Source organism: Vicinamibacterales bacterium (assembly GCA_035699745.1).
Classification (GTDB): domain Bacteria; phylum Acidobacteriota; class Vicinamibacteria; order Vicinamibacterales; family 2-12-FULL-66-21; genus JAICSD01.
Window position 1 is genome coordinate 1 of sequence record DASSPH010000071.1, and the last position, 56,902, is coordinate 56,902.

Below are 56,902 nucleotides of genomic sequence, written 5' to 3' on the forward strand. Positions count from 1 at the left end.
CCGGCGGCGCATCCGCTGCTGACGCCGGTGCTGATGGTGGTGCCGCTGCAGCTGCTGGCCTACCACATTGCCGTCCGCCGCGGCTGCGACGTCGACCAGCCGAGAAACCTGGCGAAGAGCGTGACGGTCGAGTAGATTTGGAAATTTGGAAGTTTGGGAATTTGGAAATCTGGGAGATTGCCAAATTCCCAAATTACCAAATTTCCAACTGGCTAGACCCCGTGCCCGTATCCGACTTCGGCCGGGGTGGCGGTGAAGTCGTGCACGGCGGGGATGGCGGCCGTGTCGGGGCGAGTCGCGGCACCGCCGGTCGCGCCGGCGACGATGGCGGCGAGGTCGGCGTCGCTCACGACTTTCTCGCGATCCGCGTGGGCGATCACCGCCTTGTAGACGGCGTCGAGCGTGGGGCGATCCAGGGTGTGGCCGATCTGCTCGCAGCGGCGCTGCACCGCGTGGCGGCCGGAATGCTTGCCCAGCACCAGCGTCGCGCTGACGCCGACCTCCTCGGGCCGCATGATCTCGTAGGTGCGGCGATCCTTCAGCATCCCGTCCTGGTGAATGCCGGCTTCGTGCGCGAAGGCGTTGCGGCCGACGATCGCCTTGTTCGCCTGCACCCCCTCGCCGGTGAGCGCGGTGAGCAACTGGCTCGTGGCAAAGATCTCGCGGGTGTTGACGCCGGTCTGGTACGGCAGCCGATCGCCCCGCACGCGGATCGCCATCACGATTTCCTCGAGTGACGCGTTGCCGGCGCGCTCGCCGATGCCGTTGACGGTGCACTCGACCTGACGCGCGCCGGAGTTGATCGCCGACAGCGTGTTGGCCACCGCCAGTCCGAGATCGTCGTGGCAGTGCGCGCTGAACGTCACCTGATCCGAGCTCGGGACGCGGGCGATGACCTTCTGGAAGAACGAGGAGACTTCGTCGGGGGTCGAGTAGCCGACGGTATCGGGGAGATTGATCGTCTTGGCGCCGGCCTGAATCACCGCCTCGATCATCTGCCACAGGAAGTCGGGATCGGTGCGGGTTGCGTCCTCGGCCGAGAACTGCACGTCGTCGGTGTAATTGCGCGCCAGGCGCACGGCGGCCATGGCGACGCGCAGGCACTCGTCGCGCGAGATGCGCAGCTTGCGCTCGAGGTGCAGATCCGAGGTGGCGATGAAGACGTGGATGCGGCGGCGCGGCGCCGGCGTCAGCGCCCAGGCGGCGCGCTCGACGTCCTTGGAGTGGCAGCGCGCCAGCGCGGCAATCACCGGCCCCCGCACGTGCGTCGAGATGGCGCGGACCGCTTCCGCGTCCGCCTCCGAGGCGATCGGGAACCCGGCCTCGATGATGTCGACGCCGAGCGTCTTCAACTGCCGCGCCATCTTCAGCTTCTCGTCGATGCGAAGCGAAAAGCCGGGGGCCTGCTCGCCGTCCCGCAGCGTGGTGTCGAAGATGGTCAGCCGGTTGCCAGACATGGGGTCACTCCTGCCTACCTTTGTAGCGGCCCCCGGGGCCACAAGTCCAATTTATAGTTCTTTGGTTAGAATTAGGGACGCTTATGCAGCTCGCCGACCTCGCCGCTTTCCTCGCCGTGGCCTCGGATCGGAGCTTTTCGGCCGCGGCCCGGCGCCTGAACCGCACCCAGCCCGCCATCAGCCAGGCGGTCCGCCGCGTCGAAGACGAGCTCGGGGAGCGGTTGTTCGACCGCTCCTCCCGCGACGGGACCCTGACGGAGGCCGGCCAGCTGCTCCAGGATTACGCCCAGCGGCTGCTGGGACTGGCCAGCGAGGCGCAGACCGCGGTCCAGGAGCTGCAGCAGATGCGCCGCGGCCGGGTCATCATCGGCGCCAACGAGGCGGCGGTACACACGCTGCTGCCGCACGTGGAGCGCTTCGCGTCGCTGCACCCGCAGGTCGCCGTCGAGGTGCGTCGCGTCCCGTCGCGTCAGATCGCCGGCGCCATCCTCGACCGCAGCATCGACTTCGGCGTGCTCACCTTCCAGCCGACCGATCGCGGCGTGCAGACCATTCCGCTCGGCGGCGACGACATCGTCCTGCTGACCTCGCCCAAGCATCCGCTGGCCAGCCGCCGCCGCGTGACCATCGAGGAGGTCGGCCGCCAGATCGTCATCGCGCACAACGATCCGTCGCCGACGCGCGACCGCGTGCTGCGCGCCTACGAGCGGCGGCATACGTCGATCAACATCCAGATCTCGCTGCCGAGCCTCGACGGGATCAAGCGCGCGGTGGAGATGGGGATCGGGGTCGCGCTGCTGCCGCGGCGCTGCGCGCTGACCGAGATCGCGCGCGGTCATCTCGTCGCGGTGAAGGTGCCCGAGCTCGGGGCGCCGCGGCAGGTGCGTCTGGTGTTCAGGCGGACCGGCGAACGCAGCCGGGCCGCCGAGGCGTTTCTGGAAGTGGTGCGCGCCGGCGGTTAGCGCGGCCGGCAGCGCCGGACGCTGTCGATGAACGCGCCTCGCGCCGGTTCGGGATCGCCGCACTCCGCCACCTGCTGCAGCGCCGATTCGACGATGGCCGTGGCTTCACGCGTTTCCCACGTCGAGAGTCCGATCAGCCATATCGCACGGCGCCCGGCAGCCGCGCCGCGCGCGACTGAATCGGCCTCCCTCTCGAGACGGCTGCGGATCGCTGGGTTGCCCAGCCGTCCGGGCCAGTCCGCAAAGACGTCGTAGGCATCGCGCGGGAACGCGACGAGCTGCACGCACGGCGGCGCCCCGAGCCGCCGGAAGTAGTACTCCGCCGTCGTCGCCGACACACCGGGAGCGATCACGACGTCGCCGCATGCCGTTCGGGACAGCAGGGCCGCGATCGTGGCGCGGCTCGGGGCGGGATCGACGTGCGGCCGCGCGCCGATGCGGTACGTCGCGGCGGCCGCACATACCAGAACGCCGGCCGCGAGCGCCACGCGGCTGCCGCGGGCGAGGACGGCGGCGATCGCCACGCAGGTCGCCGGCAGCAGCATCAGCGGTGTTCGGCTCGCCTCGAACACCGGCTTCCAGACCGACAGCGCCACCGGCAGCGCCCAGGCCGTCGCGGTCGAGAACGCAACCCAACGCGCCGCCGGGTTGCTGAACAGCCGCGCGAGCGCCGCGCGCCGTACGGCGATGACGCCGGCGGCGAGAATCGCGACGACGATCGCGGGGCGCAGACCCCAGATCAGGGCGCCCGCGTTGTAGAGATCGTGCGGCGACGGCGCCTGCATCCACCTCGTCGTCCCGAGCCTGACGGTCGCGATCAGCACCGGCGCCCAGAGCGCGAGATAGACGGCAATCGCGGCGAGCGGCGCCGCGGCCGCGAGGCGCTGGCGCGGCGCCGCCAGCAACCCACCAAGGGAATAGCTCGCGGCAAGCAGCACGTAGGTTGGATGCGTGAACGCCCCCGCGAGGTGGGTCAGACACAGGAGCGCGAGGCGAACCCGCGACACGCGAGACGCGTCGTCGATCAACCGTACCGTTTGCCACAGCGCCAGGGCGGCGATGAAGGCCAGGAGTGCGTACGACCGCACGGTCGCGGCGTGTTCGAGCCCGAGGCGATCGCTCGACGCCATGAGCAGCGCCGCGCCGATCCCCGCTGCAGCTCCGGCGATGCGGCCGGCGGCCAGGCCGGCGAGAACGGCGGCGGCCGCGTAGCACAACGCCGAGAGCGCGCGCAGCGCGAACTCCGATTCGCCGAACACGGCGGACCAGCCCTTGAGTGCGAGGTATCCGAGCGGGAGATTGTCGAGGGGGAGCCGGTTCCACAACTCACGCCACGGCAGGCGTGCGGTGTTCGCCATGAACGGCTCGTCGACGGTGAGCCCGAAACCGTGGCGGTACCACAGCGCCGCGGCGAACGTCAGCGCGCCGATGGACAGGAGGGCGAGGGTAAACCGGCGTGACTGCGGGATGGCGGATCTTACCAGCCGCCTGCCACGTACGGCAGGCGGGCCGCCACCGCCCGCACGGCGGCGAAGTCGTCCAGCAGCAGCCCGGTCGCGTCCCAGCTGCCGTCGAGAAACGCCTCGCGGGCCGAGGGAGGGAGCGCAATCGCGAACGACTGCCCCGCGGCCGTGACGCGCATCGACTGCAGATCGACGGTGAACGGGGTCGACGGATCGCGTTCCGCGACGGCCATCATCGCCTGCATCGCCTCGGCGGATGCCGTCGGACACGGCATGCCGAGGGCGATCGAGTTGCCGAAGAAGATCTCGGAGAACGACTGCCCGATCACGACGCGAATCCCGCGGCGGCGAATGGCCTGCGGCGCATGCTCGCGCGACGATCCGCAGCCGAAGTTGGCGTTCACCAGCATGACGGCGGCATCGGCATAGGCTGGATTGGACACGGGATGTGCGCCCCCCAGCTGCTGGCGGTCGTCTTCGAAGAGGTGGGCCTCGAGCCCCTCGAAGGTGATCGACTTCAGGAAGCGCGCCGGGATGATGCGATCGGTGTCGATGTCGTCGCCGCGCACCGGGATCGCGGTGCCGCGAATCTCGCGGATGCGCTCAACGGCCATGCACGAGCTCCGCGGGCGCGAACTCCCGGACGTCGACCAGCTCGCCGGCGATGGCCGCGGCGGCAACCATCGCCGGGCTCATCAGCAGCGTGCGGCCGGTTGGACTGCCCTGCCGTCCCTTGAAGTTGCGATTCGAAGAGGACGCGCAGATCTCGCGCCCCTGGAGTCGATCGGGGTTCATCGCCAGGCACATCGAGCAGCCGGCGCCGCGCCACTCGAAGCCGGCGTCGAGGAACACGCGATCCAGCCCCTCGCGCTCCGCCGCGGCGCGAACCGCCTGGGAGCCGGGAACGACCAGCGCTTTCACGTGCGAGGCGACGTGCTGCCCCCGGACGATCCGAGCCGCCTCGCGGAGGTCCGAGAGCCTGGCGTTGGTGCACGAGCCGACGAACGCGACGTCGATCCTCGTGCCCTTCATCGGCTGGCCGGGTTGGAAGCCCATGAAGGCGAGCGCCTCCGCGTCCGCCTGTTCCGGCAGCCGTTCGCCGATCGCGACCGACTGACCCGGGTTGATCCCCCAGGTGACGGTCGGCTGGATCGACGCGGCGTCGAGCTCCACGCGATCGTCATAGCGCGCGTCGGGATCGGACGCGATCGACTTCCACCACGACGTCGCCCGATCGAACGCATCCCCTTGCGGGGCGTACTGCCGTCCGCGCAGGTAGTCGAAGGTGGTCTCGTCCGGGTTGACGTAGCCGACGCGGGCGCCACCCTCGATCGACATGTTGCAGATCGTCATCCGCTCGTCCATCGACATGCGATCGACGGCGTCCCCGCCGTACTCGTACGCGTACCCCGCGCCCCCCTTCACGCCGAGGCGGCGGATGATCTCGAGAATCACGTCCTTGGCGTAGACGCCGCGCCCCAGGCGCCCTTTCACGTCGATGCGGCGCACTTTCAGCGGCTCCATCGCGAGGCACTGGGATGCGAGAACGTCGCGCACCTGCGACGTGCCGATGCCGAACGCCACCGCGCCGAACGCGCCGTGGGTGGAGGTGTGACTGTCGCCGCAGGCGATGGTCATGCCCGGCTGCGTGAGCCCCAGCTCGGGGCCGATCACGTGGACGATGCCCTGGTGGCCGCTGTCGATGCCGAGCAGCCTGATGCCGTGCTCGCGGCAGTTCCGCTCGAGGGCGGAGAGCATGTCTTCGGCCATGAGGTCGACGAACGGGCGCCGCTGATCGAGCGTCGGCACGATGTGGTCGACGGTCGCGATCGTCCGCTCCGGCATCGCCACGCCGAGCCCCCGCGCGCGCAGCATGTCGAACGCCTGAGGCGTGGTGACTTCGTGAATGAGGTGCAGGCCGATGAACAGTTGGCTCTGGCCGGTCGGGAGCCGCCGCACTTCGTGCGCCGCCCACACTTTGTCGAACAAGGTGGCCGCCATGGAACGGCGATCGTAGCACGGCGCTCGAGGGCAGAGGGTGCCGGCCAGTTTGGCAGATCATTTGCGACGCGGGTTGCCGCTCGTCTCGAAATCAGTCGGTTACGTGGCGACGTACGCAGGAGGATCGTACCGGGACCAGATCCGCATCGCAGAACTTGCGGCATTCGTAACGGCGCGCCGTCCGCGCCGGGTCAGCCGTTATCGTCGTCCTGCTGTGAGTCTTGCCTGCGTCCGCGACTCTGTTCACGCAGCTCGTGTTCGAGCTTGGAGGCCTCCGCCTTGGCCTCCTGCTGCTTCGTGCTGTCGTCACCAGGACGCAACCGGCCGCCGACTTTGTACTGTCCAGGGTTGACGTTGTTGTGTTTGCTCATACAACCGTGGTTTTCAAGTTCCGCGCCACGCACCTCGAGCCTCGCACCTCGAGCCTCGAGCCTCGCACCTCGAACCTCCGACGCAAGCACCGCTATACTGAAAGCTCCTCCCCATGACCTTCCTCGACAAGCTCAACCCGGAACAGCGCGAAGCCGTGCTGCACACCGACGGTCCGTTGCTGATCCTCGCCGGCGCCGGTTCCGGCAAGACCCGGGTGATCACGTTCCGCATCGCTTACCTGATCGGCAACGGCCACGCCCGCGCGGACGAGGTGCTCGCGGTCACGTTCACCAACAAGGCCGCGGGGGAAATGCGCGAGCGCGTGGAAGCGGTGCTCGGCGACGACGCCAACGGCGTGTGGCTGTCGACGTTCCACTCGTTGTGCGCCAGGCTGCTGCGCCGTGAAGCGCCGCACATCGGGCTCTCGCGCGACTTCGTCATCTACGACTCGTCGGACCAGGTGTCGGTCGTGAAGCAGGCGTCGCGCGAGCTCGGCATCGACGACAAGCTGGTGCCGCCGCGGGTCGCGCTGTCGCGGATCAGCCAGGCGAAGAACCGGATGGAAGGCCCGGATTCGCTGCGCGGCGCGTGGAACCTGCGCGACGAACAGATTGCGCGCATCTACGAGAAGTACCTGACCGCGCTCCGCGAGAGCAACGCGCTCGACTTCGACGACCTGCTGCTGAAGACCGTCGAGCTGTTCGAGACGTCGGCGCAGGTGCGGGAGCGCTACGGCCGGAAGTTCAAGTACGTGATGGTCGACGAGTACCAGGACACCAACCGGCCGCAGTACATGCTCATCAAGCGCCTCGCCGAGTCGCACCGCAATCTCGCGGTCGTCGGCGACCCGGACCAGTCGATCTACAAGTGGCGCGGCGCCGACCTGCGCAACATCCTGGACTTCGAAACCGATTTCGGTGACGCCAGGATCGTCCGTCTGGAGCAGAACTACCGCTCGACGCAGGTCATCCTCGATGCCGCCACCGCGGTCATTCAGCAGAACCGCAACCGCAAGGACAAGCGGCTATGGACGGATCGCAAGGGCGGCCGCAAGATCGTCTACTTCCGCGGCGGCGACGAACTGGAAGAGGCCGACTTCATCACCAGATCGATCAAGCAGGCCCGGGCCGAGGACGTCGACACGATGATGGCGGTGCTCTACCGCACCAACGCGCAGTCGCGCGCCATCGAAGATCAGCTGATGCGGGAGTCGATCCCGTACAAAATCATCGGCGGCGTCCGCTTCTACGAGCGGAAGGAGATCAAGGACGCCCTCGCCTACCTGAAGCTGATCATCAATCCGCACGACGACGTGAGCCTGCGGAGGGTGATCAACGTGCCGGCGCGCGGCGTCGGCAAGGGGGTCATGGACTCGCTCCAGGCGATCGACCCGGACCGGATCGCCGCAGACGCGCCGCCGCTGCTCGCCGCCGGGCTCGCCGAGGTCAGCTCCGCGCGGTCGCTGTGGGCAAGGCTGGTCTACGCGGTCGACGAGAACAAGCTGGCCAGCCGCGCCGTCGCGTCCCTCCGGGCCTTCAGGGATCTCATCGTCGGCCTCGCGCACGACGCCGCGACCGACTCGGTGTCGATTGCCATCGGGAAGATGCTGGACCGCTCGGGCTACCTGAAGGACCTGCGCGACGAGAACACCGAGGAAGCGAACGAGCGGACGGAGAACCTGATGGAGCTCGTCTCCGCGGCACGCGATTACGAGTCCCACGACGCCGAGGCGTCGCTGGGCGGATTCGTCGATCGGTTGTCGCTGCTGTCGGAAGCGGACGAGGAGCAGGGGACCAAGAACGCGCGCGTCTGGCTGATGTCGATGCACGCCGCCAAGGGGCTCGAGTTCCCCGTCGTGTTCATCGCGGGGATGGAGGAGAACCTGTTCCCGCATTCCCGGTCGTCCGAGGACCAGGACGAACTCGAGGAGGAGCGGCGGCTCTTCTACGTCGGCATGACCCGCGCCGAGAGCCGGCTGTTCCTGACCGGGGCGGCGCGCCGGCGGTTCTTCGGCGAATACCAGTCGACCGAGCCGTCGCGGTTCCTGGACGAAGTGCCCGCCGAGCTGGTCGAGCGCATCACGCCGGCGTATTCATCGAGCCAGACCAGTTTTGCGCACGCGCACTACGAGTTCAGGACCAACCCGTACGGCCGCGGCGGGCGGCCCGCCCGCTTCAAGGAGGAGGCGCCGCGCTACGAGGACGAGGATCAGTCCGTCACCGGCGTCCGCGTCGGCATGCGGGTGCGGCACGCGCAATTCGGGGTGGGGACGGTGCTCGCGGTCGAGGAGCACACGGACGACTACAAGATCACCGTGCGCTTCAACTCAGTCGGGCAGAAGAAGCTGCTGGCCAGGTTCGCGAAACTGGAGCCCGCTTAGACAGGGAACGGACGGGAACGGAGCAGGAGTCAGACGGCAATCAGGACGCAAAAGTGGTCGAGGATCTCGTTGGGAACGGGCGCCAGTTTCTCCGCCGGCGGCCGCTGCCGTTCGGGGCACGGGGATAGGCTCTCCTCATGCGTGCCCCACACACAAAATTTCTGACACGCTCGAGAGCAGACCCGTTTTTGCTCCGTTCCCCTCCGTTGCCTCCGTTGCTCCGGTCAAGAAACCGTTCCCTCCTCCGTTCCCTCCTCCGTTCCCTCCTCCGGTTCCTCCCGTTCGGCGAGTTTCGCGACCGAGACGACCGCGTCTCCCTCCTCCATCTCGATCAGCCGCACCCCCTGCGTCGCGCGGCCGATGACCCGGATGTCCCCGGCCTTCATGCGCAGGATCATGCCCTGCTGCGAGATCAGCATCAGCTCGTCGTCGTCGTGCACGTAGGCGATGCCGACCACCTTGCCGTTGCGGTCGGAGGTCTGGATGTTGATGATGCCGACCCCGCCGCGCGACTGCAGGCGGTACTCGTCGAGGCCGGTGCGCTTGCCGTAGCCGTTCTGCGCGACGGTGAGGACGGTGCCTCCCTCGCGGACGACCTCCATCGCCACCACTTCGTCCCCCTCGCGCAGCGTGATGCCGCGGACGCCGTAGGCGGTGCGGCCCATCGCGCGCACGTCGGTCTCGTCGAAGCGGATCGCCATGCCGTCGCGGGTGCCGATGAAGATCTGTTCCTTGCCGTCCGAGATCTCGACGGCGATGACGGCGTCCCCTTCCTCGATCCCGATGGCGATGATGCCGCTCGGGCGCGGATTGCTGAACGCGGTCAGATCGGTCTTCTTGATCGTGCCCTTGCGGGTCCCCATGACGACGTACTGCTGATCGTCCTGCTCGGGAAAGTCCTTGACGGCGAGCAGCGCCGCGATCTTCTCGTCCGGCGATTCGAACTGCACCAGGTTGACGATCGCCTTCCCCTTGCCGCCGGGGCCGACGTCCGGCACTTCGTGGACCTTCAGCCAGTAGGCGCGGCCGCGGTCGGTGAAGATCATGATGTAGGCGTGCGTCGAGGCGACGAACAGGTGGCTGACGTAGTCCTCTTCGCGCGTGCGCATGCCGATCCGCCCCTTGCCGCCGCGCCGTTGCGCGCGATAGGTCGAGATCGGGGTGCGCTTGATGTAGCCGGTGCTGGTGACCGTGATCGCCATGTCTTCGTCGGCGATCAGGTCTTCGATCCGCAGCTCGCCGCTCTCGTCGATGATCTCGGTGCGGCGCTCGTCGCCGAACTTGTCGCGCACCGCCTGCAGCTCGCCGACGACGAGCTGAATCAGCAGCTCCTCGCTCGAGAGGATCGCGCGCAGCCGCTCGATCGTCTTCATCAGCTCGAGCAGCTCGTCGAGGATCTTCTGGCGCTCCAGGCCGGTGAGGCGCTGCAGCTGCATGTCGAGGATCGCCTGGGCCTGCACCTGGGACAGGCCGAACTGGCCGATCAGCCCGTCGCGCGCTTCGGCAGGGCTCTTCGATCCGCGGATCAGCCTGATCACCTCGTCGAGGTGATCGAGCGCGATCTTCAGCCCTTCGAGGATGTGGGCGCGCGCTTCCGCCTTGCGCAGCTCGAACTCGGTCCGCCGCCTGACGACTTCGCGGCGGAACTCGACGAAGTGCTCGATGATGTCGAGCAGCGGCATCACTCGCGGGCGGCCGCCGGCGATCGCCAGCATGATGATGCCGAAGGTGGTCTGCAGCTGGGTGTGCTTGTAGAGGTTGTTGAGCACGACCTCCGGCACCTCGCCGCGCTTCAGCTCGACGACGATGCGCATGCCGTCGCGATCGGATTCGTCGCGCAGATCGGCGATGCCCTCGACGGTCTTGTCGCGGTGCAGCTCGGCGATGTTCTCGAGCAGCCGCTTCTTGTTCACCTGATACGGAATCTCGGTGACGACCAGGGACGTCTTGTCCCCCTTCTTCGATTCCTCGGTGGTGACCCGCGCCCGGACGGTGATCGAGCCGCGTCCCTCGGTATAGGCCTGGAAGATGCCGGTGCGGCCGACGATGATGCCGCCGGTCGGGAAATCGGGGCCCGAAACGGCGCGCAGGATCGCCTTCTTGCGCGTCTCGCGCGGCTGCGCCCGCTGCTCGATGGCGGCGAGGCAGCCGTCGATCACCTCGCGCATGTTGTGCGGCGGGATGTTGGTCGCCATCCCGACGGCAATTCCCGCCGAGCCGTTCACCAGCAGGTTCGGAAACGTCGTCGGCAGGACGGTCGGTTCTTCGGTGGTCTCGTCGTAGTTGGGGACGAAGTCGACGGTCTCCTTGTCGAGATCCGCCATCATCGCCTCGGCCATCGCCTCGGGGCGCGCCTCGGTGTAGCGCATCGCCGCCGGCGGATCGCCGTCGACCGAGCCGAAGTTCCCCTGGCCGTCGACCAGGAGATAGCGCATGTTGAAGTCCTGCGCGAGGCGGACCAGCGTGTCGTAGATCGAGGCGTCGCCGTGGGGATGGTAGTTGCCCATCACCTCGCCGACGATCTTGGCGCACTTGCGGTAGGCGCGGGTGCTCGACAGCCCCATCGTCCGCATGCCGTAGAGCACGCGGCGGTGCGCCGGCTTCAGGCCGTCGCGGGCGTCGGGCAGCGCTCGTCCGATGATTACGCTCATCGCGTAATCCATGTACGAGCGCTTCATCTCGTCTTCGATGTTGACCGGTACTTTGGTGGTGAGATCGCTCATGCAGTGAACCAGTTGGCGCGCCGGCTCGGCGGCGCGGGCTGAAGCCGGCTAGATGTCGAGATTCTTGACGTCGAGCGCGTTGTCTTCGATGAACTTGCGCCGCGGTTCCACCTGGTCGCCCATCAGCGTGGTGAACATCAGGTCCGCGGCCGGGTGATCCTCGGCCTTCACCTGCAGCAGCGTCCGCTTGGCCGGATCCATCGTGGTCTCCCACAGCGTGTCCGGGTTCATCTCGCCGAGGCCCTTGTAGCGGTTCACCGCGATGCCCTTCTTGCCGGCGGCGATGAAGAACTCGACCAGCTCGTCGAGCGACTCGACCTTGACGTCGTGCTCCTTCGACTTCGCCGCCGCCTTGACGACGCCCGGCATCGAGCTCGCGTCGGGAATCTTCGGCTCGGCGGCGAGCCTGGTGGCTTCGTCGAGCGGAACGCCGCCGATCGCCGTCTCTCCCGCGGTCGCCTGCCCCGCGTCTTCCGCCGCCGCCTCGTCGGCCTCCGCGTCCGGCGCCGCGCCGCTGCTCTTCACCAGCATCGGCGCCTTGATGTCGCGGACGTCGTTGAAGCTGTTCGAGAGCGTCCGGAACTCGCTGGTGAGCGCGAAGTCGAGATCGACGCGGTGGTATTTCGGGTAGCCGCCGCTGCGGTCCTCGATGACCAGGCCGAAGGCCTGGTGCTCTTCGTCGGGCTGGACGCTCGCCGAGCGCGTCTTGGTGTGCAGCGAATCGGCGAACCCCTGCAGCCGGTCGCGATCGGTGAAGAACGCCTTCTCGCTGCCGCGGAAGCCCTGTTCCAGGAGCGCGATGATCACGTCGCGGGTCGGACCGCGGCGCTCGACCACCTGGAGCAGCTTGCGGAAGGTGATCAGCTTCTCGAGCTTCTGCTCGAGCGCCGGCCCGCTGATCTCCGCGCCGTCGGGGAGCACCAGCGTCCGCGATTCGACCGCGCGGCGGATCAGCCACGCCTCGAGCTGCCGCTCGTCGCGGATGAACGTTTCCGTCCGCCCCCGCTTGGCGCGGAACAGCGGCGGCTGCGCGATGTAGACGAAGCCGGAATCCACCAGCGGCCGCATCTGCCGGTAGAAGAAGGTCAGCAGCAGCGTGCGGATGTGGGAGCCGTCCACGTCCGCGTCGGTCATGATGATGATCCGGTGGTAGCGCAGCTTGCCGAGATCGAAGTCCTCGGTGCCGATGCTGGTGCCGAGCGCGGCGATCATGGTCTTGATCTCGTCGCTGCTCAGCATCTTGTCGAAGCGCGCCTTCTCGACGTTGAGGATCTTGCCCTTGATCGGCAGGATCGCCTGGAACCGGCGGTCGCGCCCCTGCTTGGCTGACCCGCCTGCGGACTCGCCTTCGACGATGTAGATCTCGCTCAGCGCGGGATCGCGCTCCTGGCAGTCGGCGAGCTTGCCCGGCAGCGCGCTGCTGTCGAGCGCCCCCTTCCGCCGCACCAGATCGCGCGCCTTGCGGGCGGCTTCGCGCGCCCGCGCCGCGTCGACGGCCTTGGCGATGACCCGCTTGGCGACGTTGGGATTCTGCTCGAGGAAGGCGCCGAGCTTGTCGTTGACGATGGTCTCGACGATGCCCTTCACCTCGGTGTTGCCCAGCTTGGTCTTGGTCTGCCCCTCGAACTGCGGCCGCGGGATCTTGACGCTGATCACGGCGGTGAGCCCTTCGCGGATGTCGTCGCCGCTGATCGTCGCGTCTTTCAGATCCTTGGTCAGGTTGTTCTTCGCGGCGTACGAGTTCACCGTCCGGGTCAGCGCGGCGCGGAAGCCCGACAGGTGGGTGCCGCCTTCGTGGGTGTTGATGTTGTTGGCGAACGAGTAGAGCGTCTCGGCGTAGCCGTCGTTCCACTGCATCGCGATCTCGACGTCGATGCCGTCCTTCTCGCCGCGCGAGTAAATCGGCTTCTCGTGAACCGCCGCCTTGTTCTGGTTCAGGTACTCGACGAACGAGACGATGCCCCCTTCGTAGAGGAACTTGTGCGACTTGCCGTCGCGCTCGTCGTCGATGGTGATGGTGACGCCGCCGTTGAGGAAGGCGAGCTCGCGCAGGCGCGTGGCCAGCGTGTCGAAGCTGTATTCCGTGGTCTCGAAGATCTGCGCGTCCGGCTTGAAGGTGATCTTGGTGCCGCGCTTCTTCGTCGTGCCGGTGACTTCGAGCTCCCCGGCGGGCACGCCGCGCTCGTAGTTCTGCTGGTAGACCTGGCCGTTGCGCCAGATCTCCAGCTCGAGGAGCTCGGACAGGGCGTTGACGACCGAGACGCCGACGCCGTGCAGGCCGCCGGAGACCTTGTAGCTGTCGTTGTCGAACTTGCCGCCGGCGTGCAGCACGGTGAGGACGACCTCGGCCGCCGACTTTCCGCTCTCGTGAAGATCGACCGGGATGCCGCGGCCGTTGTCGACCACCGTGACGGAGTTGTCGATGTGGATCGTGACGTTGACCTGATCGCAGTGGCCGGCGAGCGCCTCGTCGATCGAGTTGTCGACGATCTCGTAGACCAGATGGTGCAGGCCGGGTGCGCCCGTGGACCCGATGTACATGGCGGGACGCTTGCGGACCGCCTCGAGCCCTTCGAGGACCTTGATCTGCGCGGCCCCGTAGTCGGCGCCGGAGCCGTTACCGTTCGTGCCGGATGAAACCTCTGGGTGCTGCTGGTTCGATTCGTGCGACTGGTTCATTCAGAATCTGGAAGTTTGGGAATTTGGAAATTTGGAAATCGCCAAATTCTCAAATCCTCATCGGCATGATGACGTAGGTGTATTCGTAGCCTTCGCCGCCCACGGGCTTGAGCACGGCCTGGCTCATCTCGTCCTTGAAGTCGAGCGACACGGTGTCGGTCTCGACCACGCCGAGGAAGTCCAGCACGTACTGCGCGTTGAAACAGATGGTGACCGGCGCCGCCGCGTAGTCGACCATCAGGACTTCCTTCGCCTCGCCGAACTCCGGACTGCTCGAGGCGATCTCGACCTTGCCCTTGTCGATCTGGAACTTCACCGCGCGCGACCGCTCGTTCGAGAGCAGCGCGACGCGCTTCACCGCGCTGGTGAGCCGGTCGCGATCGAACTCGACGTGCTTGTCGTTGTTCTTCGGAATCACCCGCTCGAAGGCGGGGAACTGTCCGTCGATCATCCGCGAGATCAGCAGCCGGTCGCCGACGCCGAAGAACAGATGATTCTCGCCGCGCTCGTACTGGATGTCCCCCTCGCCCCCTTCGGCGAGCAGGCGCCCGAGCTCCAGCAGCGTCTTGCGCGGAAGGATGACGCGGTTCTCGTCGGTGTCACCCGCCTTCGCTGCCTTGCCGGCCTTCGACTTGTCGCGCGGCACCGTGATGTGGGCGAGGCGATGGCCGTCGGTCGACACCAGGCCGAGCGAATCGCCGCGCAGCAGGAACAGCGCGCCGTTGAGGAAGTAGCGCGTGTCTTCGCCGGTGATCGCAAACTGCGTCTTGGCGATCATCTGGCGCACCGCGTCGCGCGGCAGCTGCGCGCTGACCGCGCCGCTGGCGTCGGGCAGGGTCGGGAAGTCCTCGCGCGGCAGCGTCTGCATCCGCGAGTCGAAGCGGTCCGCCGCGACCTTGACGCCCCCTTTGTCCTCCTCGATCCGCACGTCCGTCTCGGGCAGCGCCTTGACGATCTCGTACAGCTTCTTCGCCGGCAGCGTCAGCGATCCGGTCTTCGACACCGTCGCCGGACACTTGCTGCGCAGACCAACCTCGAGATCCGTCGCGAGCATCCTCACTTCCGCGCCGGTGGCGTCGAGCAGCACGTTGGCAAGAATCGGAATCGTGTTCTTGCGCTCGACGATGCCCTGGAAGAGTTGCAGTTCGCGAAGCAGATCGGTCTTGCGGACGACCAATTCCATTGTGGTTGATCTCTAAGTTATGAGGAGAGAAACAGGAACAAAGAATTATAACAAAAAAGAGGTGCTGTGGAAAAGCCTTTTACGGACAATTACCCTTTCAGAATCTGTCATTTAGGCTGTGGACGCGATTCCGGTACCGCGGCGGGTTTTCCAGCCTCCGCCTGTGGACGTTTTGGTCCTTCCGAAAACCCGCAATCCACCCACAGTCGAGCCGGGCCGCATGCTGTGGAAATCCCGCCGCCCGCCCCGCCGGACGCGGCAAACCCTAGCGGAACGACTCGAGCAGGTTGTTGATAAGCGTGTTGAAATCTCCGTCCTTCTGCCGGAGATCCTCCACCTTGCGGATCGAGTGGATCACGGTCGAGTGGTGCTTGCCGCCGAAGCTCTTGCCGATTTCCGGCAGCGACGCGTTCGTGAGCGTCTTGCACAGATACATCGCGATCTGCCGCGGCATCGCCACGGATTTCGAGTTGTTCTTCGACTTCAGTTCCGCGACTTTCAGCGAGTAGTGATCCGCCACCGCCTTCTGCACCCCTTCGATCGTCACCGCGCGGTCGTCGTTCTGCAGCACGTTGCGCAGCACGTCCTGCGCGAGCGCCAGGGTGATCTCGCGGCCGGTCAGCGACGCGTACGCGATCAGCCGGATCAGCGATCCTTCGAGCTCCCGGATGTTCGACTTGATCTTGCCGGCAATGTAGATCGCCACGTTGTCGGGCAGGTGCAGCCCTTCGGTCTCGGCCTTGCGCTTGAGGATCGCGGTCTTCGTCTCGAGATCCGGCGGCTGGATGTCGGCAATCAGGCCCCACTCGAATCGCGAGCGCAGCCGCTCCTCGAGCTGGGGAATCTCGTGCGGCGGGCAGTCGGAGCTGATGACGATCTGCTTCTGCGAGTCGTACAGCGCGTTGAACGTGTGGAAGAACTCCGTCTGCGTGCCTTCCTTCCCGGCGAGGAACTGCACGTCGTCCACGAGCAGCACGTCGACGCTGCGATAGCGTTCGCGGAAATCGAGAATGCGGTCGTAGCGCACCGCGTTGATCATCTCGTTCATGAAGCGCTCGGACGAGATGTAAGTGAGCTTCAGGTTCTTCAGGTGCGTGACGACGTAGTGGCCGATGGCGTGCATCAAGTGCGTCTTGCCGAGACCGACGCCGCCGTAGATGAACAGCGGGTTGTACGAGCGCGACGGCGCTTCCGCCACCGCGCGGCAGGCGGCGTGCGCGAACTGGTTCGACGGACCGACGATGAACGTGTCGAACGAGTAGCGGGCACTGAGGGTGCCGAGCTCTCCCTCGCCGGTCTCGAGATCGTCGGGCTCTGGTTCCGGAGACGGAATCTCGGGCGCCACCGGCGCCGGAACGTCTTCGGTCACGAACGCGACCGGTTGGCCGGGCCGCTGCACTTCGGCGAGCGCTTCGTCGATGACGGCGGCGTAGTGCTTCGTCAGCCAGTCGCGAAACAGCGCGTTGGGGACGCGGACGCGGATCGCGCCATCACGCTCGGCGAGGAAGGCCGTGGGCTTGAACCAGGTGTAGAAGCTGTGCCGGTTGACCTTGGTCTCGATCCGGGTGAGAACTTGATCCCAAATATTGCTGCCGGACATTTAAGTAATCGGGACCTTTCGCCCCGGGGTAACCTGTTCCTTCGAGGGAGCGGAACCGACGAGCTCACGTTTTGCGCGCCATTTACGGGCTATTTCGGACTTTCGCCCCCGTGCTTTTCCACAATTTTTTCCACAGCTGTGGAAAACTTCGGTTGGAGCCCCTATGGATACAGCCTGGGCGCAGCGTTGTCGAGGCCGCGGGGGACGCACGATAGCATAGCGATTTTCCTCCCGCAATTGACAGTCGCGGAGGGGCTTCGCTACTATCTAAGTTTCTCCAGTCCGGCGAGATCCGCTCCAGAGGTTTTCAGCAATGGCGAAGGGCAAACGCACATTCCAGCCGAATCGTCGGCACCGCAAGAAAACGCACGGGTTCCTGGTCCGCATGGCGACCAAGAACGGCCGCCAGGTGCTGAAGCGCCGGCGCGCCAAGGGCCGCAAGCGGCTCAGCGTCACGCACTCGCGCTAGTGCCATCCCACCCCCTGCCGCCGGCACGGCGGATCCGCCGCCGCGGCGAGTTCCAGCACGTGTTCGACGTCGGCCGCAGGGCCCACGGACGGTACCTCACGATTGTCGCCGCTCCCGCGTCGTCAGGCACGTCCCGACTGGGAATCGTCGCCAGCCGAAAGCTCGGCGGCGCAGTGGTGCGGAACAGGGCGAAACGATTGATTCGCGAGGCCTTCAGGACGGAGCCAGCCCCCGCGGCGGCCACCGACCTGGTCGTCATCGCCAAGGCAGCCGCAACGCTGGCGAAGGCCTCCGGGCTGGCGGCGGACTATCAGATGACTCTCAAGCGGCTGGGACTGTCAAATCGATGACAGCGAAGCTCCTCATCGCGCTCGTGCGCGGCTATCAACTGACACTGTCCCCCTACCTCGGCGGGTCGTGCCGGTTCCTGCCGAGCTGTTCGAGCTACGCCATCGAGGCCCTCCGCACGCACGGCGCGTGGCGCGGGTCCATGCTGGCGCTTCGCCGGCTCGGCCGCTGCCATCCACTCGCGCGCGCCGGGTACGATCCTGTCCCCGCGCCCTCCGACTCTCGTAGTTCCTTGTAGTTCTTGATGGAAAGACGCGTTCTGCTCGCTGTCGTCCTGTCGTTCGTGGTCTTGTACGCGTACCAGGCGATGTTCCCCGTTCCGCAGAAGCCCGCGGAACAGAAGCCGGCGCAGCCCAGCAAGGTTGCCACCGCGCCCAACGCCGCGGCCCCCGAGCCGGCGAATCCCACGCCATCGATTCAGCCTCCCGCCGAGGCACTCCCCGGCGCCGCGACTGCGGCCCGCGAGATCGTCGTCGAGAACGGCGACCTCCGCGCCGTGTTCACGACCCGAGGCGCGGCGATCAAGAGCTGGCAGTTGAAGAAGTATCGCGACAGCACGGGACAGCCTTACGAGATGGTCGCCGGGCACGCGCCGCCAGACTCGCCGCTGCCGTTGACGCTCGCGGTGGACGATGCCGCACTGGCGAAGACGCTGGCGTCGGCGGTCTTTGCCGTCGCGTCGGAGTCGGGCGACGGCACCCGCGGCTGGCAGGCGCGGTTCGATTACAGCGCCGGCGGCGTCACCGTTCAGAAGACGTTCTCGATCGCGCCCGACAAGCCGTATCTCGTGAACGTCGCGGCGGCGGTGACGCGCGACGGCCAACAGGTGCCGGCGACGGTTCGCTGGGGTCCGGCGCTCGGCCGCGGCGTGACGCCGTCGGCGTCGTTTGCGACCTACAGCCCGCCCATCCAGCCGATCTTCTACCGCGACGGCGAGGTCACGCGCGTCAAGCCCGATCAGATCGCCGCCCAGCCGGTCGCGGAGGGGACGTTCGGATTCATCGGCGTGGACGATCACTACTTCCTGACCGCGCTCGTCAAGCCGGCTCAGCCCGTTCGCGTCGACTATCAGCCGGTGCACGTGCCGGTTCCCGATGCGCCCGACGGGGCGAAGTACGTCGCGTGGTCGGCGCGTTTCCCCGGCGCGGCGCAGGGCGCGGCGTTCTTCGCCGGGCCGAAGGATTTCGACGTGCTCGCCGGCGTGGATCGCGAGCTGGTCCGCGCCATCGATTTCGGCATGTTCGCGTGGCTCGTCGTGCCGCTGCTGCGCGCGCTGAAGTGGATCAACGGCTACGTCGGCAACTATGGCTGGTCGCTGATCCTGCTGACGATTCTGATCAACCTCGCGATGTTCCCGCTCCGCCACAAGAGCGTGGTGTCGATGCGGAAGATGCAGGAGGTCCAGCCCGAGGTGAAGGCGATCCAGGATCGCTACGCGAAGCTGAAGATGAGCGATCCGGCGCGGGGCAAGATGAACCAGGAGCTGATGGCGCTCTACAAGGAGCGCGGCGTCAATCCCGCCAGCGGCTGCGTGCCGATGCTGCTGACCCTCCCGGTGCTGTTCGCCTTCTACTCGATGCTCTCGGTGGCGATCGAGCTGCGCGGCGCGCCGTTCGTCGGACAGATCCACGACCTGTCGGCGCACGACCCCTGGTTCATCTGGCCGATCCTGATGGGCATCACCATGTTCATCCAGCAGAAGATGACCCCCTCGACCGCCGACCCCGTGCAGCAGCGGATCATGCTCATCATGCCGGTGATGATGAGCGGCATGTTCCTGTGGGCGGCGAGCGGCCTGGTGATCTACTGGACAGTCAGTAACACCTGGGGCATCCTGCAGCAGATGGTGACCAACCGCCTCATCGGCCCGACCGCGGTGCGCACCGTGCGTCCTCCGGCCGAGCGACGCGTGAAGAATGCCGGCGGCGGGCGCACGGATCAGGCGAAGGAGCGCTCATGAGCGTGCAGGACAGAGCCGCCACCCTCGTGAAGCACGTCATCTCGGCGATGGGGCTGACGCTCGACGTCGAGGTCACCGACGCGCCGGACGCGATCCGCATCGACATTTCCGGCGACGGCGGCGAAGTGCTGCTGAAGCGAAAGGGAGAGATCCTCGACGCGCTGCAGCAGATCGTCAACACCGGCTTCCGCCGCGAGCTGAACGACGATCGCAGCTTCGTCGTCGACTGCCTCGGCTACCGGCGGGGCAAGGACGAGGAGCTGCGCCAGATGGCGCGGTTCACGATGGAGAAGGCGAAGCTCTCCGGACCGCAGGAGATGGGGCCGCTCAACCCCTACGCCCGCCGCGTCGTGCACCTCACGGTGGCCGAAGATCCGTCGATGTCGTCGGAGAGCATCGGCGACGCGTTCCTGAAGACCGTCATCATTTCGAAGAAATAGACAGGGCGATCGGGTGATCGAGTGATCGGGCGATCGGGTGATCGGGCGATCGAGGCATCGGGGCACGAGCGATCCCTTGATGACCCGATGACCCGATCACCCGATCACCCGATCACCCGATGATCCGATGATCCAATCGCCCGATCACCCGATGTTCTCGACGGACGACACGATCGCTGCCATCGCCACCCCTCCCGGCCGCGGCGGGATCGGAGTGGTGCGCATCAGCGGTCCTGGCGCCGCGGCGGTCGCGCGGCGGCTCACCCAGCGGGACAGCTTCGAGCCGCGGCACGCGACGCTCGCCACGCTCCGGCGTGCGGACGGCAGCGCCATCGATCAGGCGATCGTGATCCATTTCCCCGCGCCTCACTCCTACACCGGCGATGACGTCGTCGAGGTGTCGGCGCACGGCAGTCCCGTGGTGCTGGACGCGATCGTCGGCGCCGCGATCGCCGCGGGCGCGCGGCTGGCGAACCCCGGCGAGTTCACGTTCCGCGCCTACCTGAACGGCCGCATCGACCTGGTGCAGGCCGAGGCAGTCCGCGATCTGATCGATGCGGTCACCCCGCTGCAGGCGCGCGTCGCGTTCGATCAGCTCGAGGGAACGCTCACCGGGCGACTGCGCGCGCTCGACGCCGCGCTCCTCGAGATCATCGCGCCGCTCGAGGCCTCGCTCGATTTCCCCGAGGAGGGCTACCACTTCGCCGCGCCGGACGAAACCGCGCGGGCGCTGGACGAGTCTCTCGCCGTGCTGGATGGCCTGCTCGCGGACGCGCGGCGCGGACGCGTGATCCGCGAAGGGCTCACCGTCGCCATCGTCGGCCGGCCGAACGCAGGGAAGTCGAGCCTCTTCAACCGCCTCGCCGGCGCCGCCCGCGCCATCGTCACCGACGTGCCGGGAACGACGAGGGATTTGCTGAGCGAGCGGGTGGACGTCGGGGGAGTGCCGCTGACGCTCGTCGACACGGCAGGCATCCGCGAAACGCCAGGCGACGCGATCGAGGAGGAAGGAATCGCCCGCGCGCGCCGGGCGGACGATGCCGCGGATGTCGCGGTGGTCGTGCTCGATCGCTCCCGGCCGCTGACCGAAGAGGATCGACGGCTCGCGTCAGCAGACACGCAGCGCCCGCGCATCGTCGTCGCGAGCAAATGCGATCTGCCTGCGGCGTGGAACGAAGCGGACGTGGGAGCGCGGCGCGTGTCGTCGCTGACCGACGAGGGGATCGCCGGACTGCGCGACGCGCTGCTGATCGCGGCGGGCGTCGAACCCTCGCGCGATCGGGCGGCGATCGCCAACCTGCGCCACGCGGCGTTGCTGGAGCAGGCGCGGGAAGCGCTGATGCGGGCGCGTCTCGCAGCCGCCGACGGCGCCCCCGAGGAATTCGTGCTGGCGGATCTGCACGACGCGCGCGCCCGCTTCGACGAGGTGACGGGAGCGCGGCCGCAGGACGAGGTGCTGCGGACGATCTTCGAGCGCTTCTGTATAGGGAAATAATTAAGTCGTGAATTATCACCAGGTCATCGTCATCGGGGCGGGACACGCCGGCGTCGAAGCGGCATGGGCGGCCGCGCGCATGGGGATCGACGTGGCGATCTGCACGCTGACGCGCGAGACCGTGGCGCATATGCCGTGCAATCCGGCGATCGGCGGCACCGCGAAGGGACACCTGGTTCGCGAGATCGACGCGCTCGGCGGACTGATGGGGGTCGCCATCGACGAGACGGCGATCCAGTTCAAGCTGCTGAACCGCAGCCGCGGTCCGGCGGTGTGGTCGCCGAGAGCCCAGGCCGACAAGCAGGTTTACAGCGCGTGGGTGCGGGCGGCGCTCGAGCGCGAACCGCGCATCTCGTGGATCGTCGGCCGCGCCGGCCGCATCATCGTCTCGGAGGGGCGCGTCACCGGCCTCGCCCTCGAAGACGGCGACACCTACGGCTGCGAGGCGCTCGTGGTGACGACCGGGACCTTTCTGAACGGCCTCGTCCACGTCGGGCCGGAGCAGCGGCCGGCGGGGCGCGCCGGCGAGCCGCCGTCCCGCGATCTCGCGGAGTCGTTGAAGTCACTCGGTTTCACGTGGGGACGACTGAAGACCGGAACGCCGCCGCGGCTGCATCGGCGCAGCATCGACTTTTCCCGGTTCGCGCCGGAGAACGGCGACGACCCGCCGGTGCCGTTCTCGTTCCTCAGCGGTCCGATCGCCCGTCCGCAGATCGCCTGCCACGTCGTCCATACGACGGACCGCGTGCATGCGATCGTCCGCGAGAACATCGGCAAGTCGCCGCTGTACAACGGACAGATCAGCGGAATCGGCCCCCGGTACTGCCCGTCGCTCGAAGACAAGGTGATGCGCTTTCCACACCGCGAGCGCCACCAGATCTTTCTCGAGCCGGAGGGGCTCGCCACCGACCAGATCTACGTGAACGGCTTCTCGATGAGCCTTCCCGCAGACGTGCAGCTCCAGCTCGTTCGCGCGCTGCCCGGGCTCGAAGACGCCGAGATGATCCGTCCCGGCTATGCGGTCGAATACGACTTCATCCAGCCCACTGAGCTCGATCGGTCGCTCCAGACGCACCGGCTGCCCGGTCTTTTCCTTGCCGGTCAGATCAACGGGACCTCCGGGTACGAGGAGGCCGGAGCGCAGGGGCTGCTCTCCGGAATCAACGCGGCGCGTGCGGTTCAGGGGGAGACCCCGATCACGCTGGGCCGCGACGAAAGCTACATCGGCGTGCTCGTCGACGACCTGACCACGCGCGGCTGCCTCGAGCCGTATCGCATGTTCACCTCTCGCGCCGAGCACCGCCTCCTGCTGCGGATCGACAACGCGGACCTCCGGCTCACCCCGAAAGGACGGGAGATCGGCACCGTCTGCGACGCCCGTTGGGAGCGATTCGAGAACCGCCGCGCCCGCCTCGAACGGAACCAGGCGGTCATCCGAAAGACGGTGGTCTCCGTCGGTTCCCAGCGAATGCCCGCCGAACGCGCGCTTCGACAGCCGGACGTCGACATACGCACACTCACCAGGGACGGCCAGCTGCAGCTCGCCATCACGGATTCCCTGCTGGATTTCGTGAGCCTCGAGACGATCTACCGCTACGAAGGGTACCTCCGGCGCCAGCACGAGGCCGTGGAGCGGCTCAGGCGCCAGGAAGAACGGCGGATTCCCGCTGGCTTCGTGTTCGCCGGCATCCCCGGACTTTCGCGCGAGTCGGTCGAGCGTCTCACCTCGGTCCGGCCCGAAACCATCGGCCAGGCGCTGCGGATTCCCGGCCTGACGCCGGCCGCCGTGGCATTGATCGCCGCTCACGTCTCCGGTCAGCTCACCCGCTGAATGCATCCACTGGAGGGACGTTTCTCGGATCGCGCCGCCTCCGCGGGCCTCGATGTCGCGCCTGCGCTGCGACAAGCGCTGTTCGACTACTACGACCTCCTGACTCGCTGGAACGCCAAGATCAACCTGACGTCCCTGTCGGATCCAGACGAAGCCATCGACCGGTTGCTGCTCGAACCTGTTGCAGCCGCTCAACATCTCCAGCGGGGCGCGCGACTGATCGACCTCGGCTCGGGAGGCGGCTCCCCGGCCATCCCGCTCGCCCTGACGCTCGACTGCCGTGAACTGGTCATGGTGGAGTCAAAGAGCCGCAAGGCGGCCTTCCTGCGGGAAGCCGCTCATCAAACCCACCTCAGCGTCATCGTCTTGGATCAGCGTTTCGAGGTGTTGTCGCGCGAGCCGCAGTTCAACGGCGCGTTCGACCTGGTGTCGATGCGTGCGGTCCGGATGGATGAGGAGTCGTTGAGGACGGCCATGAGGTTTGCGGCCGCCAGCGGGGAAGTGGCTCTGTTCGTCAGTGAGGGGGCATCACCGCCGATCCCTGCGGGTTCCCGGTTGAAAAACCGCCACCGGTTGCTGGGTAACGCTGAGCTGGTGCGATTGTTTCACGTGGAACAGTGAGCTGTTTGATATGCTCTTGCCTGTTCCACGTGGAACATTGATAGGGCAACCACCCAAATGTCCCGCATCTTCTCCGTCGCCAATCAGAAGGGCGGCGTCGGTAAAACCACTACTACCATAAACTTAGCGACAGCCTTGGCTATGGCCAAGCAGCGGATCCTGGTCATCGACGTGGACCCGCAGGGGAACCTCACGAGTGGCCTTGGCCTCAAGGGCCAGGCCGCGCCCGCTGGGACCATCTATCAAGCCTTGACCTCCCCGGAGGCCGTCCAGGATCCATCCGCCTTCATTCTCGAGACGCGTGTCAAGGATCTGTGGCTCGTTCCGGCGGACCGCAATCTCACCGGCGCCGAGGTGGAGCTCGTGACGCTGCCGGATCGCGAGCGCCGGCTGCGCGATTTCCTCGCGCCGCTGCGCGAGCGGTTCGACTTCATCCTCATCGACACCCCGCCGTCGCTCGGGCTGCTCACGCACAACGCCCTCGTCGCCGCCGACGCGGTGCTGATTCCGCTCAACTGCGAGTACTTCGCGCTCGAAGGGCTCGCCGATCTCGTCGCGACGCTGCGGCGCGTGCGCGCCGCGTTGAATCCGTCGCTCGACATCGCCGGCGTGCTGATGACGATGTACGACGAGCGGACGAACCTGGGGCAGCAGGTGTCGCGCGACATCCGCGAGTTCTTCAAGGAGCGCGTCTTCGACACCGTGATCCCGCGCAACATCCGGCTCGGCGAAGCGCCGAGCCACGGCATGCCGGCGATCCTCTACGACGTCAAGTCACGTGGTTCGGAAGCCTACCTCTCGCTCGCCCGCGAGCTGCTCGCGCGCGAAGCGGCGGCGCCGGCGGCGAACGCGCCCGGCACGGAGTAACACATGGTGGACAAACGCCCCGCACTCGGCCGTGGTCTCAGCGCGCTCATCCCCGACACGCCCGCTGCCGCTCCGGCGGCCGGCGATCGCTCGCTCGAGATCGACATCGATCTGCTGCGGCCCAACAAGTTCCAGCCGCGCACCCACATGGATGACGAGCGCATCGAGGATCTGGCGCGCTCGATCCGCGCCAACGGCATCATCCAGCCGATCGTCGTGCGCCGCTCGCCGGCCGGCGGCGGCGGACAGCCCCTCGACACCGGCGTGCCGTACGAGATCGTCGCGGGTGAGCGCCGCTGGCGCGCGGCGCAGCGCGCCGGTCTTCTCAAAGTGCCCGTCGTCGTCCGCGAGATGCCGGAGGATCGCCTGCTCGCGGTCGCGCTGATCGAGAACATTCAGCGCGAGGACTTGAATCCGATCGAGGAGGCGGTCGCCTACCGCCGTCTGTCCGACGAATTCCATCTGACGCAGGAGCAGATCGCGGACGCGGTGGGGAAGGATCGGTCGTCGATTGCCAATTACGTGCGTTTGCTGCGGCTGCCGCAGGAGGTCCGCGCCAGCGTGTCGTCGAACGCGCTGTCGATGGGGCACGCGCGCGCGCTGCTCGCGCTCGCCGACGAAGCGGCGCAGCTCCGCGTCGCGCGTGACGTGCTGAGCCGCAATCTGTCGGTGCGCGAGACCGAAGCGCTGGTGAAGAAGGTGTCGGCGCCGGAGGCGCCCAGGCCGGCGAAGGCCGTCGACGTGCACACCCGCGCCGCCGAAGACAAGCTGCGCCTCGCGCTGGGGACGCGCGTGCGCATCAATCGCAAGGGGAAGGGCGGCCGCATCGAGATCGAGTTCCTGAGCGAGGATGAACTGCAGCGGATTTACGAGAGGCTGACGGGGGAATAGGGGCGACGGGAGAGATGCGAAAGCTGACTGACTATTCAGCCTGCGCCGGTTGAGCGAGCAAACTCGCCGCCGGCGAGCTTGCCCAGGTGCTGGGTGATTTGCCCGTGTTCGAGCGCGACGACCGGGTCCTGGTCGACTACCGGACCTCGGACGATGCGGGTGTGTACGAGCTCGATCGGGGACGCGCGCTGGTGCAGACCGTCGATTTCTTCACCCCGGTCGTCGACGATCCCGAGGCCTACGGCCGGATCGCCGGCGCGAACGCGCTGTCGGACGTCTATGCCATGGGCGGGCGTCCGTTGACCGCGCTGGCGATTGCCGGGTTTCCGAAGGATGGCGATCGCGCCGTTCTCGCGCAGATTTTCCGCGGCGGGCTGCAGGCCCTTCGCGAGGCCGGGGCGGCGCTGCTCGGCGGGCACACGGTCCAGGATCAGGAGATCAAGTTCGGGTACGCGGTCACCGGCGAGGTGGATCCGGCGCGGATGTGGACGAACGCGGGCGCGCGTCCCGGCGACCGTCTGATCCTCACGAAGCCGCTCGGCACGGGCGTCATCGCCACCGCGATCAAGTTCGCGCGCACGGACGCCCGTACGGCGGACGGCGCCATCAGGTCGATGGTGCAGTTGAACAAGGCCGCGGCCGAGGCGCTGCTCTCACTGGATGGGACGGCGGTGCACGCGTGCACCGACATCACCGGCTTCGGTCTGATCGGCCACGCGACCGAGGTGGCGCGCGCGAGCGGATGTGTGCTGGCGATCGACGCGGCGCGGGTGCCGCTGCTCGACGGGGCGATCGATCTCGTCGAGCGGAACACCCCCGGCGGCGGGCGGACGAACAAGGACCATTTCGCCGCCGGCGTCCAGGGGGACGCGGCGATTGACCCGCGGATCCTCCAACTTCTCTACGATCCGCAGACCTCCGGGGGGCTGCTTGCGGCGGTTGCGCCGGAGGCGGCGGCCGCCGCACGCGACGCGCTGCGGGCGGCGGGCGTCTCCGCGCATGAGGTGGGGCTGGTGCTCGACCGCCATGAGCGCGGTGCGGCGGTTGCCGTGATGCTCCGCTGAGTGGTATAAAAATACGTTTGGCATGATTCGCATTTTTGATTCAGGCGGGCAGCGCCCGTGACGAGCGGCGCGGCCGCCGGCCGTTACGCACGCGCCCTGTTCGACGTCGTTCAGAAGGAAGCCGGCAACCTCGAGCGGGCGCACGCCGACCTGCAGCAGTTCGTCGATCTCTTCCGGCAGCATCCGGCGCTTCACTCCACGTTCGGCAATCCCGCGATTCCCGCGTCGAAGAAGCAGGCCCTCGCCCGGGCGCTCGTCGAGCGGGCCGGCACGCTCTCGCCGGTGGTCGCGAAGATGATCCTGCTCCTCGCCGAGCGCGATCGGCTGATGCTGCTGCCCGACATCTCCCGCGCCTTCGGCGACCGGCTGATGGACCACCTCCAGGTGATTCGCGGCGAGGTGACGACCGCCATCGACCTGGCGCCCGACAGACTGCGGGCCATGGAGCAGAGCCTGAGCCAGGCGACCGGGCGCAAGGTGACCCTCGAATCGAGAGTGGATCCGTCGATCATCGGCGGCATGGTCACGCGGCTGGGCAGCACGGTGTACGACGGCAGCGTGACGACGCAGCTGCAGAAGCTGAAGCAGTCGCTGATCGAGACCGGGCAGTAACCAGCGAGCACAGCAGGCGTGTGAGGATTTTGGGGGCGGCGCCCCCGGGTTGAGCATGGACATAAAAGCCGAAGAAATTTCCAAGATCATCCGCGACCAGATCGGGAGCTACGCGGTGGACGTCGACGTCGCCGAAGTCGGCACGATCGTGTCGGTCGGCGACGGCATCGCGCGCGTGCACGGCGTCGAGAACACCATGGCGGGCGAGATGCTCGAGTTCCCGCACGGCATCTTCGGCATCGCGCTGAATCTCGAGGAAGACAGCGTGGGCGCGGTGCTGCTCGGCGACTACACCGAGATCAAGGAAGGCGATCCGGTGAAGCGCACCGGGCGGATCATCTCGGTGCCGGTCGGCCCCGAGATGGTCGGCCGCGTCGTCAACGCGCTCGGCCAGCCGATCGACGGCAAGGGGCCGATCGTCTCGAAGCACTCGATGCCGATCGAGCGCATCGCTCCCGGCGTCGTCGCGCGATCGCCGGTAAAGGAGCCGATGCAGACCGGGCTGAAGGCGATCGACGCGATGGTGCCGATCGGCCGCGGCCAGCGCGAGCTGATCATCGGCGACCGCCAGACCGGCAAGACCGCGGTGGCGGTGGACGCGATCATCAACCAGCGCGGCCAGAACATGATCTGCATCTACAACGCGATCGGGCAGAAGCAGTCGACGATCGCGCAGGTGGTGCGGACGCTCGAGGACGCCGGGGCGATGGAATACACCATCGTCGTCGCCGCCGGGGCGTCGGACCCGGCGCCGCTGCTCTACATCAGCCCGTACTCGGCCTGCACGATGGGCGAGTACTTCCGCGACAACGGCGGCCACGCGCTGGTGATCTACGACGACCTCTCGAAGCACGCGCAGGCGTACCGCGAGATCTCGCTGCTGCTGCGCCGGCCGCCGGGCCGCGAAGCGTATCCCGGCGACGTCTTCTACCTGCACTCGCGGCTGCTGGAGCGCGCCGCCAAGCTGAAGAAGGAGAGCGGCGGCGGATCGCTGACCGCGCTGCCGATCATCGAAACGCAGGCGGGGGACCTCTCGGCGTACATCCCGACCAACGTCATCTCGATCACCGACGGGCAGATCTTCCTCGAGTCGGACCTCTTCCACCAGGGCATCCGCCCGGCGATCAACGTCGGCAACTCGGTCAGCCGCGTCGGCGGTTCGGCGCAGGTCAAGGCGATGCGGCAGGTCGCGGGCACGCTGCGCCTCGACCTGGCGCAGTTCCGCGAGCTCGCCGCCTTCGCCCAGTTCGGATCGGATCTCGACAAGGCGACGCTGAACCAGCTCAATCGCGGCCGCCGGCTGGTCGAAGTGCTCAAGCAGCCGCAGTACCAGCCGCTGCCGGTCGAGAAGCAGGTGGCGATCATCTACGCCGCGACCAACGGATACGTGGATCCGATCCCGGTCGAGCAGGTGCGCGCCTACGAATCCGAGCTGTACAAGTTCCTCGACACCCGCAAGCCCGGCGTGCTCGCGGCACTGGCGGAGAAGAAGCAGATCGACGACGCGATCAAGGGCGAGCTGAACGCGGCGCTGGAGGAATTCGGCAAGTCCTTCGCCGCCTCGACCCGGACCACGGCGGCCTGACGACGCCATGCCGTCCCTTCTCGACATCCGTCGGCGGGTGAGAGCTGTGAAATCGACGCAGCAGATCACCAAGGCCATGAAGATGGTCGCGGCCTCGCGGCTGCGCCGCGCGCAGGAGCGCATTCAGAGCGCGCGTCCGTACGCGAGCGAGATGCTGCGCGTCCTCAACAGCCTCGCGACGCGCGTCGATCCGTCACTGCATCCGCTGCTCGACGAGCGCCGCACGCCGCGCGCCGGCGGCAAGGCGCTGCTGTTCGTGATCACCGCCGATCGCGGCCTGTGCGGCAGCTTCAACACCAACGCGATCAAGTCGGCGAGCACGTTCATCGTCGACGACCCCGCGCGTGAAGTGGCGCTGGGGCTGGTCGGGCGCCGCGGGCGCGACTACTTCGCCCGCCGCGGCTTCGAAGTCCGCTACGAGCAGGTGAACCTGTTCGCCGGGCTCCAGTTCGCCCACGCAAAGAGCCTGGCCGACGCCGCGATCGAGGCGTTCACCAGCGGCCAGGTCGACAGCGTCTACCTGATCTACAACGAGTTCAAATCGGTGATCTCGCAGCGCGTCGTGGTCGAGCGGCTGCTGCCGATCGCGCGGCTCGACATCGGGTCCGCCGAGGGGGCGGCGGCGAAGACGGCGGACCACGCCGCCGGCGCCGGCGGTGCGATCGAATACATTTACGAGCCCTCACCCGAGGCGCTGTTCGACACGCTGATTCCGCGCCACGTCGAGATCCAGGCGTTCCGGGCGCTGCTCGAATCCAACGCCGCGTTCTACGCGGCGCAGATGACCGCGATGGACGCGGCGACGCGGAACTCGGCGGACATGATCGAGCAGCTCACGCTGTACATGAACAAGGTCCGCCAGGCGGCGATTACCCGCGAGATCATCGAGGTCGTGTCCGGGGCGGGAGCTCTATAGCCGGGATGTGACGACAGATTCGCATACGCAGGTCAAAGATGGCAACAGCAACAGCAGTCAATACAGGGAAAGTCGTCCAGGTCATCGGCCCCGTCGTCGACGTCGAATTCGCCGGCGGCACGCTGCCGGCGATCTACAACGCGGTCCGCATCAGCTCGCCGGGCGGCGACGGGAGCGATCCGATCGACGTCATCGCCGAAGTCGAACAGCACCTCGGCGAGAACCGCGTGCGGACGGTCGCGATGAAGCCGACCGACGGCATGCGCCGCGGCATGAGCGTGATCGACACCGGCGCGCCGATCTCGATGCCGGTCGGAACCGCCACGCTCGGCCGCGTCATGAACGTGCTCGGCGAACCGGTCGATTTCCCGGATCGGCCGATCAACTCGACCGAGCGCTGGTCGATCCACCGCGAGGCTCCGTCGCTCGAGGATCAGTCCACCGAGCTGCAGATGTTCGAGACGGGCATCAAGGTCGTCGACCTGCTCGAGCCGTACCTGCGCGGCGGCAAGATCGGGCTGTTCGGCGGCGCCGGCGTCGGCAAGACGGTCATCATCCAGGAGCTCATTCACAACGTCGCGATGAAGCACGGCGGCGTCTCGGTGTTCGCCGGCGTCGGCGAGCGCACCCGCGAGGGGAACGACCTCTGGCTCGAGTTCCAGGAGAGCGGCGTCATCAACATGCAGGAGCTCGAGAAATCGCGCGCCGCGCTGGTCTATGGCCAGATGACGGAACCGCCGGGCGCGCGCCTGCGGGTGGCGCTGAGCGGCCTGACCGTCGCCGAGTACTTCCGCGACGCCGAGAAGAAGGACGTGCTCCTCTTCATCGACAACATCTTCCGCTTCACCCAGGCCGGCTCGGAAGTGTCCGCGCTGCTCGGCCGCATGCCGAGCGCGGTCGGCTACCAGCCGACGCTCGGCACCGAGATGGGCGAGCTGCAGGAGCGCATCACCTCGACCAAGAGCGGATCGATCACCTCGGTGCAGGCGATCTACGTCCCCGCCGACGACTACACGGATCCGGCGCCGGCCACCACCTTCGCCCACCTCGACGCGACCACCAACCTGTCGCGCGCGATCGTCGAACTCGGCATCTACCCGGCCGTCGATCCGCTGGCCTCGACCTCGCGCATTCTCGATCCGCGCATCATCGGCGACGAGCACTACAATGTCGCCCGCGCGGTGAAGCAGGTGCTGCAGCGCTACAAGGATCTTCAGGACATCATCGCGATCCTGGGCATCGACGAGCTGTCGGAAGAGGACAAGCTCACCGTGTCGCGCGCGCGCAAGATCCAGAAGTTCCTGTCGCAGCCGTTCTTCGTCGCGGAACAGTTCACCGGCCTGCCCGGGAAGTACGTGCCCATCGCCGAAACGGTCAAGGGGTTCAAGGAGATCGTGGACGGCAAGCACGACGGCGTGCCGGAGCAGGCGTTCTACATGGTGGGCACGATCGAAGAAGCGCTGGCGCGTGCCGAGCAGATGGCAAAGGCGTAGACTGCGGTAGACCATGCCTCTTCCGACTTCGATACGACTGCAGATCGTCACGCCTGACAAGCTGCTCGTCAACGAGCAGGTGGACGAAGTGCAGGTTCCGGGCAGCGAGGGCTACTTCGGCGTGCTGCCCGGCCACACGCCGCTGCTCGCCTCGCTCGCGGTCGGCGAGCTGTGGTACCGCAAGGGGCAGGACAAGACGTATCTCTCGGTCGCCTTCGGTTTCTGCGAAGTGCTCCCCGACCGCGTCACCATCCTGGCGCAGCTCGCCGAGCGCGCCGAAGACATCGACGTGGCTCGCGCCGAAGAGGCGCGGCGGCGCGCCGAGCAGCAGCTCGCCCAGGCATCGGAAGTCGACTACGAGCGCGCACGCACCGCTCTGACGAAATCGCTCATGCGGCTGCAGGTGTCATCGAGGAGCCAGTTCGCCGGCCGCGTCGGCAAGCAGCGCATGCCGCCGCCGCAGGGCTAGGGCGAGTCGGATCCCGATGAAGCTGTCCTGGGCCGTACGCACGGACCCCGGTCTCCGGAGAAGCAGCAACGAAGACAGCTACTGCACCCGTCCGGATCTCGGCCTCTACATAGTGGCGGACGGCATGGGCGGCCACGTCGCCGGCGAGGTCGCGTCGCGCGTCGCGGTCGAAACCATCCAGACCTTCATCGCCGAGACCGCGGGGGCGGACAAGAACCGCACCTGGCCGTTCCCCTTCGAACCGCAGATCAGCCTGGAAGGCAACCGGCTGAAGGCCGCGTTCCGCCTCGCCAACCGCCAGATCGCCAACGCCATGGCCGATTCCGCCGATCTGCGCGGCATGGCGACCACGGCGTCCGCGGTGCTGACCGGCAGGACGTCGGCGTGCATCGGCCACGTCGGCGACAGCCGCATCTACGCGCTGCGCCAGGGCACGCTGCGGCAGATCACCGACGATCACTCGTGGGTCGAGGAGCAGGTGCGGGCCGGGACGATGACGGCGACGGCGGCGCGGCAGCACCCGTGGCGCAACGTCGTCACGCGCGCGCTGTCGGGCGGCACCGATCCGGAGATCGACATCGTCGAGCTGGCGCCGCAGAAGGGGGACCGGTTCCTCCTGTGCTCGGACGGGTTGTCCGGCGTCGTGGCGCACGAGACCATCGCGCGGATCCTGGGATCGGCGGAGCCGCTCGACGCGGTGTGCGATCGGCTGATCGCCGCGGCCAACGAGGGAGGCGGGCCCGACAACATCACCGTCCTGGCCCTCGAAGTCGCGGATCCCGATGCTCCGTAATCTCGCGCAGCTGCTGCGCTACCGCGCGTTGATCCAGAGCCTGGTGGCGCGCGAGCTGAAGGCGCGCTACCGCGGGTCGGTGCTCGGCTTCTTCTGGTCCTTCATCAATCCGCTGCTGCTGCTGCTGGTGTACTCGGTGGTGTTCGCCTACATCATGCCGGGGCGGTTCACCGGCGGCGACGAGCCCAAGCCGTTCGCCGACGCGTATCCCTACGCCGTGTTCCTGTTCTGCGGGCTGCTGCCGTGGACCTGGTTCGCCTCGTCGCTGAACGAATCGGCGGGCGTGCTGATCTCGGGTGGAAACCTGATCAAGAAGGTCCTCTTTCCGGCGGAAGTGCTCCCGATCGTGACCGCGCTCGCCAACATGGTGCACTTCTTCTTCGGGCTGCCGATCCTCGCCGTCTTTCTCGCCTACTATGGCGCGCCGATCACGCCCGGGGAGCTGGTGTGGTTCCCGGTGGTCGTCGCCGTGCAGCTGATCCTCACGACCGGCATCGGGCTTCTCGTGGCGGCGCTCACGGTGCACTTCCGCGACATCCGCGACATCCTGACGAACGTGCTCCAGCTCTGGTTCTTCGCGACCCCGATCATCTATCCGTGGCAGCACGCGCCTGATTTCGGGAAGTGGTTCCTGAACGCCAACCCCTTTACGCACCTCGCCATTTCCTACCAGGAAATCCTGTTCTTCGACGGTTCGTTCGGCCACTGGCGATGGCTGCTGGCGCTCGGCGCCGCATCGGTCGCGTTCTTCCTGTTCGCCTACTTCGTGTTCGACCGCCTGCGGGACACCTTCGCCGAGGAGGTCTGATGGCGAGCGCGATCGAACTCACCAACGTCTCCAAGGTCTACCGGCGGTTTGCGCACCGCCGCCAGTTCGCGACCCTCAAGAGCGCGCTGCTGTCCCGCAGCCTGGTGCGGGACCTGAACCCGGAGGAGACGTTCGCGGCGCTGACGAACGTCACGGTGAGGGTTCCGCGCGGGCAGACGCTCGGCGTCATCGGACGAAACGGCTCGGGCAAGAGCACCATGCTGAAGCTCGTGGCGGGCATCAGCAAGCCGACGAGCGGCGCCGTACTCGTCAACGGGCGCATCTCCGCGCTGATCGAGCTGGGCGCCGGGTTCCATCCCGAGATCTCCGGGCGCGAGAACGTGTTCATCAACGGCATCATGCTCGGGCTGACCAAGCGCGAGGTGGCGGCGCGCTTCGACGAGATCGTCGAGTTCGCCGAGATGCAGGAGTTCATCGACGCGCCGGTGAAGACCTACTCGTCCGGCATGTACATGCGTCTCGGGTTCGCCGTGGCCATTCACGTCGATCCCGAGGTGCTGCTCGTCGACGAAGTGCTCGCGGTCGGCGACGAGGGCTTCACCCACAAGTGCCTGGACAAGTTCGCCGAGTTCAAGCGGCGCGGCAAGACGATCCTGCTCGTCACGCATTCGCTGGGGATGGTGGAGCGCTTCTGCGACGAGGCGCTCTGGCTCGACGCCGGACGGATCAAGGGTTCGGGCGATCCGAAACGGATCGTCGGCGCCTACATCACCGACGTCGAGAAGCGCGAGGAACGGGAGCTGGCGGCGGGCGACGCCAGGGCGCGCGATTCGGCGGATGCGGCGATCGTGTCGCCCGACGAGCCGGCCGCCGCCGTCCTGCCGGACAACCCGGTCGAGACCGCGACGGCGGCTGGCGACATGTTCCGCGCCGCGGAAGGGCGCTGGGGTTCGCGCGAGATCGAGATCACGGAAGTGACGTTCCTGGGCCCGGACGGCGCGCCGGGGCACGTGTTCCAGTCCGGCGATCGGATCGAGGTCCGCATCCGGATGCGCGCGCCGCTCCCGATCGACGACTTCGTCGTCGGCGTCGGCATCTTCAACGCCGAGGGCGTCTGCTGCTACGGCACCAACACCTACATCGAGGAGCTGGCGCCGGGGTCGATCCACGGCGACACCGAGGCGATCTTCTCGATCGACGCCCTCGATCTGATCGAAGGCACCTACAAGGTCGACGTCGCGGTCCACAAGATCGACGGCTACCCCTACGACTACCACCGCCTGCTCTACACCTTCCGCGTCAAATCGCGCACCAGGGACGTGGGCATTTACCGCCCGCGGCACACCTGGCGCTTCTCCGCCGGGATGACGTTCAAGGATGCTGGACGCTGACGCTCTCGCCGCGTTCGTGCGCGACGCGCGCGCGGCGGGCCGGCGCATCGTCTTCACCAACGGGGTGTTCGACATCCTGCACCCCGGCCACGTGCGCTACCTTCGCGCGGCGCGCCGCCACGGCGACCTCCTCATCGTCGGACTGAATTCCGATGCGTCGGTGCGGCGCAACAAGGGACCGTTCCGGCCGATCAACCCGGAAGCCGAGCGCGCCGAGGTGCTCGAAGCGCTCGACTGCGTCGACGCCGTGTCGATCTTTGACGACGATACGCCGGCCGACATCATCCGGCGGGTCCAGCCCGACGTGCTGGTCAAGGGCGCGGACTGGCCGGCAGATCAGATTGTGGGACGCGATACCGTCGAAGCGCGCGGCGGGCGCGTCGTGCTGGAACCTGTCGAGCAAGGCTACTCGACCAGCGCGATCGTCGAAAAGGCGCGCCGCGCCCGCTCATAGGATTTACCGGCCCCTGCGCCGGCGGGCGGCAAGGCCGGCGAGTGCGGTCCCCAGCAGCAGAAGCGACGACGGCTCGGGGGTCGCGTTCAGCGCTTCCGCCTGGACGCGGAACGCCAGCGGAGTACTCGTGACCGTGAAATAGGGACCGTCTCTCTCGCCGGCCTGCGCGATCTCGCTTTCCCTCGGCAGGATCGGCGACGCGTGCCAGTTGGCGAGGTTGTCATCGCTGCCGGTCGTGCCGAAGGTCACGAAGTACAGCGAGCCCGCCGCGAGCACCGGACGGATGAGGGACGTGAAGCTGTAGAGCGTCGTCGGCGGCGCGGTACTGCCGTCGAGGGTGAACGACTCGAGCACCGTCCCGGGCAGCCCTCCGGCGGCGGAGCGGATGTCCACGATCAGGCTTCCCGACCCGTCCGCACGATAGTTGAACGGCAGCTCGAGCGCGGTGACTGCGCCGGTCGTGGTCGGCGTGAACGGCGTCGCCCACCAGATGTGGAAGGTTCTCTCCTCCGGCGAATCCGATTCACGCGTCGTCCACGAGAGATCCGACCAGGTGCCTCCCGGTCCAAGGTTCGAATAGATGGTGTCCGCGAACGGATCCGCGCGCACCGGCGCGGCATACGTCAGCAACACAGCACCAAGAAGTGCCAGCCGTTTGCCCATGTCGACAGCCTCCGCCGGCCGTGCAGCAAACCGCAGGACCTGAGCAGATGTCCGGCGCGCTATAATCGAAGGTTCCGGCACACGACGCCCGTCCGGTCATGAGCTCTTCGACCTCCACTTCGCTGACGCTCCGCGCACTGCTCAAGACGGCAGCCGGCCGCCTCGGCTTTGGTGTGCCCGGACGGCCTGTCAGCGGCCTGACCGCGGCGGCGAAGGGCTACTTCGCCGCGGCCGCGGTCGTCCGCGATCGCGTGCTGGCGGTCGTGCCGACGGACGCGGACGTCGAACAGCTGACCTCGGACGCCCGGTTCTTCCTCGCGGCGCTCGAAGGCGTCTCCGACGCCGACGCGGCGCATCTGGTGGTGCCGTTCCCGTCCCACGAGATCGATCCGTATCGCGGCCTGTCGCCGCACTTCGACATCGCGTCGGCGCGCGCCCGCGCGTTGCACGCGCTGAGCCGCGGGACGGCGCGGCTCGTCATTGCGTCGGCGGCCTCGCTGCTGCCGCGGGTCAGTCAGCCGTCGCGGATCGCCGCGGCCGGCTTCACGCTCCGTCCCGGCGACGAGATCTCGCCGACGGATCTCGGCGACCGGCTCACCGCCGCCGGATACACCAGGCAGGATCCGACCGACGAGCCGGGCGAGTTCTCCGTGCGCGGCGGCGTCGTGGACTTCTACCCGGCCGGCGCCCGGCATCCAATCCGCCTCGAGTTCATCGGCGACAACATCGAGTCGGTCCGCGCCTACGACCCGGGCACCCAGCGATCCATCGAGCCCATCGATCAGGCTCACGTCGAGCCGCTGACGGAGATCCTGGACCTCCCGAACGAAGCCAGTGCCGGTTCGGCGGATCGCTCCGCCACGATCCTGGATTACCTGCGGGGCGCGCAGCCGGTCGTCTTCGTGTCCGAACCCGACGAGGTGAAGGCGGCGTTCGTCAGGGTGCGCGAGCAGATCGAGCACAGCTACGCCGAGAAGATCAGGAAGAACGAACCGGCTCCGGAGCCGGACGGGATCGTCGTGAGCTGGGACGCGATCGCGCCGCTGCTCGAGAGCGCCACGGCGCTCGAGACGCTGGCCCTCGGCACCGAAGAGCAGGTCCGCCATGTGGCGACGCAGCCGGCGATGGAGTTCGCCGGGCGGGTGCCCGACTGGGTCGCGGAGCTGCGCGCCGCGCGGCAGGCCGGCGAAACGGTCGTCTTCGTGGCGCACTCGCAGGGACGGGCCGAGCGGGTCGTCGAGATGCTCGCCGATTACCAGGTGCCCGCCGCGCCGATCGAGCGCGGCGAAGACGCGCACGCATCGGCGGTGCTCGTCTCCGTCGGCCGCCTGTCCAAGGGGTTCCGGCTTCCCGGAGCGGGGCTCCAGCTCTGGGCCGAGACCGACGTCTTCGACGAAGAGCGGCACACGCACGAGAAGCGGCGCTCCGCGGCGAAGACCTTCCTGTCGGACTTCCGCGATCTGAAGGTGGGCGATCTCGTCGTCCACGTCGACAACGGCATCGGGGTCTTCGTCGGGTTGAAGAAGATCGACGTCGGCCTCGACACGCAGGAGTTCATGGAGCTCCGCTATGCCGGCGACGACAAGCTGTTCGTCCCGGTCGAGCGGCTCGATCTGGTTCAGAAGTACACCGGCGCGTCGCGTCCCGCGCTCGACAAGCTTGGCGGCACGACCTGGGAGAAGGCGAAGACGCGCGTCAAGAAGGCGATGCGCGACATGGCGGAGGAGCTGCTGAAGCTCTATGCCTCGCGCAAGGCGGTCCCCGGCCACGCCTTCAGCGCCGACAGCCACTGGCAGCAGGAGTTCGAGGACGCGTTCGAGTGGGAGCTGACCGTCGATCAGAGGAACGCGATCGACGATATCAAGCGCGACATGGAGTCGCCGACGCCGATGGATCGGCTCCTGTGCGGAGACGTCGGCTACGGCAAGACCGAAGTGGCGATGCGCGCGGCGTTCAAGGCGGTGATGGACGGCAAGCAGGTCGCACTGCTCGCCCCCACCACCGTGCTTGCGTTCCAGCACGAGAAGACGCTGAAGGACCGCTTCGCGGCGTTTCCCGTCCGCATCGACATGGTCAGCCGGTTCCGCACCAAGGCGGAGCAGAAGGCCACGCTCGAGGATCTCGAGGCCGGCAAGGTCGAGATCATCGTCGGCACCCACCGGCTGCTCTCCAAGGACGTGAAGTTCCGCGACCTCGGGCTCCTCGTCGTCGACGAAGAGCAGCGCTTCGGCGTCGCGCACAAGGAGAAGATCAAGCAGCTGAAGAAGCGCGTCGACGTGCTGACGATGACCGCGACGCCGATTCCGCGGACGCTGAACATGTCGCTGGCGGGGATCCGCGACATGTCGATCATCGAGACGCCGCCCAAGGACCGCCTGTCGATCCAGACCAACGTCGTCAAGTTCGACCAGGAAGTGATGCGGCGCGCCATCGGCAACGAGATGGAGCGCGGCGGCCAGATCTACTTCGTCCACAACCGGGTCGAGTCGATCTACTCGATGGCCGACCTGCTGCACCGCCTCGTGCCGCAGGCGCGCATCGCCGTCGGGCACGGCCAGATGGGGGAAGAGCAGCTCGAGAAGGTCATGCTCGACTTCATGGCCCACAAGTACGACGTGCTCCTGGCGACGACGATCATCGAGAACGGCCTCGACATCCCCAACGCGAACACGATGATCATCAATCGGGCGGATCGCTACGGCCTGTCGCAGCTCTATCAGCTGCGCGGGCGCGTCGGACGCTCGGATCGCCGCGCCTACGCGTATCTGCTGGTCCCGCCAGACGACAACCTGTCGCCGGTGGCCAAGAAGCGGCTGGCGGCGATCCGCGAGTTCAGCGATCTCGGCAGCGGCTTCCGCGTCGCCGCGCTCGACCTCGAGATCCGCGGCGCCGGCAACCTGCTCGGCGGCGAACAGAGCGGCCAGATCGAGGCGGTCGGCTTCGACATGTACATGAAGCTCCTGGAGCAGACCATCAAGGAGCTGAAGGGCGAGGAACTCGAAGACGAGATCCGCGCCAACGTCAATCTGCGGGTCGATCTGCGGATCGACGAGAGCTACATCCCCGACATGAACCAGCGCCTGACGGTCTACCGGCGCATGGCCGGGGTCCGCTCCGAGGACGAACTGCGCACGGTGGTGGACGAGGTCCGCGACCGCTACGGGCCGCCGCCCGCCTCGATCGAGAACCTCGCCGAATACGCGTTCATCCGGGTGCTCGCCGACCGCATCGGCATCGAATCCATCGACCGGGACGGGCCGCTGATCGTCTTAAAGTTCAGGCCCGAGGCCAGACTGGACCCGACCTGGCTGTTCAAAATCGTGCAGGAACGCAAGGATCTGCTGTTGACGCCGCCGGCGACGCTGCGGCTGGATCTGCGGATTACCCCTGACGCGGGTCGCGTGCCGCGCGGGCCGCGTGCGCCCGGCGCAACCGGGGGCCGGTCGTGGTGGACCGCCCGGGCAACCGCGGGGGAAGTGACCGCCGGCTTCACGAAAGACGAGATACTCAGGCCCGCGAAGGAAGACCCCCGTGCGGAGGGGGGCGTGTTCAGCAGGGTGTCCGGCTTGCTGCGCGAATTGAGCGAGGGCGTCCGGATACGCTAAAATACTGAAAACAATGAAGAAACAGCTTCTCGCCGCGGCCGTGGCCCTTTCGGCGGCATTCGCCGCGCCAATCCGGGCCGAAATCATCGAGCAGGTGCTCGTGAAGGTGAACGGCGACATCATCACCAAGACCGAGCTGGAACAGCGCCAGGTCTCCGTCATCCGCCAGCGGCTGCAGGGGCAGGTGAACGCCGAGTCGCTGAAGAACGACGAGAACCTGAAGAAGATGCTCGCCGAAGTCACGCCGCAGTTGATCGTCAACGCGATCGACGAGCTCCTGCTGCTGCAGCGCGGCCGCGAGATGGGGCTGCGCCTCGGCGACGAGCAGTTCCGCCAGGTGGTGGCCAACATCCGCAAGGAGCAGGGGCTCACCGACGAGGCGAAGTTCCAGCAGGCGCTGGCGCAGGAAAACATGACCATGGACGACTTGCGGCGTCAGCTCGAGCGCTCGATGCTGATCGAGCAGGTCCAGCGCCAGGAAGTCGGCTCGAAGCTGAACATCACGGAAGAGGAAGCGCGCCAGTACTACGCGCGTCATCCGAACGAATTCACCGAGCAGGCCTCGATCACGCTGCGCGAGATCTTCGTCGAAGTGCCGGCGGCAGAGGGAGGCGTCAACGTGGCGCGCGACGACGAGGCGCGGCAGAAGATCACCGGGCTTCGCGAGCGCGTCCTCAAGGGTGAGGACTTCGCCAAGGTGGCAACCGAGGCGTCGGACTCGCCGTCGAAGGCGAACGGCGGGTTGATCGGTCCGTTCGCCCGCGCCGATCTGTCGCCGCAGCTGCAGCAGATGATCGACACCATGAAACAGGGCGAGATCACCGCGCCGCTCCGCACCGCGCGCGGCTACCAGATCTTCAAGCTCGAAACGCTGAAGGGAGCGGCGCTGCAGCCGTTCGACGCGGTCCGCGATCTGATCGCCGACAAGGTCGCGGCGGCGCGCACCCAGACGGAGATGCGGCGCTTCCTCGCCCGGCTCCGCTCGCAGGCGCTGATCGAGTGGAAGAACGACGAGCTGCGCAAGGCGTACGAAAAGCAGGTTGCGACCGAGGCCGCGGGAGGATAACTGCCGGGTCCCAGGGTCCCGGCGCCCCGGTGTTCTCGATTTGAGATTGCCCTGAGCGTCGGGAGTTGACGCGATTCAGCCATGGACTGGTACGCCGTGTGGACGCGGTCGCGGCACGAGCAGGTCGTCCGCGAGCAGCTCGCCCGCAAGGGCCTCGAGGCGTTCCTGCCCACGGTGACGCGGTGGAGCCGCTGGAAGGATCGCAAGAAGCAGATCGACTGGCCGCTGTTCCCCGGCTACTGTTTCGCGCGCTTCACTCCGGCCGATCGGCTGCCGGTGCTCAATTGCAGCGGCGTCGTCAGCATCGTGTCGTTCGACGGCGAGATCGCCCCCATACCGGAACACGAGATCGCCGGCATCCGCCGGCTGGTCGAGAGCGATCTGCAGTTCGATTCGTGCCCGATGATCCGCGAGGGCATGATGGTGGAAGTGACGCACGGTCCGCTGCAGGGGGTGATCGGCCGGCTGGTGCGCAAGGGCGCGCACGCGCGGCTCGTGCTGTCGGTGGATTTGATCGGCCAGGCCGTCAGCGTCGAAGTCGACGCCGCGGACGTCAGAGCCTGCTAGGAAAGGTCACGCGTGAAGATCGGACAGGTCACCCTCGCTGAGCCGTTCGCCCTCGCCCCGATGGCGGGGATGACCGACACCGCCTTCCGCCGCCTGGTCAAGCGGCGCGGCGGCTGCGGGCTCGTCGTCAGCGAGATGGTGAGCTCGGAGGGGCTCGTGCGCGGCATCGACCGCACGCTCGAGTACGCGGAATACACCGAAGAGGAGCGGCCGGTCTCGATCCAGATCTTCGGCGGCGATCCCGAGAAGATGGCGCGCGCGGCGCAGATCGTTGAAGGCATGGGCGCCGACATCGTCGACGTCAACATGGGCTGCCCGGTGCCGAAGATCGCGAAGCACAACGCCGGCTGCAGCCTGATGCGCGAGCCCGAGCACGCCCAGGCGGTCGTGCAGGCGATGACCAGGGCCGTCAGGATCCCCGTCACCGTCAAGATGCGGGCGGGCTGGAACGAGCAGGAGATCAACGCGCCGGAGCTGGCGCGCCGCATGGAAGACGCCGGCGCCGCCGCCCTCGCCGTCCACGGACGCACGGCGGCGCAGTCGTACACCGGCTTCTCGGACTGGGAGTTGATCAATCGCGTCGCGTCGGGTGTGCGCATCCCGGTGTTCGGCAGCGGAGACTGCATCGACGCCTCGGATCTCGTGCAGAAGCTGGACGCCGCGCGCGGCGGGCGCGTGTCGGGTGTCCTGGTCGGGCGCGGCGCGCTGCGCAACCCGTGGATCTTCGAGCAGGCCGCCGCCATCGCGCGCGGCGAGCGCCCGCGCGAGATCACGATGGAGGAACGCGGTCAGTTCCTCCTGGACTACATCGACCTGCTGTTGTTCGAGCGAACGCGCGAGGCCGAGGGGTTCCGCCACGTTGCGCCAACCCTGCCGCCAGGGTCTTCCCCGACCAGCAGCGAAGCGCTGGCGCCGGGCGCCGCCGGCGGAGCGGCGCGAGGTCACCAGAAATGGGTGATCAACAAGCTGCGCGCGTTGAACGCCTGGTACACGAAGGGGCTCGACAACGGCTCTCACCTTCGCACGAAGGTGAACGCCGCCGAATCGATCCCGCAGCTCCGCGAGATCGTCGCCGAGTTCTTCGGCGTATCCGCGTACTCCGTGTGATCCGCGGCTACCGGTTGCCGTGGTTGCGCGCGACGATCGCCGCGGTGGCGCCGTTGAGGGCGGCCATGACGATCACGGCGCCGACGCGGTTCTTCTTCCACATCCGCTCGGCGAAATAGATCGTCGTGGCGCCGGCGGCGGCCTTGACGGCGATCATGGCGCCGACGCTGCCGTTCTTCATCAGCGGATTGCGCTCCTGCGCCCCGGCGCCGAGCGCGCGCCGCGTCGTCACCACGTCCAGCGCCTGCAGCGTCCCGTACGCGCCGTAGAGCGCCGGGAGGGCAAGCGGCCGGCGCGGCGCGGGGTCTCCCGGCCACTGGGTCGAGGAGGACAGGTCGCTGATCTTTGCCGCGCTCTCGATCGCCGAGGCGATCGGTGTCGGATTCCCTGCCGCCGCGTCGCGTTCGGCCGCCACTGCCGCGGTTCCGCAACCGGCCAGGAGCATCAGCGTCAGAGCGGTGAGTCGGCGGTGCATCGGGAAGTCCTCGTCTCGGAAGCGCCTCATTGCGCGGTGCGACGGCTGACTGTGCCGGTCCGGTGCCAGTTCGGGTAGCGAGGAACAAGCTCAGTGTTCTGAGCAGTTTGGCGAGAAATTGCCATGCGCCCGGTGTGTGCGCGCGTGCGCTGCCGGCACACCGCGTGTCACCAGCGCCCGCACCTAGAGCTGTTCGTCGATCTCGTAGTCGTACGCCAGCGCGGCGGACGTGGCGCGGTAGAACAGCTCTCCCAGTGCCGCATGCGCCGGAGCCTGCAGGTATCGCTTGAGGGCGTCCACGTCGTCCACCTCGACGATCAGCGCGTAGGCGAAGTCCTGGTGCATCAGTTGCTCGTAGCCGGGCAGTCCGTGAGTGACGCGGCGTCCGAGGCGGATCGAACGGATCTCGGGGACGCCGTGGGCGGCGCGCCTCAAGGTGGCGAGCGCCTCGGCGCGCTCCCCGTCGGTGAGACCGGCGCGCGGCTGCAGCAGGACGATGTGCGCGATCATTCCTCGTCGTCGCGCTTCTTCTTCGGATTGGTGCGATCGCGGCGCTGCTTTGCCTTGAATCGCGCACGCTTCACGTCGCGCGGGACTTTGAACCTGTCCCGGGGATCCTTGTGGTCGCCGCCGGGGCGCCAGTCGCGTCCTCTCCGGTCGCCGGACGCGCCGCCGCCTTGCGGGCGATCGCCGCGCGGACGATCCTTTGGCGGACGGTCGGTCGGCGGACGGTCGCGCCAGCGATCCTTGGGGCTGAAGGGGCGGTCCGATTGCGGGCCGCGGGGACGCTCCTGCCACTGGGGCTTCGGTCCGCGAAACGTCTTCTGCCGCTCCTGCTTTCGCGGCGGCCGCTCGGGCCGCTCGGGCCTGCTGTTACCCTCGCGCGGCGGCCGATCGCGCCACTCGGGTTTGTCGTCGCGTTGTTGCGGCGGGCGATCGCGCCATTGAGGTCTATCGCCGCGGTCGCGTGGCGGGCGATCGCGCCACTCGGGCTTGGTGTCGCGCTGTTGCGGCGGGCGGTCCCGCCATTGAGGTCTGTCGCCGCGGTCGCGTGGCGGGCGATCGCGCCACTCGGGCTTGGTGTCGCGCTGTTGCGGCGGGCGGTCCCGCCACGCGGGCTTGTTGTCGCGTTGTTGCGGCGGCCGATCGCGCCACTCGGGTTTGTTGTCGCGCGGCGGGCGATCGCGCCACTCCGGTTTCGGGCCGCGCGGCCGGTCGGCGCGGGGCCTGAACGCGTCGCGCGCCTCCTCTTCCGACCGCCAGAGCCGGCCGCGCGCGAACCACATCATCAGGGCGTCCGGGTGCTTCGCCTGAATCTGATGGAACGTCGGCAGCAGTTCCTCACGCGTCGCGGCGCGGAATGCCGTCGGCTGGTTGCCGAAGATGATCGTCCAGTAGGTATGGCGTGGCGGCAATGTTCATCAACCGAGGGGCTTCGCCCCTCGGACTCCTCTACGGCCTCGAACTCTGGAATCGCCGGCCGGTAAGCAGCCGTCCCTCCAGGCGCGGCAGGTCACGATGCGGAAACCCCGCGCTCGAGGCGCTTCAGCTTCTCGATCAACGTGGTGCGCTTCAGGTTCAGCAGCCGTGCAGCCTGCACCTTGTTCCCCTGCGTGCGTTCGAGCGACCGCTTGATCAGCGTCAGTTCGACGCCCTCGATATACCGCTCGAGATCGATGCCCTCGTCGGGAAACCACGGCGCGCCGCTTTCCGAGGCGGCGGGCAGGTTCTGGATTTCGGGTCCGAGATCCGGGATGTCGATCTGGCTGCGGCCGTGGCTGAACGCCAGCGCCCGTTCGACGACGTTCTCCAGCTGGCGGACGTTGCCGGGCCACGAGTATGCCATCAGCCGGCGGAGCGCCTCCTGCGACATCGTGACATGCCGAGGCGGCACCAGCTCGCCGCCGAGCTTCTGCAGGAAGTGCTGCACGAGGAGCGGGATGTCGTCGCGGCGTTCCCGCAGCGCGGGCAGCTTCACCGGAATGACGTTCAGGCGGTAGAAGAGATCCTCCCGGAACGTGTTGTCCGCCACCATCCGCGCGAGGTCCGAATGGGTGGCGGCGATGATGCGCACGTCGATCTTGATCGTGTGCGCGTCGCCGACGCGCTCGAATTCCCGCTCCTGCAGCACCCGCAGCAGCTTCGACTGCAGCGCCGGGCTCATCGTCCCGACCTCGTCGAGAAACAGCGTGCCCTTGTGCGCCTGTTCGAGCCGCCCCTGCCGGGCGCCGACCGCGCCGGTGAAGGCGCCGCGCGCGTGGCCGAAGAGTTCGGCCTCGAGCAGCGTCTCGGGAATGGCGCTGCAGTTCAGCGCCACGAACCGATTCGCGCGGCGCGGGCTCGCGTGATGGATCGCGCGCGCGGCGAGCTCCTTGCCGGTTCCCGTTTCGCCGGTGATCAGCACCGTGCTCGACGTCGCCGCCACCATTTCGAGCAGGTGAAAGAGATCGCGCATCACCGTGCTCCGGCCGACCAGGCCATCGATGCGATAGCGCTGCTCGAGCTGCGAACGCAGGTAGGCGTTCTCGGAACGCAGCCGGCGCCCTTCGAGCGCGGAGTTCAGCACGTGCAGGAGCGCGTCGAACTGAAACGGCTTGGTGATGAAATCGGCGGCCCCCTGCTTGATCGCGTTCACCGCGTCTTTCACGGTGCCGAACCCCGTGATGATGATGGCGATGATGTCGGGATACCGCTCGAGCGCCGCATCGAGGACGGCGCGGCCGTCGACGCCGGGCAGCCGCAGGTCGGTGACGATGATGTCGAAGGCGAAGTCGGCGAGCCGCGCCAGCGCGTCTTCCCCGCTGGCCGCCTGCTCGACGACGAAGCCGTGGTCCGCGAGCCGTTCCGCGATCGCTTCCCGCAGCGCCGCCTCGTCGTCTACGAGAAGCAGATGTTTCGCGTTTTCAGCCATTTACTGCGGCGCCGGTATTTTGACACCCCTTCCAGCCGGGGTCAATCGGCGTCTCGCTGCAGGGCTACAGACGGCGGCGAGCGCCTCCGATAAGCATGGCGACGGTCACTTCCGCGGTCGCGCGCTTTCGGGACCTTCGTCAACGAGCCGGCGCTTCACGAATTCGAAGCGTTCGACAACGCAGGTTGCGAGCGAGCGAAGCGAAGCGAGCCAGCCGAACGGAGCGAGCGGGCGAAGCCGCGAGCGAGTGAGGCTGTAGGGGAGTCCGAGGGTCGAAGCCCCTCGGTGAGGAGATGATGGATCGCAAGACCATATCAATCATGAAGGCGTGCGAGCTGGTGGGTGTCAGCCGTCGCACCATCTATAACTGGATCGCCTCCGGCAAGGTGGAGTACATCCGCACCGCCGGCGGCTCGGTCCGCATCTTCGTGGACACGCTCTGGCGCGAGCCGGGGCGGGCCGGGGAGCTGACGCGCAAAGAAGCGTCATGATGGCGGCCGCAGACAACAGCACCCGCACCACGGGCGACGCCGCCGACGAACTCGGACTGCTGTTCCATCGCCTGAACAATCAGCTCGGGATCATCCTCGCCAACGCGGAGCTGCTCGAGGCGAAGTCCGCAGACGAAATGGGCCGCAACCGCGCCGCCCAGGTCGTGTCGAGCGTGCTCGATGCGATGACGACTGCCCGCGAGATCCGCCAGCGCGTGCGATAAGGGCTCCGCCCGCTGCGGCCGGCGCTTGCCGCTCACCGCTCGCCGCCTTCCGCTGCGCACCGCGCACCGCTCACTTTCCGCTTACCGCCTTCCGCTCACCGCTTTCCGCGTGCCGCTCATCGCCTGACCCCGCAGCCACGCTGTCAATGAAACGTCAAACACGTCGCTTCAGGTGTCAACAAACCGTCATTCTTGCCGTGGTTTTCACGGGCCTGCACGCGGCGGCACGAAAGTAACTACTTCTACATCAGCAGCTTAGCGGTCGTTTGCCAGATTCGCCAAACATTCGCTTTTCATGTGGTATTGCCGTTGCCCTAGAGCTGGCCCGGTCGGAAACCAAAAAGGAGCTCATGATGCAGCGCCAGCCACTCGTCGCCAGTCAACGTGCCCGTATCGCCGCCGGTCTGCCCTTCGTGGAGTCGCTGGCGCGCCGCGTCGCGTCCTCGATGCCGCATTCGATCGAGCTGGGCGATCTGGTTCAGGACGGGATGCTCGGGCTGATCGACGCGGCGTTCCGCTTCGACGAGGCGCGCGGCATCAAGTTCGAGACCTTCGCCGAACGCCGCGTGCGCGGCGCGATGATCGACGCGCTCCGCCGCGATGCCTGGCCCAGAGGCGTACGTCGTCAGCGGCGCGAGCTGGAAGCGGCGCGCGAAGAGCTGCGCCGCGAGCTCGGCGCCGAGCCGTCGCTCGCCGACCTGGCCGCGCGGGTCGGATCCGACGAGACCCGCTTGAGCCGCACCATCGTGCGCATCAACACGATCGAGTCGACGTCGCCGCTGTCCGCCGGCGAGAACCTCGACGGCGCGAACCTGCCCACCGTCCTGGTCCCGTCCGAGCCGATTTCGCCGGACCGCGCCTACGAAGAGCTCGAGGTGCGGGATCGCGTGCGCGCCGCGATTGCCTCGCTGCCGCCGCGGGAGCGGAAAGTCATCGGCATGTACTACTACGCCGAGGCGACGATGAAGGAGATCGGCGCGGAGATTGGCGTGAACGAATCGCGCGTGTCGCAGCTGCACGCGCGCGCGATCCAGCGGCTGAAGAAGGCGCTGGGCGCCGACTGCTCGATCGAGGAAGCGGCGAAGGCGCTGCGTCCGGCGATTCTCTCGTTCCGTCAGACGATGACCCGGGTGAAGGAGGCGCGCGCCGCGGCGCAAACGCCGGACGCGCCCGGGGTCGTGCTTCAGTACAAGAAAGCGTCGAAGCCGGCGGCGCCGAAGCGGGCGGCGGCGCGCAGCCACGCGCCGATCGCTGCCGCGCGGTAACTACGCCAGGATCTCCTGCGCGGTCCGCAGCAGATCGCGCAGGCGGAACGGCTTGGCCAGCCAGCGGCAGCCGGTCTCGTCGAGGAACCGTTCCGCCTCGGTGCCGGCGACGTCGCCGGTGACGAACAGAATGCGCCGCGCCATCTCCGGGTGCTCGCGCTCGAGCGCCCGGTAGAACGCCATCCCGTCGACGCGCGGCATCTTCAGGTCGCACACGATCAGGTCGTAGGTGCGTGCCGCCACGCGCGCGAGCGCCTCCTCTCCGTCCCCCGCCCGATCCACGACGAAGCCGGCATCGACGAGGGATTCGGCGACGGCCGCCCCCAGCGCCGCCTCGTCCTCCACCACCAGCACCACCGCCCCGGCGCCGACGTCGACGCGCTCGACCTCCTTCGGCAGCGCCGGCTTGACCGGGCCGTCGCTCACCGGCAGCGAGACGAAGAACGACGCGCCGCTTCCCGGCTCCGACTTCACCGATATCCGGCCGCCATGCTCCTGCACGATCGCGTAGGCGACCGTCAGTCCGAGGCCGGTGCCCTTGCCGACTTCCTTCGTGGTGAAGAACGGATCGAAGATGCGCGGCTGCACGTCCTCGGGCACGCCCGGACCATCGTCGTTGACCTCGAGCACGACCGCGTCGCCGTCGAGATCGTGCCAGGTGCGGACGACGAGCATGCCGCGTCCGTTGGCGCCGATCATCGCCTGCTCGGCGTTGATGATCAGGTTGAGGAGCACCTGCTGGAACTGGTGCGGATCGGCGAAGGCGAGCGGCAGGCCGGCGGCGAGCGCCTCGATCACCGTGATGTTCGCCAGCGACTGCTCGTAGGCGCGCAGGGCCAGGGTGTCGCGGACGATCTGGTTCACGTCGACCATGGCGCGCGTGGTGTGGCGCTTGCGGGCGAAGGTGAGCAGGTTGCGGACGATCTTGGCGGCGCGCTCCGACTCGCTGAGGATCGTCTCCAATCCGCGCCTGGTCTGCTCGTCGACCGGACGCTGTGATAAACGTTCGGCCCAGGTGAGAATCGTCGCCAGCGGGTTGTTCAGTTCGTGCGCGACGCCGGAGATGGTCTGGCCGAGCGCCGCCAGTTTCTCCGCCTGCAGCAGCTGATGATAGAGGTCGCGCGCCTGATCGTCGAGCCGCTTGCGCTCGCTGACGTCCCGAACCAGCGCTTCGATCCGGACGCCGCCGTCCTGCGTCTCGGCATGCGCGGTGACTTCGACCCAGATCGCGACGCGGTCGGCGCGGCGCAGGCGCAGCAGGTAATCGTTGACCGCGCCGTCGCGCTGCAGCCGCGCGATGAAGCCGTCGCGTGCCTGCGGATCGACGAAGCGATCCGGCTCGAACGGCCGCACGTCGGACTCCGGCGTGTCGGCCGCGAAGCCGAACATCAGCTTGAGATGCGGGTTGGCGGAGGCGGTAGTGGTCTTCGCCGCGTCGATGGCGCCGATGTACACGCCCTCGTGAACGGCCTCGAACAGCCGCGCGAACGCCTCCACGTTCGCCGACAGCGTGCTCGACATGGCGCAATCTTAGCCGATAATCAAAGGATCATGTTCGAGGCTGGCCTGTTCAAGGAACATGTCGCGGTCGTGACCGGCGGCGGCACCGGCATTGGTCTCGCCATCGCGCGGCGGCTGGGATCGCTCGGCGCGCGGATCGCCATCGCGAGCCGCAATCACGAGCACCTCGAGCGGGGCTGCGCGTCGCTGCGAGAGTCGGGGATCGACGCGCTCGCGGTACAGCTCGACGTGCGCAACCCCGAACAGGTCGAGGAGATGGTCGAGCGCACCGTGAAGCACTTCGGCGGGCTCGACATCCTGGTCAACAACGCCGCCGGCAACTTCATCTGCCGCGCCGAAGACCTCTCGCCGAACGGCTGGAACGCCGTCATCGGGATCGTGTTGAACGGCAGCTTCTACTGTTCGCGCGCGGTGGGGCAGTACATGATCGCGAAGCAACGCGGCGGATCGATCGTGTCGATCCTCGCCAATTACGTGTGGACCGGAAGCCCCGGCACCATTCATTCGGCGGCCGCCAAGGCCGGCGTGATGTCGATGACGCAGACGCTCGCCGCCGAGTGGGCGCCGCACGGCATCCGCGTCAACGCCGTCGCGCCCGGCCCCATCGAGGCGTCCCCGGGCGCCGCGCGCCAGCTGTGGAGCTCGCCGGCGGCCATCGATCGCATCACCGCCACGATTCCGCTGAAACGGTGGGGACGTCCGGAGGAAGTCGCCGACGCCGTCGCCTTCCTTGCCGCGCCGCAGTCCGGCTTCATCACCGGTGAGATCCTCACCGTGGATGGCGGCACCTGGATCGGCAAGGGGCCGTACGGGTTCATCGAACCCGGTTCCCCCCAGTGACGCCGCCCGTCTCGACGCCCAGGGAACGCCGCCTCGCCTGGTTCGCCTGGATCGCCGTCTGCGTCATCTGGGGCACGACGTACCTCGGTATCCGCGTCAGCCTGGAGACGATGCCGCCGATGCTGATGGGCGGCCTGCGATGGGTGTTCGCCGGCGGCGTGCTCGGCGCCTACATGCTGGCACGGGGGGAAAAGCTGCCGGGCCCCCGCGGGCTGCGCGCCGCGATGCTGCTCGGCTTCCTCATGCTCGTGCTCGGCAACGGCGGCGTGGTGTGGGCCGAGATGTACGTGCCCAGCGGCCTGACGGCCGTCGTCATCGCCGCGTCACCGTTCTGGATGGCCGGCGTGGAGGCGCTGCAGGCTGACGGCGAGCGCATGACGCCGAGCACCGCGGTTGGACTGCTGGTCGGGTTCTCGGGAATCGTGCTCCTGGTGTGGCCGGAGCTGCGGCACGGAGGCACCGGCGGCAGCGGGTTCCTCGCCGGCATGATCGCGCTGCAGATCGCGTGTCTCGGGTGGTCGATCGGCTCCTCGTACTCGAGACGCCACAGCCGGCAGGAGAACGTCTTCATGGCCACCGCGGCGCAGATGCTCGCCGGCGGCGTGATGATGCTGGCGATCGGGACGGCGCGCGGCGAGTGGAGCGCGCTGGGCTTCTCGGCGCGCAGCGCGTCGGCCTTCATCTACCTGGCCACTATCGGCGCGATCGGCGGCTTCGTGGCATACACCTACGCCCTGCGGCACCTGCCCGTGTCGCTCGTGTCGTTGTACGCCTACATCAACCCCATCATCGCCGTCGCCCTCGGCGTGGCGCTGCTGGGCGAGCCCTTCACCTCGCGCATGGCCGTCGCCGCCGCGCTGGTGTTCGGCGGCGTGGCCATCATCCGACAGCGTCAGACGCGGCGGCCGCTGATCAATCGCACCAGGAAGAGCACGATCGCGATGACCAAGAGCACGTAGATGAAGTTGCCGAGCGTGTAGCCGCTGACCATGCCGAGCAGCCACAGAATGATGAGAATGACCGCAATCGTTTCGAGCATCGTTCTTCTCCTTGGCGCCACACGGGGCGCGGTTCGTGCTGTGTTCAGCAACGGCTGTGCCAGCACCCCGTCCGTTGCCCGGCGCCGCCCGTTTGTGTTTCTGGCAGAGTTGGTTGCGGCGATCTGCTTGTCGGCGATTCCGGCCGCGGCGCAGGACGTGCCGAACGCGGCCGATGCACCGGCTGCCACCAGTGAGCATCCAGCTACCTCAGCGATGAAGTTCCTCGGCGGCGGGGCGCTCGCCCTCGCCGCTCACGAGGGGGGCCATCTGCTGTTCGATGGAATTTTCCGCGCCAACCCCGGCCTGAAGAAGGTGTCCTTCAACGGCATCCCGTTCTTCGCCATCACGCACGATCGCCTCTCCCCCAGGCGCGAGTTCACGATCGATTCCGCCGGCTTCTGGGTGCAGGAAGCGACGAACGAGGTGATTCTGACCCGCCGCCCGAACCTGCGCCGCGAGCGGGCGCCGGTGCTGAAAGGCATCGTCGCGTTCAACGTGCTCGCGTCGATGAGTTATGCCGGCGCGGCCTTCGCGACAACCGGACCGGACGAACGCGACACCCGCGGCATGGCGGATGCGCTGCGCTGGAAGGAGCCGTACGTCGGGGCGTTGATTCTCGCCCCGGCGATTCTCGACACGGTGCGTTACTTCCATCCGGACGCCCGGTGGGCGGCGTGGCTGTCGAGAGCGGTGAAGATCGGCGGGGTCCTGCTGGTCCTACGCTGACTCGACGCGCGGCCCGAGCGCGAACGTCATCGTCCCCTCGACCGCCACCTTCCCGTCCACCCGGGCGATGCCGTGCAGCACGCCCATGCGGCTGCGCAGCCGGCGAACGACGGCCTCGATCTCCACCACGTCGCCGGGGTGCACGGCGCGCCGGTAGCGGACGCGCTCGATGCCGGCGAAGAAGGGGAGCCGCTGGCGGTTCTCGGGCTTGGCCAGGATCAGGATCGCGCCCACCTGGGCGATCGCTTCCGTGAGAATCGTCGGCGGCAGCGTCGGCGGCTCGCCGTTGCGATGCGCCAGGTAGCGTTCGTTCAGCGTGACGTTCTTGATGCCGACGATGCGTTTGTCCACCTCGATCTCGGTGATGCGATCGACGAGCAGGAACGGATAGCGATGGGGAAGGATCCGCTCGATCGCGGCGTGGTCGAGCGGGAGTTTCAGGCCCTCCATGAAGTTGCCAGTATAATCGGAACACCCGGACGAATGCGCCCCGACACTACCGCGCCGCGTGAGCAGGAGATGCTCACCACGCTCATCGATCTCGGGCGGCAGGTCGCCGCCGTCCTCGATTTCGAAGAGCTCGTCGCGCAAATCCCCAAACTGATCGCACGGCTGATCGAGTTCGATGCCTTTGCGGTGTACCTGCTCGACGAGCGCCGCGCCGAGCTGCGCGTGGCGTACGCGGTCGGGTATCCCGACGGGTCGGAGCCGCGGCGCCTGAAACAGGGAGAAGGCCTGGTCGGCGCGGCGGTCGCCGCGCAGACGCCGCTCCTGGTGAACGACGTCGAATCCGACGCGCGCTACGTCGCCATCGTCGCCGGCATGGCATCCGAGCTGGTGGTGCCGCTGCTGCACAAGAAGCGGCCGATCGGCGCGCTCAACATCCTCAGCCACCGCAAGGATCAATTCACCCCGTCGGACATGGAGCTGCTGCGGCAGTTCGCCGCGCACGTCGCGGTCAGCATCGTGAACGCGCGGCTCTTCGAGCGCAGCCGCCAGGACGCCGAAGTGTTCGAGACGCTCGCCGACATCGGCCGCGACGTCGCGTCGGTGCTCGATCTCGACGAGCTGTTCGCGCGCATCGCGCAGGCGATGCGGCGCGTGATCGACTACCGCACCTTCGGCATCTGGCTGATCGACGAAAGCGGCGAAGAGCTCGAGATCAAGCACGCGGTCCACTACGGCGAGCACACCGACGTTCGGCGCATTCCCGTCGGCGAGGGGCTGGTCGGCTACGCCGCGCTGCACGGCGAGGCGGTGCTCGTCGCCGACGTCTCGCAGGATCCGCGCTACATCAACGTCGTGCAGGACGTCCGCTCGGAACTGGCGATTCCGATGCTGCTGAAGGACCGCTGCATCGGCGTGCTCGATCTGGAGAGCCCCGAGCTGGACGCCTTCAGCAAACGGGATGTCGAGATTCTCACCCTGCTTGCCAGCCAGGCGGCGGTGGCGATCGAGAATGCGCGGCTCTACGAGACCGTCCGCGCCAACGAAGTACGGCTGGAGAAGGAACTGCACTTCGCGCAGCGGGTGCAGGCGGCGCTGCTGCCGGTCGGCCTGCCGAAGCGCATGAAGGGCGTCGACGTCGGCGCCCGCTTCGCGCCCGCGCGCGAACTGGGGGGGGACTTCCACGATTTCCTGGCGCCGGAGTCGAACCTGCTCGCCGTCGCGCTCGGCGACGTGTCGGGCAAGGGAGTGCCCGCCGCGCTCTACAGCGTCTTTGCCGCGGAACTGGTGCGGGGCCGCACCTTCCGCCGGCGCTACCTTCCGGATCGCTCGGGGCCGGCGAGCGTGCTCTCGTCAGTGAACACGATTCTCCACCAGCGCCAGCTCGAGGAGTACTACTGCACGCTGTGCTACTCGATCTTCGATCTGAAGCGGCGCATCGTCACCATCGCGAACTCCGGCCTGCCGTATCCGATCCGCGCCACGGCGGAAGCGGTCGCGCAGATCGAGCTGCCGGGCGTTCCGCTGGGATCGTTCCAGGGATCCACCTACGACGAGCTGACCTTCGCCCTGCACACGGGTGACATGTTCGTGTTCTGCAGCGACGGCGTGTTCGAAGCGATGAACATGGCGGGGGAGGAGTTCGGCGCGGCGCGGCTGCTCTCAGTGGTCGCGGAACGCCGCGACCAGAACCCCCGCGCCGTGGTCGACGCGGTGTTCGATGCCGTGGAAGCATTCCGCGAAGGCGCCACGCCCAACGACGACATGACCGCGGTCGCAGTCAAGATCATCGGGTGAATTTGGAAATCTGGAAATTGGGAAATTTGGAAATCTGGAAATTGCGGAACTTGGAAATCTGAAGCTCCGATTCCTCAGATTTCCAAATTTCCAGATTCCCAAATTCCCAAATTCTCAATAGCCTCTGAATTTGAGGTGTTCCTGGCGCAGGTGAAGCCCGAGTGACTGGCCGCCGAAGGTGGCGAACTCGGCGACGCGCCCTTTGACGCTCACCCGAGCGCCTTTGGTCGGCACGCGGCCGTCCTGCGCCACCACGGTGACCTCGCCCGTGCCGTCGTCGACCTTGTAGAGCTTGAAGGGCACCAGCGGCACGCCCCACGAGCTGGTGACGACGCCGTCGACCGTCACCGTACGGTTCTGGTACCGGCCCGGGTTGTATTTGATCTCGGCGATCTTCGGATGCCCCGTTGCACAGGCTGCGAGCAGCATCAACGCGATCGCGAGAGGCGCGAACTTCTTCATCTCATCCTCCGCGGCCGGTAATGCAACCGGCGTGCGAGAGCTCGAACGGCCGCGCGAAATCGCCTGACTTACGACGGGATACGGCGATGCCAGCGCCTGCCTGAGTTACGCATCCCGTTGACTTCGCGCGGCTGACGCCCGATACATCAAAGGGCGTGCCCGCGAAAAGTGGCCGAATTTCACCGATCCGCCCGGCTCTGCGTCCGTTGCGGGGGACGTTCGTGACCTGCGGGAAGGACGCTGGCGACGGCCGGCTGGCGGCGCGCGCCTCATCAACCTTTCTGTGGAAGGGCGCGTCTGACCTTTCAAGACGCACGTTTTCGGAGGGTTATCTGATGACGCTAACGAGATGGGGAGCCCTGGCCGGGGCCCTCGTGCTGGCGGCCGGGGCGGGAGCGCCGGCTCCTGTCATGGCGCAGGATCGCGACACGCTGACGCGTGCGTTCGCGATCGCCGGACGCGGCGCGCACATCGGGATCGCGGTCGAGGAACTCGACGACGCCGCCGCGAAGCAGATGAAGGGTGTGCGAGTGGATACGGTGTCGCCGAACGGTCCCGCCGACAAGGCAGGGATCAAGGCGGGCGACGTGATCACCGAGTTCGACGGCGAGCGCGTCCGCAGCACGCTCCAGTTCTCCCGGCTGGTGACGGAGACGCCGCCCGGGCGCGATGTGCCGATGGTGCTGTCGCGCAACGGCCAGCGCATGAACGTGACGGTGTCGCCGGAGCCGCGCACGTGGTCGGATGACTTCGGGCTGCGGATGCTCGACGTGCCGCGGGCGATGCGCGTGCCTCGTCCGGCCGTTCCGCCAGCCCCGCCTCGCCCGCCGGCGGCCGGGCCGGAGCCGTTCGACTTTCCAGGGTTGCTGCGGTTCGGCGGCGGGCGCCGTCTCGGCGTGACCGTGGAAGGACTCGACGATCAGCTCGCCGCGTACTTCGGCGTCAAGGAGGGCGTGCTGGTGAAATCCGTTCTCGCCGATTCCGCCGCACAGAAGGCCGGCATCAAGGCGGGCGACGTGATCACCGCACTCAACGGCTCGAAGGTGTACGACGCGTCGGATCTGAATCGCGCCCTCGATCGCATCGACTCGAGCGGCGAGTTCACGGCGGAGATCGTCCGCGACAAGAAGACGCAGGCGGTCAAGGGGAAGATCGAGGCGCGCGAGAGCCGCGGCCGCGTGCGCACGCGGACGATTCTCTAGCCCGCGGCCTCGCTCCTCGCCCGGGCCGACGGCGGCCCGGCGAGCGTCGCGAGCTGCGCGGCGACAATGGTGGCGGCGGCCAGCAGGTCCTCCTGCTGTTCGCCGCCATTTTTCACTTCTGCCGCCATCACCCCCACGCATCCGGCGGCGCCGACCAGCGGTACTGCGATCGCGCCGCTCGTGATGGTGTCCCCCTTTACCGCCTGGAGCAGGCCGGTGCGGTATGCGGACGCAGTGAGGTTGTTCGCGTCGCGGGCGATCGTTCCGAGGCGCGTCGCCAGTTGCGGCGGATACCCGTGCACGAGGATGGGGGCCAGTTCGCGTCCGTCAGGGTCGGCAATCCAGACGATCACGCCCGAGGCATCGAGCGCCGAAGCGGCGCGTTCGAGGAGCGCCGGCAGCCCCCTCGTGTCGGCGACGCGGGCGAGATCGTTGCACAACGCCGCAATGATCCCGATGTCGACGGCCGGGACAGGCGCCGGCGGCGGTGGCGGCGGCGGCACGGCCTGAACCTTCGCGGCCGGTCTGACAGGCGGCCGGAACTCGTCGAAATCCGGAAGGACGATGCGGGCGGACGCCGTCTGTGGCGCGGCCGTCTGGGCCGCCGCGGGACGGCGTGCGGCCGGGACGAGGAGCAGGAGGCCGAGTATCGTGACACCGGCCGCGCCTGCGAGCGCCTGCACCTGGGTTCTTTGAAACTGTGCCGCCGCGGCATCCCGCGCGACCTGATCGGCGACGGCCGCGCCGGCGAGCGCGTCAGAGACCCGGCGGGTCAGCGCGATGCCGTCCGCGAAGATCATGCCGGCCGCGCGCGTCCGCTCGCCGTTGCGCGTGTAATCCCGCGCCCGCTGATCCATTTCGGCGAACTCGCGCAGCGCCGCGCTCGCGTCGGCCAGCGCCGCCTTCGCGCCGCCCGCAGGTGACAACGATCCGAGCCGCGCGACCTGCTGCTCGAGCTCGGCGTGGATCGCGGTCACCCGATCGAACCAGAAGCCTTCCCCCTGGCCGTCGGCGACGTACGCCTGCTGTGCGGCGCGCAGCTCGCCGGCGGCGGCGAAGGCGGCGCGGGCGGCGGCGTTGAATTGTCGTGCGAGCTCGGCGTCCGAACGCGCGCGCCGATTGGTGGACCAGAGATCGAAGGCCGCGGCGCCGATGGCTGAGAGACAGGCGATGAGCAGGAGGATTCGAACTGACAGTCTGCTCAT

At 67.6% G+C, this 56,902-nt stretch carries 53 protein-coding genes; 34 read left to right on the plus strand and 19 right to left on the minus strand.

The features are described from left to right. Positions 1-212 precede the first annotated feature (212 nt). Entirely contained in the window at positions 213-1,457 is a 1,245-nt protein-coding gene (locus VFK57_17275) for a 2-isopropylmalate synthase (GenBank protein ID HET7697471.1), read from the minus strand. Between the two features lie 83 nt (positions 1,458-1,540). Here VFK57_17275 and VFK57_17280 point away from each other — a divergent pair, with 83 nt between their 5' ends. Then, positions 1,541-2,419, plus strand: a complete 879-nt coding sequence (locus tag VFK57_17280) for a LysR family transcriptional regulator (GenBank protein ID HET7697472.1) — start codon at positions 1,541-1,543, stop codon at positions 2,417-2,419. Here VFK57_17280 and VFK57_17285 read toward each other — a convergent pair. The 4 genes from VFK57_17285 to VFK57_17300 all read right to left on the minus strand — a co-directional run bounded on the left by VFK57_17285 (position 2,416) and on the right by VFK57_17300 (position 6,254). Then, entirely contained in the window at positions 2,416-3,777 is a 1,362-nt protein-coding gene (locus tag VFK57_17285) for a glycosyltransferase family 39 protein (protein HET7697473.1), read from the minus strand. The genes VFK57_17280 and VFK57_17285 overlap by 4 nt on opposite strands. Positions 3,778-3,896: 119 nt before the next feature. After that, positions 3,897-4,496 (minus strand): 3-isopropylmalate dehydratase small subunit, encoded by a 600-nt coding sequence (locus tag VFK57_17290; protein ID HET7697474.1) that lies wholly within the window; start codon positions 4,494-4,496, stop codon positions 3,897-3,899. After that, the gene (gene leuC, locus VFK57_17295; protein HET7697475.1) at positions 4,486-5,883 is read right to left on the minus strand and encodes a 3-isopropylmalate dehydratase large subunit; all 1,398 of its coding nucleotides are present in this window, start codon (positions 5,881-5,883) and stop codon (positions 4,486-4,488) included. The genes VFK57_17290 and leuC overlap by 11 nt, the downstream gene beginning before the upstream one ends. 191 nt (positions 5,884-6,074) lie before the next feature. Next, positions 6,075-6,254 (minus strand): hypothetical protein, encoded by a 180-nt coding sequence (locus tag VFK57_17300; protein ID HET7697476.1) that lies wholly within the window; start codon positions 6,252-6,254, stop codon positions 6,075-6,077. 113 nt (positions 6,255-6,367) lie between these two features. On the opposite strand from VFK57_17300, the gene VFK57_17305 reads away from it, so the two are divergent. Further along, positions 6,368-8,635: a UvrD-helicase domain-containing protein gene (locus VFK57_17305; GenBank protein HET7697477.1), complete on the plus strand. Its 2,268-nt coding sequence runs from the start codon at positions 6,368-6,370 to the stop codon at positions 8,633-8,635. Between the two features lie 224 nt (positions 8,636-8,859). Here the strand turns inward: VFK57_17305 and gyrA are convergent, their stop codons facing one another. The 4 genes from gyrA to dnaA form a co-directional block, all read right to left on the minus strand. Next, a complete protein-coding gene (gene gyrA, locus VFK57_17310) occupies positions 8,860-11,358 on the minus strand; it encodes a DNA gyrase subunit A (protein ID HET7697478.1) in 2,499 nt (832 codons plus the stop codon). Between the two features lie 48 nt (positions 11,359-11,406). After that, positions 11,407-14,037 (minus strand): DNA topoisomerase (ATP-hydrolyzing) subunit B, encoded by a 2,631-nt coding sequence (gene gyrB / locus VFK57_17315; GenBank protein ID HET7697479.1) that lies wholly within the window; start codon positions 14,035-14,037, stop codon positions 11,407-11,409. Between the two features lie 49 nt (positions 14,038-14,086). Beyond that, the gene (gene dnaN / locus VFK57_17320) at positions 14,087-15,220 is read right to left on the minus strand and encodes a DNA polymerase III subunit beta (protein ID HET7697480.1); all 1,134 of its coding nucleotides are present in this window, start codon (positions 15,218-15,220) and stop codon (positions 14,087-14,089) included. 265 nt (positions 15,221-15,485) lie between these two features. Further along, positions 15,486-16,820 carry a chromosomal replication initiator protein DnaA gene (gene dnaA / locus VFK57_17325; GenBank protein ID HET7697481.1) on the minus strand — a complete coding sequence of 445 codons (1,335 nt, stop codon included), beginning with the start codon at positions 16,818-16,820 and terminating at the stop codon, positions 15,486-15,488. A 313-nt stretch (positions 16,821-17,133) separates the two neighbouring features. Between dnaA and rpmH the strand changes: the two genes are divergently transcribed. The 20 genes from rpmH (at position 17,134) to rfaE2 (ending at position 35,288) form a co-directional block, all read left to right on the plus strand. Further along, the gene (rpmH, locus tag VFK57_17330; GenBank protein HET7697482.1) at positions 17,134-17,289 is read left to right on the plus strand and encodes a 50S ribosomal protein L34; all 156 of its coding nucleotides are present in this window, start codon (positions 17,134-17,136) and stop codon (positions 17,287-17,289) included. After that, positions 17,289-17,639: a ribonuclease P protein component gene (gene rnpA, locus VFK57_17335; GenBank protein HET7697483.1), complete on the plus strand. Its 351-nt coding sequence runs from the start codon at positions 17,289-17,291 to the stop codon at positions 17,637-17,639. The genes rpmH and rnpA overlap by 1 nt, the downstream gene beginning before the upstream one ends. After that, a complete protein-coding gene (gene yidD / locus VFK57_17340) occupies positions 17,636-17,875 on the plus strand; it encodes a membrane protein insertion efficiency factor YidD (GenBank protein HET7697484.1) in 240 nt (79 codons plus the stop codon). The genes rnpA and yidD overlap by 4 nt, the downstream gene beginning before the upstream one ends. 6 nt (positions 17,876-17,881) lie before the next feature. Beyond that, on the plus strand, positions 17,882-19,597 hold the full coding sequence (yidC, locus tag VFK57_17345) for a membrane protein insertase YidC (protein HET7697485.1): 1,716 nt from the start codon (positions 17,882-17,884) through the stop codon (positions 19,595-19,597). Next, positions 19,594-20,037, plus strand: a complete 444-nt coding sequence (locus VFK57_17350; protein ID HET7697486.1) for a R3H domain-containing nucleic acid-binding protein — start codon at positions 19,594-19,596, stop codon at positions 20,035-20,037. Before yidC ends, VFK57_17350 begins: the two co-directional genes overlap by 4 nt. A 127-nt stretch (positions 20,038-20,164) precedes the next feature. Next, on the plus strand, positions 20,165-21,532 hold the full coding sequence (gene mnmE / locus VFK57_17355; protein ID HET7697487.1) for a tRNA uridine-5-carboxymethylaminomethyl(34) synthesis GTPase MnmE: 1,368 nt from the start codon (positions 20,165-20,167) through the stop codon (positions 21,530-21,532). Between the two features lie 7 nt (positions 21,533-21,539). Further along, the gene (gene mnmG / locus VFK57_17360) at positions 21,540-23,363 is read left to right on the plus strand and encodes a tRNA uridine-5-carboxymethylaminomethyl(34) synthesis enzyme MnmG (protein ID HET7697488.1); all 1,824 of its coding nucleotides are present in this window, start codon (positions 21,540-21,542) and stop codon (positions 23,361-23,363) included. Next, positions 23,364-23,984 carry an RsmG family class I SAM-dependent methyltransferase gene (locus VFK57_17365; protein ID HET7697489.1) on the plus strand — a complete coding sequence of 207 codons (621 nt, stop codon included), beginning with the start codon at positions 23,364-23,366 and terminating at the stop codon, positions 23,982-23,984. 57 nt (positions 23,985-24,041) lie between these two features. Beyond that, complete coding sequence (locus tag VFK57_17370) at positions 24,042-24,851, plus strand: ParA family protein (GenBank protein ID HET7697490.1); 810 nt, start codon at positions 24,042-24,044, stop codon at positions 24,849-24,851. A gap of 6 nt (positions 24,852-24,857) precedes the next feature. Then, on the plus strand, positions 24,858-25,742 hold the full coding sequence (locus VFK57_17375) for a ParB/RepB/Spo0J family partition protein (GenBank protein ID HET7697491.1): 885 nt from the start codon (positions 24,858-24,860) through the stop codon (positions 25,740-25,742). Positions 25,743-25,756: 14 nt separating this feature from the next. Then, on the plus strand, positions 25,757-26,806 hold the full coding sequence (gene selD / locus VFK57_17380) for a selenide, water dikinase SelD (GenBank protein ID HET7697492.1): 1,050 nt from the start codon (positions 25,757-25,759) through the stop codon (positions 26,804-26,806). 57 nt (positions 26,807-26,863) lie between these two features. Continuing rightward, positions 26,864-27,418, plus strand: coding sequence for an ATP synthase F1 subunit delta (atpH, locus tag VFK57_17385; GenBank protein ID HET7697493.1), 555 nt, complete (start codon positions 26,864-26,866; stop codon positions 27,416-27,418). 55 nt (positions 27,419-27,473) lie between these two features. Continuing rightward, positions 27,474-29,003: a F0F1 ATP synthase subunit alpha gene (atpA, locus tag VFK57_17390; GenBank protein HET7697494.1), complete on the plus strand. Its 1,530-nt coding sequence runs from the start codon at positions 27,474-27,476 to the stop codon at positions 29,001-29,003. Between the two features lie 7 nt (positions 29,004-29,010). After that, positions 29,011-29,919, plus strand: coding sequence for an ATP synthase F1 subunit gamma (atpG, locus tag VFK57_17395; GenBank protein HET7697495.1), 909 nt, complete (start codon positions 29,011-29,013; stop codon positions 29,917-29,919). Positions 29,920-29,957: 38 nt separating this feature from the next. Next, positions 29,958-31,412, plus strand: a complete 1,455-nt coding sequence (gene atpD / locus VFK57_17400) for a F0F1 ATP synthase subunit beta (GenBank protein ID HET7697496.1) — start codon at positions 29,958-29,960, stop codon at positions 31,410-31,412. 13 nt (positions 31,413-31,425) lie between these two features. After that, on the plus strand, positions 31,426-31,881 hold the full coding sequence (locus VFK57_17405; protein HET7697497.1) for a F0F1 ATP synthase subunit epsilon: 456 nt from the start codon (positions 31,426-31,428) through the stop codon (positions 31,879-31,881). A 16-nt stretch (positions 31,882-31,897) separates the two neighbouring features. Further along, positions 31,898-32,674 carry a Stp1/IreP family PP2C-type Ser/Thr phosphatase gene (locus VFK57_17410; GenBank protein ID HET7697498.1) on the plus strand — a complete coding sequence of 259 codons (777 nt, stop codon included), beginning with the start codon at positions 31,898-31,900 and terminating at the stop codon, positions 32,672-32,674. Then, positions 32,664-33,482 (plus strand): ABC transporter permease, encoded by an 819-nt coding sequence (locus VFK57_17415; GenBank protein ID HET7697499.1) that lies wholly within the window; start codon positions 32,664-32,666, stop codon positions 33,480-33,482. Before VFK57_17410 ends, VFK57_17415 begins: the two co-directional genes overlap by 11 nt. Beyond that, on the plus strand, positions 33,482-34,834 hold the full coding sequence (locus VFK57_17420; GenBank protein HET7697500.1) for an ABC transporter ATP-binding protein: 1,353 nt from the start codon (positions 33,482-33,484) through the stop codon (positions 34,832-34,834). Before VFK57_17415 ends, VFK57_17420 begins: the two co-directional genes overlap by 1 nt. A gap of 16 nt (positions 34,835-34,850) precedes the next feature. Then, on the plus strand, positions 34,851-35,288 hold the full coding sequence (rfaE2, locus tag VFK57_17425; protein HET7697501.1) for a D-glycero-beta-D-manno-heptose 1-phosphate adenylyltransferase: 438 nt from the start codon (positions 34,851-34,853) through the stop codon (positions 35,286-35,288). Positions 35,289-35,291: 3 nt separating this feature from the next. Here the strand turns inward: rfaE2 and VFK57_17430 are convergent, their stop codons facing one another. After that, the gene (locus VFK57_17430) at positions 35,292-35,951 is read right to left on the minus strand and encodes a choice-of-anchor R domain-containing protein (GenBank protein ID HET7697502.1); all 660 of its coding nucleotides are present in this window, start codon (positions 35,949-35,951) and stop codon (positions 35,292-35,294) included. A 98-nt stretch (positions 35,952-36,049) separates the two neighbouring features. Here VFK57_17430 and mfd point away from each other — a divergent pair, with 98 nt between their 5' ends. The 4 genes from mfd to dusB all read left to right on the plus strand — a co-directional run bounded on the left by mfd (position 36,050) and on the right by dusB (position 42,296). Beyond that, a complete protein-coding gene (gene mfd / locus VFK57_17435) occupies positions 36,050-39,556 on the plus strand; it encodes a transcription-repair coupling factor (protein HET7697503.1) in 3,507 nt (1,168 codons plus the stop codon). A gap of 13 nt (positions 39,557-39,569) precedes the next feature. Continuing rightward, positions 39,570-40,622, plus strand: coding sequence for a peptidylprolyl isomerase (locus tag VFK57_17440; protein HET7697504.1), 1,053 nt, complete (start codon positions 39,570-39,572; stop codon positions 40,620-40,622). 81 nt (positions 40,623-40,703) lie between these two features. Then, the gene (locus VFK57_17445; protein HET7697505.1) at positions 40,704-41,189 is read left to right on the plus strand and encodes a UpxY family transcription antiterminator; all 486 of its coding nucleotides are present in this window, start codon (positions 40,704-40,706) and stop codon (positions 41,187-41,189) included. A gap of 12 nt (positions 41,190-41,201) precedes the next feature. After that, positions 41,202-42,296: a tRNA dihydrouridine synthase DusB gene (dusB, locus tag VFK57_17450; GenBank protein HET7697506.1), complete on the plus strand. Its 1,095-nt coding sequence runs from the start codon at positions 41,202-41,204 to the stop codon at positions 42,294-42,296. Positions 42,297-42,303: 7 nt separating this feature from the next. Here the strand turns inward: dusB and VFK57_17455 are convergent, their stop codons facing one another. The 4 genes from VFK57_17455 to VFK57_17470 all read right to left on the minus strand — a co-directional run bounded on the left by VFK57_17455 (position 42,304) and on the right by VFK57_17470 (position 45,682). Next, positions 42,304-42,771 (minus strand): hypothetical protein, encoded by a 468-nt coding sequence (locus VFK57_17455; GenBank protein HET7697507.1) that lies wholly within the window; start codon positions 42,769-42,771, stop codon positions 42,304-42,306. A 183-nt stretch (positions 42,772-42,954) separates the two neighbouring features. Continuing rightward, positions 42,955-43,281, minus strand: coding sequence for a Dabb family protein (locus tag VFK57_17460; GenBank protein ID HET7697508.1), 327 nt, complete (start codon positions 43,279-43,281; stop codon positions 42,955-42,957). Next, positions 43,278-44,186: a hypothetical protein gene (locus VFK57_17465; GenBank protein HET7697509.1), complete on the minus strand. Its 909-nt coding sequence runs from the start codon at positions 44,184-44,186 to the stop codon at positions 43,278-43,280. Before VFK57_17465 ends, VFK57_17460 begins: the two co-directional genes overlap by 4 nt. 98 nt (positions 44,187-44,284) lie before the next feature. Beyond that, positions 44,285-45,682: a sigma-54 dependent transcriptional regulator gene (locus tag VFK57_17470; GenBank protein HET7697510.1), complete on the minus strand. Its 1,398-nt coding sequence runs from the start codon at positions 45,680-45,682 to the stop codon at positions 44,285-44,287. Positions 45,683-45,978: 296 nt separating this feature from the next. Between VFK57_17470 and VFK57_17475 the strand changes: the two genes are divergently transcribed. From VFK57_17475 to VFK57_17485, 3 genes are all read left to right on the plus strand, one after another. Next, complete coding sequence (locus VFK57_17475) at positions 45,979-46,173, plus strand: excisionase family DNA-binding protein (protein ID HET7697511.1); 195 nt, start codon at positions 45,979-45,981, stop codon at positions 46,171-46,173. Continuing rightward, entirely contained in the window at positions 46,173-46,397 is a 225-nt protein-coding gene (locus tag VFK57_17480) for a hypothetical protein (protein ID HET7697512.1), read from the plus strand. The genes VFK57_17475 and VFK57_17480 overlap by 1 nt, the downstream gene beginning before the upstream one ends. Before the next feature lie 353 nt (positions 46,398-46,750). After that, complete coding sequence (locus VFK57_17485; GenBank protein HET7697513.1) at positions 46,751-47,662, plus strand: FliA/WhiG family RNA polymerase sigma factor; 912 nt, start codon at positions 46,751-46,753, stop codon at positions 47,660-47,662. Here VFK57_17485 and VFK57_17490 read toward each other — a convergent pair whose 3' ends face one another. Then, positions 47,663-49,183, minus strand: a complete 1,521-nt coding sequence (locus VFK57_17490; GenBank protein HET7697514.1) for an ATP-binding protein — start codon at positions 49,181-49,183, stop codon at positions 47,663-47,665. Positions 49,184-49,213: 30 nt separating this feature from the next. Here VFK57_17490 and VFK57_17495 point away from each other — a divergent pair, with 30 nt between their 5' ends. After that, complete coding sequence (locus tag VFK57_17495) at positions 49,214-50,023, plus strand: SDR family oxidoreductase (GenBank protein HET7697515.1); 810 nt, start codon at positions 49,214-49,216, stop codon at positions 50,021-50,023. Further along, complete coding sequence (locus tag VFK57_17500) at positions 50,020-50,982, plus strand: EamA family transporter (GenBank protein HET7697516.1); 963 nt, start codon at positions 50,020-50,022, stop codon at positions 50,980-50,982. The genes VFK57_17495 and VFK57_17500 overlap by 4 nt, the downstream gene beginning before the upstream one ends. On the opposite strand, the gene VFK57_17505 is transcribed toward VFK57_17500, so the two are convergent. Next, complete coding sequence (locus VFK57_17505; protein HET7697517.1) at positions 50,916-51,062, minus strand: lmo0937 family membrane protein; 147 nt, start codon at positions 51,060-51,062, stop codon at positions 50,916-50,918. The genes VFK57_17500 and VFK57_17505 overlap by 67 nt on opposite strands. Here VFK57_17505 and VFK57_17510 point away from each other — a divergent pair. Then, positions 51,040-51,789 (plus strand): hypothetical protein, encoded by a 750-nt coding sequence (locus tag VFK57_17510; protein ID HET7697518.1) that lies wholly within the window; start codon positions 51,040-51,042, stop codon positions 51,787-51,789. The genes VFK57_17505 and VFK57_17510 overlap by 23 nt on opposite strands. On the opposite strand, the gene fabZ is transcribed toward VFK57_17510, so the two are convergent. Beyond that, positions 51,781-52,239, minus strand: a complete 459-nt coding sequence (gene fabZ, locus VFK57_17515) for a 3-hydroxyacyl-ACP dehydratase FabZ (protein ID HET7697519.1) — start codon at positions 52,237-52,239, stop codon at positions 51,781-51,783. The two genes, VFK57_17510 and fabZ, sit on opposite strands and share 9 nt — an antisense overlap. A 33-nt stretch (positions 52,240-52,272) precedes the next feature. Here fabZ and VFK57_17520 point away from each other — a divergent pair, with 33 nt between their 5' ends. Further along, positions 52,273-54,033 carry a GAF domain-containing protein gene (locus tag VFK57_17520; protein HET7697520.1) on the plus strand — a complete coding sequence of 587 codons (1,761 nt, stop codon included), beginning with the start codon at positions 52,273-52,275 and terminating at the stop codon, positions 54,031-54,033. A 114-nt stretch (positions 54,034-54,147) separates the two neighbouring features. Here VFK57_17520 and VFK57_17525 read toward each other — a convergent pair whose 3' ends face one another. Beyond that, a complete protein-coding gene (locus VFK57_17525; protein HET7697521.1) occupies positions 54,148-54,495 on the minus strand; it encodes a hypothetical protein in 348 nt (115 codons plus the stop codon). A gap of 335 nt (positions 54,496-54,830) precedes the next feature. Between VFK57_17525 and VFK57_17530 the strand changes: the two genes are divergently transcribed. Then, complete coding sequence (locus tag VFK57_17530) at positions 54,831-55,697, plus strand: PDZ domain-containing protein (GenBank protein ID HET7697522.1); 867 nt, start codon at positions 54,831-54,833, stop codon at positions 55,695-55,697. Here the strand turns inward: VFK57_17530 and VFK57_17535 are convergent. Continuing rightward, positions 55,694-56,902, minus strand: a complete 1,209-nt coding sequence (locus tag VFK57_17535; protein HET7697523.1) for a GAF domain-containing protein — start codon at positions 56,900-56,902, stop codon at positions 55,694-55,696. The genes VFK57_17530 and VFK57_17535 overlap by 4 nt on opposite strands.

Excerpts from the sequence above, each read along its gene's own strand:
- VFK57_17275 (HET7697471.1), bottom strand. The coding sequence starts at position 1,457 with ATGTCTGGCAACCGGCTGACCATCTTCGACACCACGCTGCGGGACGGC.
- VFK57_17280 (HET7697472.1), top strand. The coding sequence starts at position 1,541 with ATGCAGCTCGCCGACCTCGCCGCTTTCCTCGCCGTGGCCTCGGATCGG.
- VFK57_17285 (HET7697473.1), bottom strand. The coding sequence starts at position 3,777 with ATGGCGAACACCGCACGCCTGCCGTGGCGTGAGTTGTGGAACCGGCTC.
- VFK57_17290 (HET7697474.1), bottom strand. The coding sequence starts at position 4,496 with ATGGCCGTTGAGCGCATCCGCGAGATTCGCGGCACCGCGATCCCGGTG.
- leuC (HET7697475.1), bottom strand. The coding sequence starts at position 5,883 with ATGGCGGCCACCTTGTTCGACAAAGTGTGGGCGGCGCACGAAGTGCGG.
- VFK57_17300 (HET7697476.1), bottom strand. The coding sequence starts at position 6,254 with ATGAGCAAACACAACAACGTCAACCCTGGACAGTACAAAGTCGGCGGC.
- VFK57_17305 (HET7697477.1), top strand. The coding sequence starts at position 6,368 with ATGACCTTCCTCGACAAGCTCAACCCGGAACAGCGCGAAGCCGTGCTG.
- gyrA (HET7697478.1), bottom strand. The coding sequence starts at position 11,358 with ATGAGCGATCTCACCACCAAAGTACCGGTCAACATCGAAGACGAGATG.
- gyrB (HET7697479.1), bottom strand. The coding sequence starts at position 14,037 with ATGAACCAGTCGCACGAATCGAACCAGCAGCACCCAGAGGTTTCATCC.
- dnaN (HET7697480.1), bottom strand. The coding sequence starts at position 15,220 with ATGGAATTGGTCGTCCGCAAGACCGATCTGCTTCGCGAACTGCAACTC.
- dnaA (HET7697481.1), bottom strand. The coding sequence starts at position 16,820 with ATGTCCGGCAGCAATATTTGGGATCAAGTTCTCACCCGGATCGAGACC.
- rpmH (HET7697482.1), top strand. The coding sequence starts at position 17,134 with ATGGCGAAGGGCAAACGCACATTCCAGCCGAATCGTCGGCACCGCAAG.
- yidD (HET7697484.1), top strand. The coding sequence starts at position 17,636 with ATGACAGCGAAGCTCCTCATCGCGCTCGTGCGCGGCTATCAACTGACA.
- yidC (HET7697485.1), top strand. The coding sequence starts at position 17,882 with ATGGAAAGACGCGTTCTGCTCGCTGTCGTCCTGTCGTTCGTGGTCTTG.
- VFK57_17350 (HET7697486.1), top strand. The coding sequence starts at position 19,594 with ATGAGCGTGCAGGACAGAGCCGCCACCCTCGTGAAGCACGTCATCTCG.
- mnmE (HET7697487.1), top strand. The coding sequence starts at position 20,165 with ATGATCCAATCGCCCGATCACCCGATGTTCTCGACGGACGACACGATC.
- VFK57_17365 (HET7697489.1), top strand. The coding sequence starts at position 23,364 with ATGCATCCACTGGAGGGACGTTTCTCGGATCGCGCCGCCTCCGCGGGC.
- VFK57_17370 (HET7697490.1), top strand. The coding sequence starts at position 24,042 with ATGTCCCGCATCTTCTCCGTCGCCAATCAGAAGGGCGGCGTCGGTAAA.
- atpA (HET7697494.1), top strand. The coding sequence starts at position 27,474 with ATGGACATAAAAGCCGAAGAAATTTCCAAGATCATCCGCGACCAGATC.
- atpG (HET7697495.1), top strand. The coding sequence starts at position 29,011 with ATGCCGTCCCTTCTCGACATCCGTCGGCGGGTGAGAGCTGTGAAATCG.
- atpD (HET7697496.1), top strand. The coding sequence starts at position 29,958 with ATGGCAACAGCAACAGCAGTCAATACAGGGAAAGTCGTCCAGGTCATC.
- VFK57_17405 (HET7697497.1), top strand. The coding sequence starts at position 31,426 with ATGCCTCTTCCGACTTCGATACGACTGCAGATCGTCACGCCTGACAAG.
- VFK57_17410 (HET7697498.1), top strand. The coding sequence starts at position 31,898 with ATGAAGCTGTCCTGGGCCGTACGCACGGACCCCGGTCTCCGGAGAAGC.
- VFK57_17415 (HET7697499.1), top strand. The coding sequence starts at position 32,664 with ATGCTCCGTAATCTCGCGCAGCTGCTGCGCTACCGCGCGTTGATCCAG.
- VFK57_17420 (HET7697500.1), top strand. The coding sequence starts at position 33,482 with ATGGCGAGCGCGATCGAACTCACCAACGTCTCCAAGGTCTACCGGCGG.
- VFK57_17430 (HET7697502.1), bottom strand. The coding sequence starts at position 35,951 with ATGGGCAAACGGCTGGCACTTCTTGGTGCTGTGTTGCTGACGTATGCC.
- mfd (HET7697503.1), top strand. The coding sequence starts at position 36,050 with ATGAGCTCTTCGACCTCCACTTCGCTGACGCTCCGCGCACTGCTCAAG.
- VFK57_17440 (HET7697504.1), top strand. The coding sequence starts at position 39,570 with ATGAAGAAACAGCTTCTCGCCGCGGCCGTGGCCCTTTCGGCGGCATTC.
- VFK57_17445 (HET7697505.1), top strand. The coding sequence starts at position 40,704 with ATGGACTGGTACGCCGTGTGGACGCGGTCGCGGCACGAGCAGGTCGTC.
- VFK57_17455 (HET7697507.1), bottom strand. The coding sequence starts at position 42,771 with ATGCACCGCCGACTCACCGCTCTGACGCTGATGCTCCTGGCCGGTTGC.
- VFK57_17460 (HET7697508.1), bottom strand. The coding sequence starts at position 43,281 with ATGATCGCGCACATCGTCCTGCTGCAGCCGCGCGCCGGTCTCACCGAC.
- VFK57_17470 (HET7697510.1), bottom strand. The coding sequence starts at position 45,682 with ATGGCTGAAAACGCGAAACATCTGCTTCTCGTAGACGACGAGGCGGCG.
- VFK57_17475 (HET7697511.1), top strand. The coding sequence starts at position 45,979 with ATGGATCGCAAGACCATATCAATCATGAAGGCGTGCGAGCTGGTGGGT.
- VFK57_17480 (HET7697512.1), top strand. The coding sequence starts at position 46,173 with ATGGCGGCCGCAGACAACAGCACCCGCACCACGGGCGACGCCGCCGAC.
- VFK57_17485 (HET7697513.1), top strand. The coding sequence starts at position 46,751 with ATGCAGCGCCAGCCACTCGTCGCCAGTCAACGTGCCCGTATCGCCGCC.
- VFK57_17490 (HET7697514.1), bottom strand. The coding sequence starts at position 49,183 with ATGTCGAGCACGCTGTCGGCGAACGTGGAGGCGTTCGCGCGGCTGTTC.
- VFK57_17495 (HET7697515.1), top strand. The coding sequence starts at position 49,214 with ATGTTCGAGGCTGGCCTGTTCAAGGAACATGTCGCGGTCGTGACCGGC.
- VFK57_17510 (HET7697518.1), top strand. The coding sequence starts at position 51,040 with ATGACCGCAATCGTTTCGAGCATCGTTCTTCTCCTTGGCGCCACACGG.
- VFK57_17505 (HET7697517.1), bottom strand. The coding sequence starts at position 51,062 with ATGCTCGAAACGATTGCGGTCATTCTCATCATTCTGTGGCTGCTCGGC.
- fabZ (HET7697519.1), bottom strand. The coding sequence starts at position 52,239 with ATGGAGGGCCTGAAACTCCCGCTCGACCACGCCGCGATCGAGCGGATC.
- VFK57_17520 (HET7697520.1), top strand. The coding sequence starts at position 52,273 with ATGCGCCCCGACACTACCGCGCCGCGTGAGCAGGAGATGCTCACCACG.
- VFK57_17525 (HET7697521.1), bottom strand. The coding sequence starts at position 54,495 with ATGAAGAAGTTCGCGCCTCTCGCGATCGCGTTGATGCTGCTCGCAGCC.
- VFK57_17530 (HET7697522.1), top strand. The coding sequence starts at position 54,831 with ATGACGCTAACGAGATGGGGAGCCCTGGCCGGGGCCCTCGTGCTGGCG.
- VFK57_17535 (HET7697523.1), bottom strand. The coding sequence starts at position 56,902 with ATGAGCAGACTGTCAGTTCGAATCCTCCTGCTCATCGCCTGTCTCTCA.